Genomic DNA, 55,631 nt, shown 5'->3' with positions numbered 1-55,631 from the left:
CCCCCAATTGACTCAATAAACTCTCGCTTAAGTTACGGCTATTGATATTGGCCACTTGCCGGGAAACCAGCGCAATTCCTCCGGGGATCACCGACTGAATCTGGGCAAGCAAAGAACTCACCGCTACCTGGCCAGCCTCATACTCAAGAGGGTTTTCCTCGGGTTTTGCAGCTAATCCAGCAATCGTGCCACCCATACCGAGAACCAATATATGGGGTGAATTTTCAGAGTTGTGTTCAATTGAGCTCATACCCCATTATCGCCCTTAAATTGCTTGAATAATCAAAAAGTGCTGTATACAATCCCAGTATGGACATAAACACAGTCGATTTTCAAGAGGAGCTGACTGCCCTCCCTAAACTCACCGCACGCCAGAGTGAGATTTTGGAACTCATCACCAAAGCGATTGATGAGAGCGGCTCACCTCCGACTCGCGCAGAGATTGCGACTCAACTGGGATTTGCTTCGGCAAATGCTGCTGAAGAACATTTGCGTGCGCTCGCGAAAAAAGGGTATATCGAATTAACGCCAGGCACATCGCGCGGCATTCGCATTCCACAACGATTTAATCAAACACAACATTCAAATCAATATCGTCAGCTGTCATTGCCATCTGGCGCATTACAACAGCTGACTCTTCCATTGATTGGTCGTGTTGCTGCAGGCTCACCCATCATGGCGGTCGAGCACATTGAGAAGCAAGTGCCGATTGATCCAAGCTTGTTTAGCAAAGGCGCTGATTACTTACTGAAAGTAAAAGGTATGAGCATGCGCGACGCAGGCATTTTGGATGGTGATTATTTAGCCGTTAGAAAAACTACTGAAGTACGTAACGGCGATATCGTTGTTGCACGTCTTGATGATGAGGTCACTGTTAAGCGCTGGCATCAGAAGAAAACGGCTAATGGCTTGGTAGTTGAATTACAAGCCGAGAACCCAGACTTCAAAAATATTTTGGTTGATAGTCGTCAACCTAATTTTGCAATTGAAGGTCAGGCAGTTGGCCTAATTAGGGCCGAAGGACTATAAGCTCAGCCCCCCATAAGAAAAGGCCTCCACTGGAGGCCTTTTTATTTTCCAATCTACAACTGTTACTTCTTGCTAGGCGCCACTACGTTAGCGTTCTTTGGTGATGAAGTAATTGTGATCAATGTTTTAGGTCCAGTTAATGAACCTTCATTCAACTCTACTGTGGCAGTGCGATCACCTTTCGTAAATACTAAGATGCTCGTTTTTGTTTTCACTGCACTTACTGTTGTCCAGCCAGCACGTGGATATTCAGATTGGAAGAATGCATAAATATCCGTTGGCGTTTGCACACCAGAGAGAACAACACGTCCAACCCAGTTATCACCCCGACCAATAATAAGTGAATCTGCACCAATAATTTTTGAGGCTGCAGGCAAGGGCATATCGCCCAAAAGCTGAGCTTGAACTTCTTGAACTTCCTGTGGAGTACCTGTTGGTGAATCGCCAGAACTAGCGCACGCGCCCAACAATGCCGACAGGGACAATACAAGAGCGCTCAGTTTAAGAGTGTGAATTTTGATCATATTTCGCTTTACAGAATGGATGCGACTTTCTTATAGGTACTGAAAGTATTTTAGGTGCTCCACCTATTTCGTCAAGCGAAATTGCTGGAGGCGCGTGAGGGAATCGAACCCCCGTACGAAGCTTTGCAGGCTCCTGCCTAACCACTCGGCCAACGCGCCATATGCCTGAATCAAAAATGGGAAGCTTTTTAGGGCTTCCCATCGAACTTGGAGCGGGAAAGGAGGTTCGAACTCCCGACCTATACCTTGGCAAGGTATCGCTCTACCAGCTGAGCTATTCCCGCATAACAGGGCGATAGTTTAACAAACAATCGAACAGAAAGCATTATTCCCTGTAAAACTGAAAAATTAAGTACATTGAATACCCCGCCAAGCCATGCCAGACGGGCATATATGAGATTAGTCGATTTTGCCTGCTAATTGTGGCAGCGCTTTTTTGAGGTAATAAAACATCGACCAAAGGGTTAAGAATGCGGCAACCCAAATCAACCAAGTGCCAATCTTGGCGCAATTCAACCACCCAAATAAAGTGTCATTGAGCAATAAAAAAGGAATTGCGACTAACTGCGCAGTTGTTTTTAACTTGCCCACCATGTGTACGGCGACACTTTTACCAGCACCCAATAAAGCCATCCACTCTCTCAAAGCAGAGATCGTGATTTCGCGACCGATGATTACTAGAGCAACCCAGACTTGGACGCGATCCATATTGAGCAACACCAACAATGCCGCTGCAACAATGAGTTTATCGGCAACAGGATCTAAGAATTGGCCAAAAGCGGATTCTTGTTTTAGGCGACGAGCCAAGAAACCATCAAGCCAATCAGTTATTGCAGCAGAAACAAAGATGACTGCAGCAATTAAATTTTTATCAAAAGAGGTGAGCCAATCACTAGGGAGATAAAAAACAGCCACTAGCAATGGAATTGCTGCTACACGCAACCAAGTTAAGGCGATAGGTAGATTAAATGGCATGAGATAAGCATAAACCAATTATCAGAAATCAAAGCTAGTGCAATTGACGATAAATTTGCTCTGCTAGGGTGAGCGATACCCCTTCAACGCTAGCAATCTCTTCGATACTGGCATTGGCTACCCCTTTTAGACCACCAAAGCGCGCAAGCAGCTTCTGACGGCGTTTGGCACCAATGCCCTCAATCTCCTCAAGACGAGAGACCGTTCTGGCTTTTGCGCGCTTGGCACGCATGCCGGTGATTGCAAAACGATGGGCCTCATCTCGAATCTGCGCTACCAATAACAGTGCTGCGCTATCAATACCTAACTCAAGGGCCTGCCGACCATCGGCAAAGATGAGCGTCTCCAAGCCAACTTTGCGACCCTCTCCTTTAGCAACGCCAACAATCAGACTGATATCCATGCCAAATTCTGAAAGGACTTGCCTAGCCATTTCAACTTGGCCCTTGCCACCATCGATCAAAATGACTTGTGGCATTTTTTCGGGTGGAAGCTCTTGGAAATTGGCATACCGTCTTTGCAAGACTTGACGCATCGCTGCATAGTCATCACCAGGTGTGATGTCATTAATATTGAAACGGCGATACTCGCCCGATTGCATTGCATTCTTAGCGTACACCACGCATGATGCTTGGGTAGCCTCACCTGAAGTGTGGCTGATATCAAAACACTCGATACGTAAATGCTCTAAGCCCTCAAGATCAAGACTCAAAATATCAACTAAAGCTCGTGCTCTAGCTAGCTGGCCGCCCGTCTCTACTAAACGTTTTGTTAAGGCGATCTTGGCGTTACCTTCTGCCATCGCCAACCAGTGACGACGCTGACCTTGGGGCTGATGTAAGAAAGTAATCTTTTTACCAGCCTGAGCATTTAATAAATCATGCAGATCATCTGGAGCCTCCTCATTAGGCTTACTGACATCATCACTTATTGAATGCAAGGAATGATTCATCACTAAAACAGGAGGAATGAGATTCGTTGTGGGCCCATCCTTGCCATCCACTTCATCTAAGTAGTGTTGTGCAATAAAGGCTTCCAAAATTTCTGCAGGGGGTGGGAGCTCGCCCGAAGCAGTTCGTAAACCCTTGGGGAAATAAGCTCTGTCACCTAAGTGGCGGCCACCGCGGACCATCGCAAGGTTCACACAAACCATGCCTTCCATCTGTGCAACGGCAATGATGTCAACATCACCCTCACCTTCAGCAACGGCATCCATCGATTGCTGTTGCAGGACGCTAGAGAGATCTGCGATACGGTCACGCAATACCGCTGCCATTTCAAATTCCATGGCATCACTATGTGCATGCATTTCTTTTTCGAGCTCTGAGAGCACCCTGCCATGGTCGCCTTCCAAAAAGCGAGTGGCTTGCGCCACGTCTTGGCCATATTGCTCCTCACTAAGCCTGCCCACACAAGGAGCGCTGCAGCGGTGAATCTGATGCAAGAGGCAAGGACGACTACGATTCTTAAATACTGAGTCTTCACATGTTCTGAGGCGAAATACCTTTTGTAGAATCTGCACGCTATTGCGTACTGCCCATGAGTTGGGGAATGGGCCAAAGTAATGATTGCGTTTATCTACTTTGCCGCGATAAGAGGCTAACCTAGGGAATTGATGTCCCGTTAACATCACATATGGGTATGACTTATCGTCCCTAAATAAGATATTGAACGGTGGAGCCAACTCTTTGATGAGATTGTTCTCTAGAATAAGGGCTTCGGTTTCGGTCCGTGTTACTGTTGTTTCATAGCGAGCGATTTTGCCCACCATTAACGCTATTCGTGGTGATAGCTGCTTGCTCTGAAAATAACTGGATACCCGTTTTTTAAGGTGGCGCGCTTTGCCTACATATAAGATGTTTCCCGCCTCATCAAAGAAGCGATATACCCCCGGTAATCCGGGTAGCCGTTTAACATCCTGCTGAAGGGTTTCAAAAAGCGAATTACTCATGCGTTGGGATATTTTCTGTCAAATCGTAGACAACTATGGTGATGCCGGTGTTTGCTGGCGTCTAGCCCGAAGCTTATCAAGCCTTCATGGCCAAGAGGTACGCATTTTTTGCGACGACCTACCAACCCTCAATTTACTCGCTTCTGGTGTTGATCCTGCAATTAAGCAAAAAATTGACCTTCAGCCTTGGGAGGCCAGCTTTAGTAATGCGAGACATCCCGTACAAACCCCTGATGTTGTCATCGAAGCCTTTGGCTGTGAATTACCAGAGCGCTATCTGGCCGGCCTTTTTATTGCCCCTATCAAGCCGCTCATCATCAATCTTGAGTACTTAAGTGCAGAGCCTTGGATAGTGGATTTCCATGCAAAGGCATCCCCTCAATCGCATGGCATTGCAAAATATTTTTTCTTCCCGGGATTTCAGGATCAGGCTGGCGGCATCCTGGTAGACCCCATTCCACCAGAGGGCGCAATAGTAAGTAATCAAATTCCACATGACTTAAAAGAGATCTGGTCACAGCTGCGAGTAGATACAAAACGTATCAGCATTTTTTGCTACCCAGGTGCGCCATTACGTAAATGGTTAACAGACCTAAGCTCTCTTGGTGAAAATATTGATGTCTTACTAACACATGGTCATGTAGAACTGCTCAACCTCTATGGCGAGCAACCTATTGAATTACCCCCCAATCTCCAATTAATCCCCATGCCTTTCGTATCGCAAGATGAGTACGACTGGGTGTTATCGCAATGCGATTTCAATATTGTTCGTGGCGAGGACTCTTTTGTGCGTGCGCAATTGGCAGGCAAACCATTTATTTGGCATATTTACCCTCAAGAGGATCGCGCTCATGAAGTGAAGTTGGCTGCCTTTTTAGACCTTTACCTCGAAGAAGCTAATCAAGAGTTGAGACTAGCCACCATTGCCGCAATGACATGGGCTATGCCCTCTGAATGGTTTAAAACATTAGATGCCTGGAATACCCATTCCAAAGCCTGGCGCACCCAATTACTCGAAAAACAAGGGGATGGCGGCCTAGCAGCCCGTCTACTGGGGTTTGTTGCCTAAGACCAAGCAATAAAGGCTTGCGGGCGGTTACAATCTTGTTTTTGATAAAAACCGCAGAAAAATCACTCTGCACCCAGGAATAGCAAGATGAAAACAGCACAAGAACTCCGCGTTGGTAACGTAGTCATGATTGGCACTGATGCCCAGGTCGTTTTAAAGGCCGAATATAGCCGCTCTGGCCGCAACTCTTCAGTTGTAAAAATGAAATTTAAGAACTTGTTAACTGGTGCGCCAAACGAAGGCGTTTACAAAGCCGATGACAAATTTGATGTCGTAATCCTCGAGAAGAAAGATTGCACCTACTCTTATTTCGCAGATCCAATGTATGTATTCATGGATGGTGATTACAACCAGTATGAAGTTGAAGCTGAGTTCATGGGTGATGCATTGAACTATCTCGAAGAAAGCATGCCTTGTGAAGTAGTGTTCTACGAAGGTAAAGCACTCTCCGTTGCAATGCCTAACTCACTCGTTCGCGAAATCATTTACACAGAGCCAGCAGTTAAGGGCGATACCAGCTCAGGCAAAGTATTAAAGACTGCAAAATTAGCCACTGGCTATGAATTGCAAGTTCCTTTGTTCTGTAACACTGGTGACAAGATCGAAATCGATACTCGTACTGGTGAATACCGTAGCCGCGCTAACTAATTAGCAAGCTACCGCTGTTAAAAAGCCCGGCATGCCGGGCTTTTTAATTGTCATCAAAATTGGAATCCAATAGTTCAAGAGATTAACTTGAACTGCTTCAGCAAACCTTTGGCATGTTGGTATTCCGCTTCTTTTTGCAACTCATCCCACGACAAAGCTGATGAAGCAGGCATCAAACGATTTAAGCGTGTGGCTGACTCTGCTTGTTTTTTCTTAGTGACCTTCAACTTACCTAGCAACTGATCCGCCAAGTCAGGGCGATTACAAATTAATACCGCATCGCAACCAGCATCTAGTGCCATTTCAGCGCCCTTCACTACCGAGCCAGCGACACTAGCACCCTCCATCGAGAGGTCATCACTAAAGATAACGCCTTCAAAACCCAACTCTTGACGCAAGATGGAGTGCAACCAAATCTGAGAGAAGCCCGCTGGATTTTGATCCACCTGTGGATAAATCACATGCGCTGGCATGACGGCTGCCAAGCTGAGATCTAACCACTCATAAGGTTTAGCATCATCATTCAAAATTTCAGATAAGGAGCGCTCATCCACCGGAATAGCCACATGTGAGTCTGCCTCAGCCCAACCATGGCCTGGGAAGTGCTTGCCACAGTTCGCCATCCCACCAAGCCGCAAGCCTTCATTCAAACTCTTGGCCAATGCAAACACAATTTGAGGATCGCGACTAAATGACCGATCGCCAATCACACCACTACGACCAAAATCTAAGTCCAGTACAGGCGTAAAACTGAAGTCAACACCACAAGCGCGTAACTCAGTAGCGAGCACATAACCGCAGGCAGTAGCGGCAGCCATCGCTAAGGCAGCAGATTCCGCCGCGTGCGTGGAATCATTCTTTGCACTCCAAAGCTCTCCAAGTTTGCGCATCGCTGGCAGGTGGGTAAAGCCGTCAGTTTTGGCGCGCTGCACTCGACCGCCCTCGTGATCAATCGAGATAAGCACATCGGAGCGAAGTTTTTTGATATCAGCTGTTAATTTAGTTAGCTGCTTGCGATTAGCAAAGTTCCGGCCAAACAAGATGACGCCACCAGTTAGAGGATGAAGGATACGACGGCGATCCTCTGCGTTTAAAACCTGACCCACGACATCTAATGTGATTGGGCCTGGATTCATGGTGGATTTACTCATCTCTTCCTCTATCTCGATTGCGTTTATTTTTGTAGATTGGTTTTTGCTTATTTCTGAGTAACGATGACATGGGCAATGGCCATATCTTGCTCATCACTCACCGTCACTTGTGCTTCCCAATTTTTCTCTTGCATAAACTGAGCCAAGGCTCCGAGGTAGCTAGTGACAGGCTTACCACTGGGTTCATTGAGAGTTTGCAAAGAGCGCCATGTCATCGGCATTCTCATTCCTAAACCGATGGCTTTTGAGAAAGCCTCTTTGGCAGCAAAACGCGTAGCTAAAAATGCAATGCCGCGTTTGTGATTTCTGGCCAAACGATGTTTGAAGACTATCATTTCATCTGGGCCCAAAATCTTTTCAGCCAAACGGCCATTAGTGCGATCGTATGCTGCTTGCAAGCGCTCAATCTGCAGAATGTCAGTACCAATGCCGATGATCATCAATATTTAAGTAATTAAAGAGGGTGAATATGATCTTTATGACGACCGCGAACCATTAAGGCCTTCATATCCTCAATTGCATTTTGCCAACCCTTAAATAAAGCTTCGGCAATAATTGCATGGCCAATGTTCAATTCAGATAATTCTTCGATAGCGGCGATAGGCATCACATTGCCCTCATGCAAACCATGGCCAGCATTGACTCGCAGACCAATACTTTTAGCAAATTGCGCTGCTTTACGAATACGCTCTAATTCCTTGCTTTGCTCTGCACCAGATAAATCGGCATAACGACCAGTGTGCAACTCAACAACAGTGGCGCCCACATCCTTAGCTGCCTGAATCTGCTTTTCTTCTGGATCGATAAATAGTGAAACCCGAATACCTGCGTCTTGCAGTTGCTTAGTCGCTGCCTTAACTGCGTTAAATTTTCCTAAAACATCCAGACCGCCTTCGGTAGTTACCTCTTCACGCTTCTCCGGAACAAGGCAAACATCATGTGGCCTAATCTTGCAGGCAATGTTCAGCATTTCTGGAGTCACAGCGCACTCGAGATTCATACGAGTCTTGATGAGTGGGCGTAGCGCTAATAAATCTGCATCTTTAATATGGCGCCTATCTTCGCGTAAGTGCAAAGTAATTAGATCTGCACCCGCTTCTTCGGCCAGCTTTGCCGCTTTTAATGGATCTGGATACACGGTGCCTCGCGCATTACGCAAAGTGGCAACGTGATCGATATTGATGCCGAGTTCTAAGGCATTCGGGGCAACTAGGGCTGTCATGACAGTAGATTACTAGATTTTCTTCAAATCAATCAAAATTTGACGAGTCGTTAGGACTTGGTCCTGTAGGTGCAGTCCCAGTAGGAAGCGCATCAGCTGCTTACTCTCTGAAAGGGTCTGTGCATCCGAAAAATCTCCTGCAGCAATGGCAAGCAAAGACTGCCCCTTCAAGACCGGCCAATGCCCGGGGTCATCACCCTGAGCCGGACGCACCCCTCGCTCCGGTTGATACACGTATTGTGTTTGAGAATCAGGGGCTTGATTAGTCTCAACGCAACGGTCAAGAGCTGCTGCATAACCCGTTTCTTGTAATAGCGACAACTCAAAAGGACGCAGAATTTCTTCTAAACCTTTAGATTCAAACTCCAGATTCGATAAAGCATTAATCGTTTCCGCATAGCGATCGTAGAGTTTTTCGTATTCGTCTTCGCGCGCCAAAAACTTGACGAGTAATTCATTGAGATAGAAACCACAGAGGAGCGCATCGCCAACTAAGGAGGGTATGCCACCAACCCACTCTGACTTTGTAAGCGTACGTAACTCAGACTTACCACTCCAGGATACTAAGAGTGGCTGAAAGCGCTGTAAGACTGGACGTAGTACTGAATGAGGGCGTTTCGCACCCTTCGCAATTAAGGCCATGCGGCCATATTGCCGCGTAAAGACATCCAGAATTAAGCTGGTCTCTTTATAGGGAATGCTATGCAATACAAAAGCGGGTTCGTCAGCAACACGAATCGAAGCCATAGGAATTTATTCCAGACCCTGAGCCCGCAACTCAGCGCGATCATCGGCCCATCCACGCTTCACTTTGACCCAAGTCTCTAGAAAGACTTTGCCATCGAAGAGTTTTTCCATATCAATGCGTGCATCAGTTGAGATCTTTTTAAGACGCTCACCCTTTTGACCAATAATCATGGCCTTATGGCTATCACGGTCAACCAAAATAGTTGCAGCAATGCGACGCATCTTGCCATCCATCTTGAATTGATCAATTACTACCGTAGAGGTGTAAGGCAACTCCTCGCCAGTAAACCTAAATACCTTCTCACGCAAGATCTCAGCAGCTAAGAAGCGCTCACTGCGATCAGTAATCGTATCGCCATCGTATACAGCCTCAGCTTCTGGCAAATAGCCCTCAAGCACATCTAGGAGGCGCTCAATATCACCAGGACTCTTTGCGCTCATCGGAACGATTTCTGCAAACTCACACTTTTGATCTTCATGACCGCCTAACTCACACCAAGGCTTGGACATCTCCTTCATAAAGTTGAGCAACGCCTGGTCACGTTCAGATGGTGTCTGAAAGCGGCTATTAAATAAATCCAGCTTATTTAAAACTAGCACCACTGGTAGATCATCCGGCAGCAGCTTTAATACTTTTTTATCATCTTCGCCAAAGTAACCAGCCTCAACTACAAAGCAAGCCACATTCACATCTTGCAGGGCAGTAGTAACCGTCCGGTTCAATGCTTTATTAAGCGTGTTCATCAAACGCGTCTGAAAACCTGGCGTATCAATAAAGATGAACTGGGCTTCTTCGCGATTCTGAATCCCTAAAATTCGGTGACGGGTAGTTTGTGCTTTGCGTGAAGTAATACTGATCTTTTGACCAACCAATGCATTAAGCAGTGTTGATTTTCCCATATTGGGACGCCCAACAATGGCGATAGTGCCGCATCTAAACACGATTAGCCCTTCAGCTTAAGATTTAACTGCTCTTCGGTCGCTTCTTTCTTTGCTGCTTTTTTCTTAGCCGACCGTGTTTTCTTGGGTTTGCGAGATTCTTGTGGCAATGCTTTTAAGACTGCTGCCAATGCTGTCTTCGCGGCCGACTGCTCGGCAGCACGGCGTGAGGCGCCCTCACCTTTAACCGCCACCTTCAAACTAGGAATGACACACTCTACTTCGAATTGCTGGTTGTGTGCAGCACCGGTTGTGCCAGTCACGTTATAGGTAGGCAATGGCAATTGATAACTTTGCAAACATTCTTGTAAGAGCGTCTTGTCATCTTTACCCAAGGTTTTAGGATCAACTTGCGCCAAGATGACTGAATAGAGTTTGCGCAGACAGGCCTTAGCTGCATCAAAACCGCCATCTAAAAAGATAGCACCTGTGACGGCCTCTAAGGTGTCAGCCAAAATAGAGGGGCGACGGAAGCCCCCACTCTTGAGTTCACCCTCGCCTAAACGCAGATGATCAGATAAAGATAAGGTTTGAGCAATTTCATAGAGAGCCTGCTGCTTGACTAAGTTCGCACGCACACGAGAGAGATCGCCCTCGTCCAAATCGGAGTAGCGCTCATAAAGTAGATCTGCAACTACACAGTTGAGAATTGAGTCGCCTAAAAACTCTAAGCGCTCGTTATTCTTCTTGCTATGACTGCGGTGAGTCAGGGCTTGGTTTAAGAGCTCAGGCTTCTTAAAGGTATAACCGAGGCGCTCTTGTAGCGATCCGGTTTCGATAACGGCACGGGCGTTCATGATCTTTTACTGAAAGCCGCCAATACGGCCTAGATTACCCAGGTTGAGCCAGACAAAGAATGCTCTACCCACAATATTCTTGTCGGGCACAAACCCCCAATAGCGAGAATCAGCACTGTTATCACGGTTATCCCCCATGGCAAAGTAATGCCCTGCAGGAACCTTGCAAGTTAAACCAGATGGTTGGTATTGGCAAAACTCAGCACCTGGAAAACGCTCAGTCGGAAATACTGTTGCAGGACGATCAGGATCATTCAGAATCTCATGACGATTACCGCCCAAATCTGCTGGGAAAGTTTCTGTATAGCGTTTGGCGTAACGCATATTCTCAGGATCGAGATAGGGCTCGCCACCGCTATATTGCAAAGGCTGACCGTTGATGGTCAAACGTTTGTCTTCATAAGCAATGACATCACCAGGCAAAGCCACTACGCGCTTGATGTAATCCACAGACTCGTCTCGTGGGTAACGGAACACAATCACATCGCCCCGTTTCGGAGATCCTAAATCCACTACCTTTTGATTGAGGACTGGCAAACGAATGCCATAGGTGAATTTATTTACCAAAATAAAGTCGCCAATCTGCAATGTGGGAATCATGGAGCCCGATGGAATCTTGAAGGGCTCAACAATGAAAGAGCGCAATACGAAGACTGCGCAAATCACCGGGAAAAATCCTGCGGTGTATTCCAACCATAAAGGCATGCGATCGATACCAGCCAGTTTGCGTTGAGGCGCAAAGTACAACTTATCGGCAAGCCAGGCAACACCAGAAACAATCACCAGGATAAAGAGAATGAGAGCGAAGTTCATTAATCTTCCACCTGCAAAATAGCCAAGAAGGCTTCTTGTGGAATCTCCACGTTACCAACTTGCTTCATACGCTTCTTACCTTCTTTTTGCTTCTCTAATAACTTGCGTTTACGAGAGATATCACCACCGTAACACTTTGCCAAGACATTCTTACGCAATGCTTTCACGTTTTCACGGGCAACAATATTGCTACCAATTGCCGCCTGAATGGCTACGTCAAACATCTGACGCGGAATAATGCCGCGCATTTTGGCAACTACTTCGCGACCGCGATGTTGACTATTGCTTCTGTGCACAATTACAGAAAGCGCATCAACCCGCTCGCTATTAATCAGGATATCCACCTTCACTACGTCTGCTGGACGATATTCTTTGAACTCATAATCCATTGAGGCGTAACCGCGCGAGATGGATTTCATTTTGTCAAAAAAGTCCAAAACAATCTCGGCCATCGGCAATTCATAGGTGAGCTTGACCTGACGACCTAGGTAGTTCATATCCATCTGAATGCCACGCTTACCAACACACAAAGTAATAATCGCGCCCACGTACTCCTGGGGCATATACAAATTCACTGTCACGATAGGCTCAAGAATCGTATTGATCTTGCTAGCCTCTGGCATCTTGGAGGGATTGTCCACTAAGATCACAGACCCATCAGATTGCTCAACCTGGTACACCACCGTTGGAGCGGTAGTGATGAGATTCATATCGTACTGGCGCTCTAAGCGCTCTTGCACAATCTCCATGTGGAGCAAACCTAAGAAGCCACATCGGAAACCAAAACCAAGGGCCTGAGATACTTCTGGCTCGTATAAGAGTGAAGCATCATTGAGCTGAAGTTTTTCCAGTGATTCACGCAGCTGATCGTATTCACTTGATTCAACCGGATACAAACCAGCAAACACTTGTGGCTTCACCTCTTTAAAACCAGGTAGCGGCTCACTAGCAGGAACTCGCCCTTGCTGTCCTGGAGAATGGGTAACGGTATCGCCCACCTTCGCAGCTTTTAATTCTTTAATACCGGCAATCACAAAACCAACCTGACCAGCAGATAACTCAGGGCGGTCTACTGACTTTGGACTAAACACGCCTACGTGTTCAACTAAATGGCTTGAACCATTGGCCATTAAGGTAATTTTTTCTTTAGGCTTTAAGGTCCCGTTGACAACCCGCACCAGCATGACAACGCCTACGTAGTTGTCAAACCAAGAGTCAATGATGAGACATTGCAATGGGTCCGCTGCATTGCCTTTTGGAGGAGGAACTCTGGCAATCATCTCTTCGATGACATCAACAACTCCGAGGCCTGTTTTTGCTGAGCATGTGACAGCTTCAGATGCATCAATCCCGATGACATCTTCAATTTCTTTTTTTGCACGCTCAGGATCAGCTTGAGGCAAGTCGATCTTATTGAGTACCGGTACAACCTCAACGCCCAACTCTAGGGCCATGTAGCAGTTAGCAACTGTTTGTGCTTCAACGCCTTGACTTGCATCCACTACCAACAAAGCGCCTTCGCAAGCAGATAAAGAGCGACTGACTTCATAAGAGAAGTCGACGTGCCCTGGGGTATCAATCAGATTGAGGTTATAAATCTTGCCATCTTTCGCTTTGTAATTTAACGCTGCTGTTTGGGCTTTAATGGTGATGCCACGTTCACGTTCAATATCCATTGAATCGAGAACTTGAGCTTCCATTTCGCGATCAGAGAGACCGCCGCAATGTTGAATAATGCGATCAGCAAGCGTGGATTTGCCGTGATCAATGTGGGCGATGATAGAAAAATTGCGGATTAAATCCATAGCGTCTTAATAAGTCATTCAAGAAAACGCCTTGTCAGAACGCACCACAATGATGCGCTGCAAAAAGTCGTCTTAAGAGGATTGTAATGGGTGGCGCCCAAAAGGCACCAAACCCCATTTTTTGGCCTAAAAAGGGCTTATTTTGGCCTTACAGGGATGACCAAAGTACTGTCTGAACGGCGTATAAAGACCGGAACAGCCTTATTGGCATCAAGGCCTTTAACTAGGGCCTCAAACTGCTTTACCCCTGAAATATCAGCATCTGCTACCCGAATAATGACATCGCCTGGACGAACACCAGCCCGAGCTAAAGGACCGTCGCTCAGGCCTGTGACCTCAACCCCGCCCTTAATATTCAAATCCTTCTTTTTGGCATCCGATAGTTCGCTGACATTAACCCCAAATATATTGGCAGTGCCGCCATTTGCACTCGGTGCATCAGGCTTCTTATTCGCGGTTTGATTTGCGTCGGTATCGGCTACGGTCACCGTTACCTCACGGCTTGCACCTTTGCGCCAAACTTGCACTGGGACTGCAGTACCTGGTTTTGTATCGCCCACTATTCGAGGTAAGTCTGTTGACTTTGCAATGTCGCGCCCGTTAAAACTCAGAATCACATCGCCAGCTTCAATGCCCCCAGCTGCTGCAGGACCACCAGCATCAACATTACGCACATATGCGCCACGAGGTTTACCCAAGCCTAAGCTCTCAGCAACCTCTTTAGTCATTTCACCTAAAGCAACACCAATACGGCCACGTGTCATTTTTCCATTCGTACGCAACTGATCAGCAACACGCATCGCTTCATCAATTGGTATTGCAAATGAGATTCCCATGTAGCCACCAGAGCGACTAAAGATTTGGGAGTTGATGCCAATTACCTGCCCAGCAGTATTGAGCAAGGGTCCGCCAGAGTTGCCTGGATTGACCGCAACGTCAGTCTGGATAAAGGGTAAGTAGTCCCCAGTGTCGCGACTCTTAGCCGAGACGATGCCCGCCGTCACCGTGTTCTCAAGACCAAATGGAGAGCCAATTGCCAGAACCCACTCGCCTACTCGCACCCTAGATGAATCACCTAAGGACAGTCTTGGTAAATCACGCGCATCGATTTTGACAACTGCTACATCCGTACGTTTATCCATGCCTAATAACTTAGCTTTGAATTCGCGCTTATCCGTTAAGGTGACATAAATAGTTGTCGCGCCCTCAACCACGTGCGCATTCGTGAGAATCAAACCGTTCGATTCAATAATGAATCCTGAGCCGACACCACGATCAGCTTCTTGTGGTTTTCCTGGTGCAGGCTGCGCTTGCTTTGGACTATTAGGAATACCGGGAATAGGAACACCAAAGAAGCGACGGAAAAATTCTGCTTGATCTTCAGGAAGACCTGGAATTCCGCCTTGCTGTTGAACCATGACTTTTTCGGTGGTGCGGATATTAACTACCGCAGGACTTGCGCGCTCAACTAAATCCGCAAAATCTGGGATGCTTACCCGAGGACTTTCCGCCAATGCAACAGGAATAAATAAAGGCTGGCCCAGACTCAAAATAGCCAAGAGCGCAATAAAGTGCTTTTTCATAATGCTATCGACCTACTTGGTAAAAACCAAAAAATGGAGATAAAGAGAATATTAGGTCAGCTTACCAAAAATCAAGGTGCCGTTAGTACCACCAAAGCCAAAGTTGTTTTTGACCGCATGCTCAATCTTCACATCCCGGGCAGTATTGGCGCAGTAGTCCAAATCACACTCGGGGTCTTGATTGAAGATATTGATGGTTGGTGGTGATTTCTGGTTATGGAGAGCCAGAATCGTGAAAACAGACTCCAAGCCTCCAGCACCACCCAAAAGGTGACCTGTCATAGACTTAGTGGAGTTGATAAGAGCCCTCTTGGCATGATCACCAAGGGCTGCTTTGATCGCTTCGGTTTCATTCTTGTCACCCAAAGGTGTAGAAGTACCGTGAGCATTCAAATACTGAATTTGATCTGGATTTAATTTAGCATCGCGCATTGCATTGACCATGCAGCGACGTGGACCATCCATATTTGGTGCAGTCATGTGATACGCATCACCACTCATGCCAAAGCCAAGGAGCTCGCAATAAATTTTTGCACCGCGCGCCTTAGCGTGCTCGTACTCTTCTAGCACTACTACGCCAGCACCCTCACCAAGAACAAAACCATCACGGTCTTTATCCCAAGGACGTGAAGCAGTGGCAGGATCATCATTGCGAGTAGATAGCGCTCTTGCAGAAGCAAAGCCACCAACACCTAATGCAGAAATAGTAGATTCAGCGCCGCCAGCAACCATCACATCTGCATCGCCATACTGAATTAAACGCGCAGCCAAACCAATGCTGTGCAATCCAGTAGTGCATGCGGTCACTGCAGCAACGTTTGGACCTTTAAGGCCAAACAGAATACTGAGATGACCAGAGATCATATTGATGATGGAGCCCGGAACAAAGAATGGTGAAATACGACGAGGGCCACGAGCCAGAAGCTCGGCGCCAGTCTCTTCAATCATTGGCAAACCGCCAATGCCGGAGCCAACCATCACACCAACACGCTCGGCGTTTTGCTCGGTAATTTCTAGACCGCTGTCACGAATCGCTTGTGTGCCCGCAGCGATACCGAAATGGATAAAGGTATCCATGTGGCGCGCTTCTTTGGCAGAAACATATTCTTCGACATTGAAATCTTTGACCTCACCAGCGAAATGAACGCTCAGTGGTGCGTGGTCAAACTTAGTGATCGTAGCAATGCCTGATTTGCCCGCAAGCAAATTGGACCAAGCTACGTCAACTGAATTACCAACAGGTGAGATAAGACCAAGGCCGGTGACTACTACCCGGCGTCGGCCGTTTGATACTGACACAGTAATACCTAGGCTAGGGAATTAACCCTGAGCTTTTGATTGTGCGAAGTCGATCGCGAGCTGAACTGTGGTGATCTTTTCAGCTTCCTCATCAGGAATCTCGATGCCGAATTCATCTTCCAAAGCCATAACCAGCTCAACAGTGTCAAGAGAGTCAGCGCCTAAGTCGTTCACAAAAGAAGATTCATTCTTGATATCTCCTTCGGCGACGCCTAATTGCTCAGCGACGATTTTCTTAACGCGTTGTTCGATGTTGTCCATTAATTTCCCCAGGGGTTGTAAAAAACGATGGAAGGATTTTATCAGTTTGGCGGACCGAATTAGCAAATTCGCCTAAAAATGACTAAATCCTTGCTTTGCCGTTAGGCTAAATAGAGTCCGCCATTGACGTGAAGGGTATTACCGGTAATGTAAGCAGCGGCTGGGGAGGCCAAAAAGGCCACCGCCTGGGCTACATCCTCAGGGCTACCCAAGCGAGCTAGAGGAATGTTCACTTTTAGTGCATTTTGCTGCTCTTCACTCAAAGCGCGCGTCATATCCGTATCAATAAAACCAGGCGCCACACAGTTAACAGTGATATTGCGGCTACCAATTTCACGAGCCAAAGCGCGAGTCATACCTGAAACACCCGCTTTTGCAGCAGCGTAATTCAACTGCCCAGCGTTACCCATATGTCCTACGATTGAAGTGATATTGATAATGCGCCCACCTTTTACCTTCATCATAGGACGCAAAACAGCTTGGGACAAACGGAACACGGAGCTCAAATTGGTATCAATCACATCAGTCCACTCTTCAGACTTCATGCGCATTGCTAAGTTGTCACGTGTGATGCCAGCGTTGTTCACCAAGATATTGATGCCGCCATACTCTTTGACAATGTGATCGATGATTTCTTCGCAAGCATTCGGTGCAGTGACATTCAAAACCAAACCAGCACCGCCGGAAGCTTTCAATCTCTCATCAATTGCTTTGGCACCGCTCTCTGAGGTTGCAGTACCAATCACCTTGGCCCCACACTTGACTAACTCATCTGCAATCGCCTGGCCAATACCGCGAGAGGCACCTGTAACCAAGGCAATTTGTCCACTTAAGTCGAGATTCATATTTATCTTCCGCTATATCGATTGTTTTATTTCAGGCTGGCGAGGACTTCATTCAAGCTAGCCTCATCAAATACTGGCACTCCAGTAACTTGATCATTAATACGCTTCGTTAGTCCAGCCAACACTTTGCCGGGACCACACTCCACCACTTGAGTCACACCTTGCGCAGCCATTGCTTGAATCGTTTCTTGCCAGCGCACAGGTTTGGCTGCCTGACGCACTAATGCATCCTTAATGGCAATCGGGTCACTCAAGATTTCCACATCAACGTTGTTAATTACGGAAATTATTGGCGCCTTAAATTCGATATTCGCCAAGTAGCTCTTCAGCTTTTCAGAGGCCGGCTGTAACAAAGAAGAATGAAATGGTGCGGAAACCGGTAGTGGCAATGCTCGTTTTGCGCCAGCTGCTTTTAAGAGTTCACAGGCTTTAGCGACCGCTTCACTTGCACCGGCAATCACCACTTGACCAGGCGCATTGAAATTGACTGCCTCAACTATTCCGCCCGATGCAAGGCTTGCTTCAGCACAGACCTGGATTACGGCTACATCGTCTAGGCCAAGAATAGCCGCCATGCCACCAGTACCTACTGGTACTGCTGTTTGCATTGCCTCTGCACGAAAGCGCACTAAAGGAACGGCATCTTTAAATGAGATCACGCCCGCTGCAACCAAAGCAGAATACTCGCCAAGACTATGACCAGCCATGACTTTTGGAGCGCTACCGCCAGCTGCTAACCAAGCCCGATAAAAAGCGACTGCAGCAGTCAACATTACTGGCTGTGTATTGGTTGTCAAAGACAATGCCTCTGCAGGCCCCTCAGCAATCAGTTTTGCGACATCCTCACCCAAAGCATCAGAAGCTTCTTGCAAGGTTGCGCGAACCTCGGGGCGCTCAGAAATCGAATTGAGCATACCAACCGATTGGGAGCCTTGGCCTGGGAATACGAATGCAAATGTCATGAGATTAATTTACTAAAAAATAAAAATAGGATGAATGCACATTGATACTGAATTAATACTTGAGAGCAACCGCTCCCCACGCAAAGCCGCCACCAACACCCTCTAACAAGAGATGCTGGCCTCGTTGAATTTGACCGGAACGAACACCCGCATCTAAAGCCAGTGGAATGGATGCTGCGGAAGTATTGCCATGCTCATGCACAGTAACGATGACCTTATCCATCGACATACCCATCTTTTTAGCGGTGCCTTCCATGATGCGGATATTTGCTTGATGTGGCACTAACCAATCAATTTGCTCTGGCTTGAGATTGGCTTTTTCCAAAACCTCATGCGCCACTTGCTCTAAGACCTTCACGGCCAACTTAAATACTGCCGGACCATCCATGGTCATAAACGGGGAGCCGTGTACTGAACCGTTGCCAGCACGCCCAGGAACGCACAAAATATCGCGTTGACTACCATCAGCATGTAATGCGGTAGACAAAATACCAGGCTCATTTGAAGCCTCTAGTACTACTGCTCCAGCACCATCACCGAACAGCACACAAGTGCCACGATCTTGAAAATCTAAGATACGAGAGAATGTTTCTGCGCCAATCACCAATACTTTTTTATACGACCCACAACGAATAAATGCATCCGCTGTAGCAAGCGCATAAGTAAAACCTGCACAAACTGCTTGCACATCAAATGCAGCACAGTTAGTGTGGGCGCCCAATTTATCTTGCACCACACAGGCGGTACTTGGAAAACCGCCCAAGTGATCAGGTGTAGAGGTTGACAGAATAATCAGGTCCAAATCTTCTGAAGTGATGCCAGCACTGCTTAAGGCTGATTGCGCTGCTTTTACAGCAAGATCACTGGTGAGTTCATTTTCTGCAGCAAAGTGACGCGCAGAAATACCGCTGCGAGTAGTAATCCACTCATCACTAGTCTCTAAACCCGATTTAGCGAGACGCTCAACTAAATCATGGTTGGTTAAACGTTGTGCAGGTAGATAGCTACCCGTTCCAGCCACTCTTGCAAAAATACTCATTCTTTTGTCTCCGCCACAAAGGCTGCGGCAATTCGTTCGACCATGCGGTTTTTCGCTGCTTCATACGCACGATCTAAGGCAAAGCCAAATCCAAAACGATCAGCAGAGCCATGGCTCTTAATTACGCAACCGCGTAAACCTAACAATACAGCACCGTTATAGCGACGATGATCAACGCGTTTGCGAACACGCAACAAAGGCACCATCGCACAAATAGCCATCAATTTGGTCAAGATGGAGCGATTAAATTCTTCACGAATGAGGCCGCTCATCATTTTTGCCAAACCTTCGCTAGCTTTCAAAACAACATTACCCACAAAACCATCACACACCACAATATCAGTGGTGCCTTTAAAGATGTCGTTACCTTCGACGTTGCCGTAAAAGTTTAAATTAGTCTGACGCAATAACTCACTTGTTTGCTTCACTACCTCGTTACCCTTAATCACCTCTTCGCCAATATTGAGAAGGCCGATCGAAGGATTTTGTTTGCCATCTACTACCTGCACCATCACGTTTGCCATTTGCGCAAACTGAACCAAATGCATTGGCTCACAGTCGGCATTAGCACCAAGATCTAACATGGTTGTGCCACGTCCTAATTCATTGGGGATGGCAGTAGCAATCGCAGGGCGATCAACGCCTTCGAGAGTTTTTAAGATGTAGCGAGAGATCGCCATGAGCGCGCCAGTATTACCGGAAGAGATCACCGCATCAGCAGCGCCTTCTTTCACTTGCTCAATGGCAACCCGCATGGAAGAATCTTTTTTGCGACGCAAAGCAACCTCAATGGGGTCATCCATCAATACCACTTCGCTCGCTGCAATAATTTGAATGCGCTCCATCGGAGCTTTGGGAGATTTGCTCAAGACTTGCTTGATCAACTCAGGATCGCCTACTAGAGCAATCTTGACATCAGGATGTTTTTCCAGAAAATCGCAGGCGGCAGGAACCGTCACGACGACTCCATGATCTCCGCCCATGGCATCAATAGCAAGAGTTACGCTCATAAACTAATTGATTGCTGCAATTGATTTATCCAAGAAAAAAGCGGCCTTAACTTGAGCCGCTTCTATCTGTTTAGACTAAAAAATTAGTCGTTTTTAGTTTTAACAACTTTACGACCACGGTAGTAGCCGTTTGGTGAAATGTGGTGGCGCAAATGAGCCTCACCAGTTGTGGCTTCAACAGCCGTAGCAGGTGCGGTCAAAAAGTCGTGCGCACGGTGCATGCCACGTTTGGAAGGTGATTTTTTGTTTTGTTGAACGGCCATATTGAACTCCTAAGCAAGGCAATATTCTAGCATGGAAAAGCGTCTAAATGCTTGATTTATCGATCAAGGGTGCTCTGAGCAACAATCACTACAAAGGCTGACTTTTCAGTTTTTCTTCATATTTTTCAATATGTTAAAGGGATTTTCCCGCTCTACAGGCGCCTCTTCATCGTCCTCAACCCCAAAAACAGAGGCGCGGGGTTCACAAAAGCCCTCAGGATGCTTTGGAATCAAGGGGATAGAGAGCAAAACCTCGTCCTCAATGGTTTCTAGAAGGTTAAATTGCTGGCTTACGACCAAAGGCTCCTGCTCTTCATCCTCAAGAGGAAAGTCCTCAGCCTCTTCCTCGGTGGTAACGAGGATAAAGCGGCGCTTTTCATCCAAATCGATCGCGCAATCCTGTAAACAGCGCTGACAAATGAGGTGAAGACGCCCTTCTAGGCCCAAATTGAGGATTTGGCGAGGCTCCGCACCCGGGGAATCTTCAAAATGAGTTTCTAGCTCCCAATGAAATCCATCCCCTGAAACAACCGTTGATGCTTCTTCAGCCAATCTAGGAAGGTCGGAGATGCTTAAAAAACCAGCACCCTTATAGGATTGTGGGGCACAGAAATCGACTCGCTTTAAAGCGCTCGGATCCGCCGATAACTGAACTTGAGGTAAAACTTGATTACGATTCATGGCATCAGTCTAAATCAAGGCATCCAAGAAAGTCAGCATCAATGAGTAACTCAACCAATTCGCCTCAAAACCCAATTTTGATATTGGGGTCTACTTCGGTATATCGAAGAGAGCTGCTAGAGCGTCTGCGCATTCCGTTTGAAGTGATCTCCCCAAAAGTAGATGAGACACCTCTCACCGGCGAGAGCACTCTCGATTTAGCGCTCCGACTTGCACACGCAAAAGCGACTGCTGTTGCTAAACAGCACCCGAATGCTTGGGTGATTGGCTCCGATCAAGTGGCAGATCTTTGCGGCGCTGCAATTGGTAAGCCCGGTAATTTTGAAAGAGCGATGGCACAACTTCAACTCATGGGCGGCCAAACAGTCACCTTCCATACGGCGCTATGTTTAATGAAAGGTGATGTACAAACTACCTTGAGCGTACCGACCGAAGTCACATTTCGGAAACTCTCAGATGAAGTATTGGAAAGCTATTTGCTTGCTGAAGAGCCATACGACTGTGCAGGTAGCGCTAAGTCAGAAGGTCTCGGCATCAGCCTACTTGAATCCATCAAGAGTGATGATCCAACCGCCCTTATCGGCTTGCCACTCATTGCTCTAACGGGCTTGCTGCGTGATGCTGGTTTTGTAATTCCATCAAAGAAATAATTTATGGCAAAGCTCGGCACACTCTATTTAGTTCCCAATACCTTAGGTGATGATGCCCGGACTGAGCAGCTACCTTGGGTCTTGCCAAGTGAAACAATTGCTTGCACAGCTAAGCTCAAACACTGGATTGTGGAAGATGCAAAAACGGCACGAGCTTTATTAAAAGCGGTTGATAGCATCTCACCATTGGCTTGCACGATTCAAGAAATGCAAATGAGCGAGTGGCGTGGCGCTGCGCGTAATGCGAAGTATGGCGACTCGGTAAAGCCAGCCGATTTATTAAAACCATTGCTTGCTGGAAATGACATGGGCCTCATGTCTGAAGCAGGTGTTCCAGGTGTTGCCGATCCAGGCGCTGAATTGGTTCTTGCTGCGCACAAACTGGGCGCTCAGGTAAAGCCCTTGGTTGGTCCAAGCTCCATTTTATTAGGCTTGATGGCCAGCGGCCTCAATGGTCAACGCTTTGCTTTTCAGGGCTATTTACCGCATGATACGCATGAGCGCAGTGCCAAGCTCAAGCAATTAGAGCTTGAGTCTCGAAAATTACAGCAAACCCAAATTTGGATTGAGACACCTTATCGCAACACCGCAATGCTAATGGCTTGCATGAATTCATTAGCACCTCAAACACTCTTATGTCTTGGCGTTGACCTCAGTCTTCAATCTGAAATGATCACCACCCTATCGATTGCAGACTGGCGCAAGCGCTACCCAAATGAAGCGGCCTGCGCCCCATTACAAAATAGGCCAACGGTATTTCTACTATTGGCCTAGATGAGGGACTCTTTTGAGTTTCTCGCTGATTTAATCTTCTTATTTAAGGTCTGGTGTCTTCACCAACGCTTTGCCAGCTGCCGCGCCCGCTTCTGCACCAAAGCGTTTAGCAACGCGCTCCGCAAAGTTTTCTTTCATGGTGTAGTCAAGTACTTCTGGCGCCTTAAAGATATCGCGCGCTACCGAATCGACGGTGCCGTAACCATCTACTAAGCCCAGTTTGACAGCTTGCTCACCATTCCAAATGCGGCCAGAGAAAAGATCTGGCACATCCTTTAAACGCGTACCACGACCTTCTTTAACCACCTGAATAAATTGCTGATGAATTTCATCAATCATGGTCTTGACCATTTCTACTTGCTTTGGCTCTTCCTTGCTAAAGGGATCTAGCATCCCCTTATTAGAGCCTGCTGTAATCATGCGACGAGTCACGCCCAACTTATCCATCAAGCCAGTAAATCCAAAGCCTTCCATGATCACGCCGATAGATCCCACCAAGCTGGCTTTATCTACCAAAATTTGATCGGCTGCTACTGCAACGTAGTAGCCACCTGAAGCACAAATATCTTCCACGACTACATAAAATGGTTTCTTGGGATAGAGTTTGCGCAAACGATGAATTTCATCATTAATCATTCCTGCCTGCACTGGTGAACCGCCTGGACTATTGATGCGCAAGACTACGCCAGCACTATGTTCATTCTCAAACGCCGAGACCAATGATGAGTTAATGTCCATAGCATTAGCCATAGAGCTTGAAGAGATCTCGCCCTCCAAAGTTACCATGGCAGTATGTTTTTCAGTATTCATACCGCGCCCAGGAAGATGAAAATCAAATACGGATAGAACGACTCCGACGATGACCAGCAAAGTCAAAACACGCAACACCGCTTTCCAGCGACGCGCTTTACGAGTCTCTTTTAAATTCTCTAGAAGTAAATGCTCTAGTGCTTGACGTTCCCAATTGGGGGTTGGATTATTTTCCATCTCGATTCCTAAGTATTGCTCATTAAATTGCTATTGAAATTTCAAATCAGGCTGATAAATTTTCTTTAAGCCATTGCGCAAGCTGCGGTACGTCATCCACATGCGCTAATGACGGTGAAGTCTTTAAGGTGTCTGGTGGGTGTGCGCCATAAGTGACGGCAACCGCATCTACACCTGCGTTAGCGGCCATATCCAGATCATGAGTAGTATCGCCAATCATCAGCATGCGACGCGTTGGGACTTGCGTAATATCAGATAACTCCAGCAGCATCCCTGGGTGAGGCTTGGAAAAAGATTCGTCGGCCGTTTTCGTCTCATGAAAGAGATGGCCAATTTGATGATGCTTTAAGGAGCGATCCAGCCCCACTCTTGATTTTCCTGTTGCGACCCCCAACAGATATTGATCGGCTCTTAATTTTTCTAAGAGCTCCCGAATGCCAACAAATAAATCGAGTTCGTGATCTTTTGCTAAATAGTGATATCGAAAGCGGTCCGTCAATTTAGGAAAGTGGGCGGGCTCAATCCAAGGCACCGCTCTTCGTAAGGAATCCTGGATCCCCAAGCCAATAACGGAACTAGCCAAAGTGTCATCAGGCTCTTTGAATCCTAAGTCTCGGCAAGCCTGTTGAATGCAATACACGATCGTTGGCGTGGAATCCATGATGGTTCCATCCCAATCCCACACAATCAGGTCATAACGGCGATCTGCTTTATCTATTTGAGTCATGGATATTACGATTCAGTTTTTTCAAAGCCCTTCATCATCGCTGCAAACTCAACTGGCAGCGGTGACTCAATGCGCATCTTCTCGCCAGTGCGGGGATGGGTAAAGCCTGCTAAGTGGGCATGCAGATAAAGTCTTTTAGACTTAATGAGCTTATCTTGATCTTCAAAGCCATATTTATCATCACCCAAAATGGCATGCCCTAATTTTTGCAGATGTACCCGAATCTGATGAGTACGCCCCGTTTTAAGTTGAGCCTCAGCCAAAGTAATTGCAACATCATCGCGCTTCATCGTTTGTGTGACGCGCAAAGCAGTGTGGCTGGGCAAGCCTTCTGGGTCAACGCGTACACGGCGCTCCCCGTTAGCCAATAAGTATTTATGTAATGGGTATTTGAGCTGCATCACTTGCGCACCTTGTTGAATTTCACCATGGGCAAGCAAGTAGTAACGCTTATCGGTTTGACCTTCGCGGATTTGGCGATGCAACTCCACCAAGGCGCTGCGCTTTTTAGCAAGGAGCAATACTCCAGAAGTATCGCGATCCAAACGATGCACTAATTCTAAGAATTTGAGCTCTGGACGCGTAATGCGCAATGTTTCGATAACCCCCAAGGCAATTCCAGATCCGCCATGGACTGCTAAGCCAGGAGGTTTATCTACTATTAATAAGGCCTCATCTTCAAAAAGAATCGGCATTTTGTCCGAATAGCCCCTGGCACGGGATTTGGTCTGGGCAGTATTGACTGCTGCCATTTGAGCTGGCTCAGCAATTCGGACCGGGGGAACTCGGACAACATCACCCTCAATAAGACGGGTGGTTGGTTCGGCCCGCTTTTTATTCACCCGCACCTCACCAGAGCGAATAATTCGGTAAACGTGGCTTTTGGGGACGCCTTTAGCCCAACGCAGCAAGTAGTTATCCAGACGCTGGCCAGCCTCTTCCGGACCAATCGTCTGCAAATGGACTGCTGGCGGTGTGGGCGTTTTTACCGTTAAGGGCTTGGATACTGGGTCTGATTTCATGATTTATCTCTCTTATCGCCTCGTTCTGGGACGACAAGGGACTCAACAATACCCCATTGTCATTCAACTTGTGCCGTATAATCAACGCTCTAGCCAATTTATTGGCCCGAGACCAACCTGAAGTCAGGTTTGAATCGTGGAGCTTGGAGTCGCCCTTTAAAAGACTCCCGGGGTTGCCCCTCCCCCGTTGTAATGAGGCGCAGGGTTGGTGTGCCGTATGCCGCGACCCGCGATTAGAAGACAGTTTTCAGGCGCGCGCCTGCATTGATGACCTAAAGGAGGTCTCTGCGGCGATCGTCAAGTGTGGCACCGATTTAACCAACAGTTAACTGGGTGAACTAGGCAAAAAGTGCTTAGATTTGCATGATCCACACTCAAATTCCGTTACAGGCACCGTCCTGTGCGGCATCGAACTGATCCCTAACGCAGCGCGCAACGACAACCTCCCCCACAGGAGAGTGTTATGAAACGCATGTTGTTTAATGCAACTCAACAAGAAGAGTTGCGAGTTGCCATCGTTGATGGTCAAAAACTCATTGATATCGATATCGAAGCTGCCGGCCGTGAACAACGCAAAGGCAATATCTACAAAGGTGTTATTACCCGTATTGAGCCTTCACTAGAGGCTTGCTTTGTTAACTACGGTGAAGAGCGTCATGGCTTCTTGCCATTCAAAGAAGTTGCCAGAACTTATTTCAAAGAAGGTATCGATGTTCGCAACGCTTCCATTAAGGATGCCCTGCGCGAAGGTCAAGAAATCATTGTTCAGGTAGAAAAAGAAGAGCGTGGCCAAAAAGGCGCCGCCCTTACCTCTTTCGTCTCCCTGGCTGGCCGTTATTTGGTATTAATGCCAAATAACCCACGCGGAGGAGGCGTTTCCCGCCGCATTGAGGGCGAAGACCGTCAAGAGCTGCGTGAAGCTATGTCCCAATTAGAAGTGCCTGACGGTATGAGCATCATTGCTCGCACCGCTGGTATTGGTCGTGACGCTACTGAATTGCAATGGGATTTAAGTTATCTCATGCAATTGTGGAAAGCGATTGACGAAGCTGCTAAAGGTAATTCAGCTCCACTCTTAATTTATCTCGAATCTAGTTTAGTGATCCGCGCAATCCGCGATTACTTCCAACCAGATATCGGCGAGATTCTCATCGATACCGATGACATCTATGAACAAGCTGCTGCATTTATGTCAGTAGTGATGCCAGATAATTTGCCACGAGTAAAGCGCTATCAAGATGATGTGCCTTTGTTCTCTCGTTTCCAAATTGAGCACCAAATTGAAACCGCGTACTCACGTACTGTGCCATTGCCATCTGGCGGCGCCATCGTGATTGACCACACTGAAGCTTTAGTTTCTGTGGACGTCAACTCTGCTCGCGCTACCCGTGGTTCTGACATTGAAGAGACTGCTACCCGCACTAACTTAGAAGCTGCCGATGAAATCGCCCGTCAAGCACGTTTACGTGACTTGGGTGGCTTAATCGTGATCGACTTCATTGATATGGAATCGAGCAAAGCTCAGAAAGATGTTGAGAATCGTTTGCGCGATGCTTTGCGTCATGACCGTGCTCGCGTTCAAATGGGCAAGATCTCCAAGTTTGGCCTGATGGAAATGTCACGCCAACGTTTACGCCCTGCTTTATCTGAAGGTAGCCATGTGACTTGCCCACGCTGTAACGGCACAGGTCACATTCGCGATACCGAGTCTTCTGCATTGCAAGTTCTGCGCATTATTCAAGAAGAGGCAATGAAAGAGAACACAGCCGCGATTCATACACAGGTTCCAGTCGAAGTGGCTGCATTCCTCTTGAATGAAAAGCGTGCTGAAGTAATCAAGATTGAGACTCGCTTCAAAGTGAATGTCTTGATGGTTCCAAATAAGCATTTAGAAACTCCACATTACAAGCTGGAGCGTTTGCGTCATGACGATCCTCGTTTGGATGATCAAAAAGCAAGCTACGTTATGGCTGAAGAGGCTGCGCGTGAATTGGAAACCGACACCACTGTAAGCAAAAAAGATGCTGATGTGAGGGTTCGCCCAGAAGCTGCAGTGAAAGGCATTACGCCTACTCAGCCTGCGCCAGTCAGCCAGCCACGCCCTGCACGCACTGAAAAAGTAGCGACTGAAAGCTCCGGTGGTTTCTTTGGATTTATTAAGAAACTCTTCTCATCTTCTCCAGCAGTAGAAGAGAAGCCAGCGCCCAACAACAACCGTGGTCGTAACCAAGGCCGCAATGGCAATGGTGGTGATCGCAATCGTGGCCGTAATCGCCGCGGTGAACGTAACGGTGAACGTACAGAGCGTCCGGTAGCTAATGCAGTTGAAGGTACAACTACTGAAGGCAACAACAATCGCAACGGTAACCGTAACAACCGTAACGGCAATCGCAATCAAGGCAACCAAAATGGTCCAAAGCCTGAACGTCAAGCCAATCCTGCTCCTGTAACGCCGGCAACTGAGGCGTCTGCTGGTAGCGAAGCAGCACCAAGCGCGGAAGGCGAAGAGCGTCGTGGTCGTGGTCGCAATCGTCGTGGTCGTGGTCGCAATAGAAACGAACGTGGTGAGCGTACTGAGAACGGTGATGCAACTTCTGTAGCTACTGCCGCCTCTTCAGCTAGCCCCTTTGCTGGACCTCCTGTAGGTATGGGTGGTGCATCTGCATCGATGCCGATTCAAAACATTGTGAATAGTTTTGGCAATGCAAAACCTGTTGCTGAGAAACAGGAAAGGCAAGAAAGAGCGCCACGCGCTCCACGCCAGTCAAATCGTCCCGCACAAACTGCTACTCCTGCAGCACAAACGTCAGCGCCTGTCGCTGTAGTTGCTGCTGCTAAGGTTGAAGTCATTGCTAAACCTGCACCAGAACTTCCTAAAGTTGCCTTCCAAGCACTTGAAGAAACTCCATTGCATAGCGTTGTGCAATCTGCTGGAATGATTTGGGTTGCAACCGATGCTTCCAAACATGCAGAAGCACAAACCCAAATTCAGGCTGAGCCTGTTGCGCATAACTTGGGTAGAACTCCCAAACCAGCCGCAACCCTACCTGAAGGCCCAATGGTGTTAGTAGAAACCGGCGGCCAAGAAAAAACGGTTTAAGCCTTACAGCTTTTTCTCCAGACCGCCTTTTATCCCAAAAGGATATTGGGCGGTTTGGCAGAAACCCCGTTTCACAGCCATAATTGCAAATATGGTTGAAAAAGCAATCCCCAAAGTGATTCCCATTCGTATCGATGAAGGCAAAGGCCTTACGCCGTCTATTCACAAGCAACTGCTTGCGCCCCATGATCGCACTCAAGATCAGCGAGGTCGCTCTTTACGAGATCTACGCATCTCTGTAACGGACCGTTGCAATTTCCGCTGCACCTATTGCATGCCCAAGGAAGTATTCAATCAAGACTATCCTTATCTTGCTCATAAAGAATTATTGAGCTTTGAGGAAATTACTCGCCTCACCACTATCTTCTCCACGCTAGGTGTTGAGAAAATTCGTCTCACCGGTGGCGAACCGTTGTTGCGAAAAAACTTAGAAGTTCTCATCGAGATGCTGGCAGCAGTGCGCACTCCGACAGGGCAGCCCTTAGACCTAACTCTAACTACCAACGGCAGCATTCTGCGCAAGAAAGCCAGCGCACTCAAAGCGGCTGGCTTACATAGACTCACTGTCAGTCTTGATGGATTGAATGATGAAATCTTCAAGAAAATGAACGATGTTGATTTTCCAGTAAGCGATGTCCTTGATGGCATCGTTGCTGCTCAAGAGGCAGGCTTTGAGAACATCAAAGTGAATATGGTTGTTAAAAAAGGAACGAACGATCACGAGATTGTTTCCATGGCCAAGCACTTTAAAGGTAGTGGCATCATTCTGCGTTTTATTGAGTTTATGGATGTTGGTAGCTCTAACGGCTGGAACATGTCTGAGGTTCTTCCCTCCAAAGAAGTGATTGCCCAAATCAATGCCGTGTTTCCACTGGAGTCAATGGAGCCAAACTACGCAGGAGAGGTTGCTCAGCGCTGGCGCTATGCGGATGGATCCGGTGAAATTGGTGTGATCTCTAGCGTTACACAAACTTTCTGCCATGAATGTACTCGTGCTCGCATCTCAACCGATGGTCAGATGTATCTCTGCCTTTTTGCAAATGAAGGTTTTGATTTCAAAACCCTGCTTCGCTCGGGCAATAGTGATTTGGAAATTGCTAATGGGATTATGAATACCTGGTCCGGACGTGATGATCATTACTCTGAAATTCGGGGCTCTCATACCGCCAATCTTTCGACAGGCAACCGGAAGGTTGAAATGTCTTATATCGGTGGCTAATGATTTCAGCTGAGCAAATTACCGGACTAATACTGGCAGGTGGTCGTGCACAACGCATGGGCGGCATCGATAAAGGTCTTATCCCCTTTCATCAAAAACCCTTGATTGAATCAACCATCTCCAGACTTCAACCTCAAGTAGGCTCGATTGTGATCAATGCCAATCGGAACATTACGAAATATGCAGCCTATGGCTATCCCGTCATGATGGATGAAACTCCAGACTTCTCAGGACCATTGGCAGGCTTTGCGGTGGGCTTAAAGGCTTGCAAGACCCCTTATCTCTTAACCACCCCATGTGATTCACCATTACTACCAACCGATCTTGGCCTAAAGCTTGCTGGCGAACTGGAGCGCGGTGACTTTCAGTTGGTTTACGCCTCCAGCAAAGAAGCGGATGGCAAAATTTGGTCTCAACCTGTTTTCTCTCTCATGCGAACTGACGTCCAAGATTCATTAAATGCCTTTCTGTTGAAGGGTGACTTCAAGATTGATCGCTGGTTTAAAGAATTAAAAAGTAGCACCGTTGTATTCGATGAAGACAATGCATTTGCGAACGTCAATACACCGGAAGAATTGCGATCTTTAGAGGCGCTCTCAGCATGAAGTACTCACCCAATAGCCCCATCTTATTAACCTCCTCATTGCATGTGGATGAGGCGCGTCAAGCAATTGCAAATTTAGTTAGCGAACTTCTGCAAGAATCTTCAGCTATTAATGATCCAGAAGATCTTGAAATCGTTCCTCTAGACCAAGCGATTAATCGCGTTCTAGCTGAAGATCTGCTCTCCCCAATCGATGTACCCGCTGCTGATAACTCTGCAATGGATGGTTATGCGTTTCATGGGAGTTGCCTAGATTTAAGTACTCCAGTGATTCATTTGGATGTAGTCGGCACCGCTCTTGCTGGCAAGCCCTATGAAGGTAAGATCGATCCTGGACAGTGCCTGAAGGTCATGACTGGCGCAGTAATGCCCACCGCTTGTGACACTGTTATTCCGCAAGAGCTCACCACCATTGAGGATGACTCAATCCGCTTTCCATCTGATCAACTCAAGGCCGGTGAGAACCGCCGTTTGAAGGGTGAAGATTTACAAAAAGGCAAACCGGCCATTACTGCCGGTCGATTATTGCGCCCCTCCGATTTAGGTTTAGCAGCTTCACTTGGTATTGCTACTCTCAAGGTGCGACGTAAACTCAAAGTGGCTATTTTGTCTTCTGGTGACGAGCTTCGCTCTCTGGGGGAATCTCTAGATGCGGGTAGCATTTATGACAGCAATCGCTATAGCCTAACTGGTCTACTGAACCGACTGGATCTAGAAATTATTGATTGCGGCATTGTGCGTGATGACCCGGAATCTTTGAAGAAAGCATTTATTGAGGCAGCCAGCAAAGCAGACGTCTTGATTTCTTCTGGCGGCGTTTCAGTTGGCGAAGCAGATTACACCAAGCAAATCATGCAAGAGTTAGGTGATGTAGGCTTCTGGAAAATTGCAATGCGTCCCGGGCGCCCTATGGCTTTTGGCATCCTAAAACCAGTTCCCGGAAAATCTCCAGCCCGCAAAACCCTTTTCTTTGGTCTACCAGGCAACCCTGTTGCTGTTATGGTGACCTTCTATCAATTTGTTCGTGGCGCCCTTTTGCAGCTCAATGGAGCAAACCAAACTGAGCCCCCACTAGTTCAGGCTGTTTCTGAAACCGCCATTCGGAAAAAACCCGGTCGCACAGAATTCCAGCGCGCTATTTTGGGTCGCGACTCACAGGGCAGGCCAAGCGTGAGACTGACCGGCAGCCAAGGAGCTGGAATTTTGCGCTCGATGAGTGAAGCAAATTGTTTTGTTATCTTGGGTCACGAGCAAGGAAATATAGCTGCTGGCGAGTTAGTAGATATAGCGCTTTTTGATGGACTGCTTTAAGATTGCGTCATCATGAAACTTACCAAAAAAGAACTCGTCTTTCTAGACCCAACCCATACAGCTAAAACCTTAGTCTTGGTCTACTTGTGTTTTTCTGTACCCATCGTTTTGTTGGCTTTATTTGTAGCCTTTATTCGAGATGGTGCTATTCCAGGATTTACCGTCCTATCCGCTCTGATTCTGAACGCACTGCTAGGCTTTGGCTTACTTTGGATCGCCTGCAAAGTGTATAACTGGGTGGCAGAAAAATTTGGTGGAATTGAATTAGCACTGCGTGAGCTTCCAGAAGAAATTGACGCCGAATAAGTTAATACTTCATGCTGTAGTTGAAATAAAAAGCCGAGAAATTCTCGGCTTTTTTAATTCCTGCAGATATGCCTTACATCAAGATCTAAGGCTTAAATACTTCTACATTAATCAGACTTGGTGGTTTCTTACCATCGAGTGCTGCTCTTAAATTAGCAATTGCCAAGTCCACCATAGCCCTGCGAGTCTTTTCAGTTGCGCTAGCAATATGTGGGGCTAGCACCACATTACTCAATTTAAGCAACTCCGGATTAACCTTGGGCTCGCCTTCAAAGACATCCAATCCGGCAGCAAAAATTCTCTTCTCTTTAAGTGCTTGAGCTAAGGCAAGATCATCCACAATCCCACCGCGCGCAATATTGACAAGGGTTGCAGAGGGTTTCATCAAAGCAATTTCTTTTGCACCAATGGTATGGTGGCTCTCAGCACTATAGGGTAAGACGAGTACAACATGATCAGCAGTACGTAACAACTCTTCTTTTGAGACATAGCTTGCACCACACGATTGTTCATCAGCCTCTGATAGGCGACTGCGATTGTGATAAATGACGTTCATACCAAAACCAAGCGCACGCTTCGCAATGCCTTGACCAATTCGACCCATACCAATAATGCCGATAGTACTGTGATGTAAATCCATCCCAAGAGGATTGTTCACAATCGACCACTTATCCCAAAGACCATTTCTTACCCAATGCTCTGACTCAGTAATACGCCTTGCAGTAGCCATGAGCAATGCAAATCCAAAATCAGCAGTGGTGTCAGTAAGAACATCTGGTGTATTGCTAGCCATCACACCAGCAGCTGTAATCGCTGGCACATCAAAGTTGTTATAGCCCACCGAAATATTGGCGACAATTTTTAGATCTTTCGCATTGGCCAAGGCAGCGCTATCAATTCGTTCGCTACCAGTTACTAGGGCTCCAGCAACTCCAGAGAGAGCCTTTTGCAATTGCTCAGGAGTAAAGATTTCATCCTCCTGGTTTGAGTGAACCTCAAAGGATTGCTCCAATTTGGCCAAGGCCTCAGGAAAAATGGCTCTAGCGACGAAGATTTTGGGCTTTTGGCCCTGAGTTTGGGTATTTGTCTGGATATTCATAGGGGGAACTTTACCTCAAGTAAATCGAGCTATTTCAGCTAAAATTGAACTTTTATAACTTAGCAACCCCAAATTTGGGGTTCTTTAGATTAAACATCATGACTTACGTTGTTACCGAATCCTGCATCCGCTGCAAATACACTGACTGCGTTGATGTTTGCCCAGTTGATTGTTTTCGCGAAGGTCCTAATTTCTTGGTCATCGATCCAGATGAGTGCATCGACTGCGCAGTATGCGTACCAGAATGCCCAGTCAATGCGATTTATGCAGAAGATGACGTACCTGGAGATCAACAAGCTTTCATCAAACTCAATGCTGAGTTATCTCCCTCATGGACATCGATCACCAAATCTAAGGCAGCACTTCCAGATGCTGACGAATGGAAAGATGTCAAAAACAAACTTGATCAGCTTGTAAAGTAATTTGTTCGGTCACCATCTAGACCAACACTACTAAAGAGCATTTGTGTTGCACTCACCCACACTAGCCGACGCAGTCATCATTGGCGCCGGCCCAGTGGGTCTATTCCAAGTATTTGAGCTGGGTCTTTTAGATATCAAAGCACATGTCATTGATTCGCTGCCTGAAGCAGGTGGTCAATGTATTGAGTTATACCCCGACAAGCCGATCTACGACATTCCAGCGATTCCAGTCTGTACTGGGCGTGAGCTAACCAATAATCTCCTCAAGCAAATTGCACCATTTAGCCCGCAATTTCATTTAGGGCAAGAGGTCACAGGGCTTGAGCAGCAAGCCGATGGGCGCTTTCTAATCAGCACCTCACAAGATCTACATTTTCTAGCTCAAACAGTATTTATTGCAGCTGGCGTTGGCGCCTTTCAGCCCCGCTTACTCAATTTAGAGAGCATTGAAGCCTTTGTAGATAAACAAGTGTTCTATCACATCAAACATCCAGAGCAATTTTCTGGAAAGCGTATTGTCATTTGTGGTGGCGGAGATTCTGCGCTCGATTGGACTCTATATTTTGCAGACAAAGCAGCTAGCGTTACCTTGATTCATCGCCGCGATGACTTTAAAGCAGCGCCGCAATCAATCACCAAGATGCGAGAACTTTGCGCGGCTGGAAAAATTCAGCTAGTGATCGGACAAATTACTGGCTACGAAAGTAAAGATGATCGTTTATCTGAAATCCTTATAAGCGATATTGATGGCAATACCAATCTATTACCGCTAGATGATCTTTTGATCTTCTTTGGACTTTCACCTAAATTAGGTCCGATTACCAATTGGGGTTTAGATATTGATCGCAAGCAAATTGTGGTCGATACCGAAAAATTTCAGACTAGCATTCCAGGGATTTATGCCGTAGGTGATATTAATGCCTACCCAGGCAAAAAGAAGCTCATTTTGTCTGGCTTTCATGAGGCGGCTTTGGCTGCCTTTGCTGCTGCTGCATACCTCAATCCAGAGAAGCAAATTCAATTGCAGTACACCACCACCTCCCCCAAGCTTCATCAAGCGCTTGGGGTAAAGCCAGCCTCACCGGAGTAAGTTATCCTTACAGAAGTTCATTTACTTTTAGCCAATTTTCTATGCGCCAATATCACGATCTCATGAAAGAAGTCCTTGCAAAAGGCGTTCAAAAGTCCGATAGGACAGGAACTGGCACGATCTCCGTGTTTGGGCACCAGATGCGCTTTAACTTGGCGGATGGCTTTCCGATGGTCACCACTAAAAAGCTGCACCTCAAGTCCATCATCTATGAATTGCTATGGTTCCTCAAAGGCAGTACCGATAACAATTGGCTCAAAGATCGTGGCGTTTCCATTTGGAATGAATGGGCTGCTCCCGATGGTGATTTAGGTCCAATTTATGGATACCAATGGCGCTCATGGCCGGCACCTAACGGTCAGCACATTGATCAGATAAGTGAAGTTGTAGAAACCATTAAAAAGAATCCGGACTCACGTCGCATTATCGTTTCCGCATGGAACGTAGCCGATATTCCGCGCATGGCTTTAGCGCCTTGTCATGCCTTCTTCCAGTTTTATGTTGCCGATGGCAAATTGTCTTGCCAGCTCTATCAACGTAGCGCTGATATTTTCTTAGGGGTGCCATTTAATATTGCCAGCTATGCCTTATTGACTCATATGATGGCGCAACAATGTAATTTAGAAGTGGGTGACTTTATTTGGACTGGTGGTGACTGTCATTTGTATAGCAATCACCTAGAGCAAGTTGATCTCCAGCTCTCTAGAGAGTTCTTCCCACTGCCCAAGCTCAATATTTTGCGCAAACCCGAATCTATTTTTGATTATGAATTTGAAGACTTTGAAATCGTGGGCTACGAATCCCATCCCCACATTAAAGCTCCGGTAGCTATTTAAGAAATTCTCTAGACATGACACAACCTGCTATCTCGATGATCGTTGCGCGCTCGCGCAATTACGTTATTGGTCGAGACAATCAAATGCCTTGGAAGATCTCGGCAGACTTACAGTTCTTTAAGCGCGTCACCATGGGCTACCCGGTCATTATGGGTCGCAAGACATGGGAATCGATTGGTCGCCCACTTCCTGGTCGTCGCAATATCGTTGTTAGCCGAAACGCTAGCTATGAGCTTGCAGGCGCAGAACTTGCTAGCTCTCTTGATGAGGCACTCAATCGCTTAAGTGAAGCCCCTCGAGTGTTTGTGATTGGTGGCGAGCAACTATTTAAGCAAGCCTTTGATAGAGCTGACAAACTCTTTATCACTGAAATCGAGATGGATGTTGATGGTGGCGACACCTTCTTTGAGGTGCCCAAGGAATCAGATTGGAAAGAAGTGGAGCGGACTCCTGGGTCTGAAAATGGCATCGACTTTCACTTTGTCACACTTGAGCGTAAATAAAAAGGACTCCTAGGAGTCCTTTTTATTTGGGGAAGCAACAAAACGCCGAGTCTTAATGCCTCGATTACTGAACGATAATCTTTGAGTTCTTTGCAATTTGGGACACAAATTCAAACTGCTTCTTCTGGATTAGTCCAGCACGCACAGCTTGCTTAGCTTGCTCAAAGGTAGGCGGCTTGCTAGATTTTTTATCTTCTACTTTGAGCAAATACCAGCCCTGCTGAAGATCGATTGGGGATGAAGTTTGGCCTTTGGCAAGATTCACTAAAGCAGCTGAAATCTGGGGTGGCACTTGACCTGCCTGAACCCATCCTGCAGCACCGCCTTGAGCCTTATTGGGGGCCAATGAAACGCTTTTAGCAACTTTATCAAAGGGCTCGCCTTTTTTAATTCTATTTAATGCCGCTTGCGCATCTGCCTCAGTAGCAACAGCGATATCGCTAATCTTGTATTCCACAATCATGCCTTGCGGTCCAAGGGAAGAAACTTGTTTGTTGTACTCCGCCTGCACATCGGCATCGGTAATAGGATTTTTCGTCATGAAATTAGAAAGCTCTAGGTCAGCTAAATAGTTTTGACGAATCATCATCAATTGCGTATTTGCCTTGTCAGAATTTGCTAAACCATCTTTTTCCGCTTGTTGCGATAAGAGCAATACTTCGATGAATTTTTCTAGTACGGCTTTACGTAACTCGGGAGAATCTTTTTGCCCTTGTGAAAGTGCCGCACGAATACCTTGCTCAACCATGTCGTTGGTGATGATGGTGCCATTAACGGAGGCAGCAGCATTTACGGGTAAACCGCTTTGCTGAGCATTGGCAGATCCGCAAGCAGCAGCAGTCAAAAAACTAGCAGCAATAAATTGCATAGCCAGGGGCTTAAATTGAAGGCTAAAAAATTTCATTCAGGTTGATCTTTCTATATGAGAACCTCAATACTACCAGTAGCCATCACAGTAAAATGGCCTTATGTGTGTTCAATACCTTACAACCACTAATACCGATTGGGTCAAGACCCACTTTGATCTTGATCTGCCTGTAACTAGCGCACAGGACGTATTTCCTACCTACCCAGGCCCAATTGTTTTAAAAAGTCACAATACACAACGCACTGCGCTTGGCCCTGCCCGCTTTGGATTAATTCCCTCATGGGCTAAGGATGAGGCCTTTGGTAGAAAGACTTACAACGCTAGGCTAGAGACCGTCAGTGAAAAGCCGTCCTACAAACATGCATGGACCAAGCGCCACTATGCACTGGCTTTGGCAGATGCGTTTTATGAGCCCTGTTACGAATCTGGCAAAGCTGTTCGCACCAAGATTACCCAAGTCAATTGTGAGCCGATGGCCATTGCATCTATTTGGGATACCTGGACCGAACCTGAAACTGGGGAATTAATTGTGTCATTTTCAATGCTCACTATTGAGGCAGGTAAGCACCCTCTCATGAATCGTTGCCATAAATCTGAAGATGAAAAACGTACTGTCGTACCTCTACGACCGGAGCTATTTCAGGAATGGTTAAATGCCACACCCGAATCGGCAATGGCTATTTTAAGCCTTTCTTCAATTCCCGAACTCACCTTCTCTGAATAGATTCTGAGCCTAAAAGGAAATGGCTGGGGTCATTGGTTCATAAGGATCAGCAGACTCTGTCTCAATCGCCTCTGCCTCCTGTTCACCAACAGGTACATTAAAAAATTGGGAATCGACTGGTGGTCTTTTTTGTAAATTCATTTGCTGCTGATTTGGATCCACTGGACCAAAAGGGCCTTCAGCCGGAGAAATCTTCTGATCATTAAATGCCTTTAATTGCTCAGAAGTATATGGCGAAAAGGTCTGAACCCCTTGATTGGACTGGGTTTGAGCCATTACTGAAGAACATAGGATCAAGAGCAAAATAGTCAACTTCATACGAATAAGGTTCATTTAGCTCTTTAGTTGTTGACGAAAATACTGACTGACCAATGGTAGTCTGAAAACTAAAAGCACTAGCACCACTCCAGCATAGATCGATACCGTTTGTAAGTCATTCTTACCAGCCTTGTGCCACCAATAATGAGCAATAGCAGTGATCGTAATGATGTAAATGAGTTTATGCAACAAGGTCCAGCGTTTTCCTAGCTGCCTCACAGACCATCGATTTGATGTGAGTGCCAATGGAATCAATAACACCAAACTTACAAAGCCCATCGTAATGAATGGCCTTTTGATCACATCGTGCAACATCGCTTGCAGATCAAGACTCTGGTCTAAGAAAAGCCAAATACTGAAATGGATGCTGGCATAGAAAAAACAGAATAGCCCAAGCATGCGACGCAGCTTAATCCAGATAACTGAGCCGGTAACAAGACGCAATGGCGTCATGGTCAGCGTGCAGCATAGAAATACTAAAGCCCATGTACCAGTTGAGCGGGTAATGAATTCTATAGGATTAGCGCCCAATCCATCCTCATACCCAAGCCATACCAAGCGCCCCAAAGGAATTAGAGAGAGTAGAAATACGGCGCTTTTCAGAAACATCATCCTATGATGTTAAACGACCCTATCTGGCAATGCTAAATAGGGTCGCTTTATTTAAGCTACAGAGAGAATTTGCCTTATGCCAAGCTCAAGCCCTCCTTATAGAGAGGGAAGTTGCGCACAGGTCTACCAATAGCGGCGGAAATCGCATTGGCAACAGCAGGACCAACGACGCAGATAGTTGGTTCGCCTACCCCGCCCCAGAAATCATAGGTTGGCACCAAGACTGTTTCGATTCGCGGGGTAGATGCTAACTTGATCATTGGATAAGAATCCAAATTCTGCTGTTTGATGCGACCATTTTCAACTGTAATTTCTGGGTTGAAGATCGCACCTAAAGCCATTGCTACAGAGCCTTCGATTTGCTCGCGAGTTAAATAGGGATTTACAACATGACCAGAGTTCAATGCAAATACTAAACGTTTGACATGAACCACATTGCCATCGACAGAGACTTCAGCAACACATGCAGAGTAACTTGCGTAACCCATGAACTGAGCCACACCACGATAGGTTCCGGCAGGCAAAGGCTTATCCCAATTGGCTTTTTGAGCGGCTGCATTCAAAACACCTAAATGTTTGGGATGACTTTGCATTACGGCCTGTCTAAATTTGACAGGATCCTTACCAGCGGCTTTTGCACATTCGTCCATAAAGCATTCCATAAAGATGCCATTCTGGTTCGTGTTTACGCCACGCCATGGTCCGACAGGCACATGGGTATTCTTCATGACATATTCGGTTAAGAGCGCTGGAAATGTATAACCGAGCTGTGCATCAGGGCCTTTTTCATAAAACCCTTGCAACTGACGCTCATCTTTACCGTCTTTAATTGCCGAGGGTGCGAGAGTGGCGTTAATGGATTGGCCAGCCACTTTAATGTGCATACCAGTCACATTGCCGCCTGCATCCAAGCCAGCGCTCATTTTTGCCATCGCAATTGGGTGATAGTAGTCGTGTGTCATGTCCTCTTCACGACTCCAAAGCACCTTCACCGGCACTCCAGGGAACTTCATGGCAACCTTGGCTGCATAGGTCGTAAAGTCTTGTGTAGAGCCGCGACGACCCAAACCACAACCAGAATCTAATTTATAGACTTCACAATTGGCCAATGGAATCCCGGTAGCTTCAGATAAAGCTGCATGCGATCCCTCCCCATTTTGAGTGGGCACCCAAGCTTCTGCACGATCACCACTAATTTTCACGGTAGCGTTCATCGGCTCCATGGTGACGTGAGCGCGATATGGAGTGTAATAAATCGCCTCTACTTTTTTAGCAGAGCTATTAATTACTTCAGGAGCATCGCCCACCTTTCGCTGCCAGAAGTCACCTTGCTCATCCAAGCCAGTACGTAACATCTGATCAATATCACCCTGAGAAACGTTGGCAGCTTTGCCCTCATTCCAGACAATAGGCAATGCATTCAAGGCAGTGTTTGCACGCCACCAAGTATCTGCCACTACAGCAACCGTCGCATCATCAATTTGGACTACGCCTTTAACACCACGTAAGTTCTTTACCTTTGCCTCGTCATAACTGACAATCTTCCCGCCAAATACCGGGCAAGACTTCACTGATGCACATAACATTCCAGGCATTTGGAGATCTGCACCATAGACTTTTGTGCCATTTACCTTATTGGCGGTATCTATGCGTGCATAAGGCTGACCAGCCACCGTCCACTTACGCGGGTCTTTTAAGGTAATTGACTGTGGATCTGGAGGAGTCAAAGTAGATGCTAGCTCTGCGACTTTTCCATAAGTCGTTTTGCGGCCAGTTGGCACATGAGTAATGACACCCTTGTCGACTTTTAATTCTGTAACGGGAACATTCCACTGATTCGCGGCAGCCTGAACCAACATGATGCGGGCAGCAGCTGCGCCACGTCGCACATAGTCCTCAGAGATACGAATACCTCGGCTACCGCCAGTACCGTGCTCACCCCATACACGCTTCCGCGCCAAACTCTGGCCTGGAGTTGCAGACTGGGTTTTTACTTTTTTCCAATTGCATTCCAACTCTTCAGTAACTAGTTGAGCCAAACCGGTGCGAGTGCCCTGCCCCATCTCGGAACGGGCGATTCTGATGTAGACAGTGTCATCAGGCTTGATGCTGACCCAAGCATTAACTTCTGGCTCGCCGGTTTTCATTGGTGAGTTCTGATCATATGAACCACCAGATTGCGCCAAAGCAAACTCAGGTAGAGCGCCAATGCCTAACATTAAGCCACCACCAGCAATACTGCCCTTGATAATAAAGTCGCGACGCGAAGTATTTTGGATTGTCATCTGATTCCCCTTAACCACGAGTCGCAGGAGAAGCTTGGTATTGCGCCAACACTTCTGCTAATGTTTTCTGACCGGATGCAACATGAATGCCATCACGAATTTTTTGATACGTGCCACAGCGACAAATATTCGACATGGCGTTATCAATATCTGCATCAGTAGGTTTTGGTGTTCTTTTTAGTAAGGCAGCGGCAGCCATGACCTGCCCAGATTGGCAATAGCCGCACTGAGGGACGTCTAGTGCAATCCAGGCTTTTTGCACTGGATGGGAGTTGTCTTTAGACAAAGATTCAATCGTCGTAATCTTAGTGGCACCAACAGCGGATACCGGAACCGAGCATGAGCGAACAGGTTCGCCATTCATATAGACGGTACAGGCGCCGCATTGGGCTACTCCACAGCCATACTTGGTACCTGTCAGTCCTATTACCTCACGAATAGCCCATAGCAGGGGCATATTGGGCTCTACGTCGACATTGTGGATCTGCCCATTGATGTTTAGCTGCATGCTGTCTCCTCCGCTTTATTTTCAAATGACTATAAATCATTCTGGAATTTTTGCAGGCGCACATCAATTCCTGCAGCTAGGGCTAGAGGCGCCCTCCAATGGCATTAATTCCTATCGAAGTTGGGCCTAATTTGCTATTCTGAGGGTTCAAATTAAGGATATTTATGACAAACGAAAATCAACCCTCAAACGACGAAGATTTTGACTATGGTTGCGAATGTGCCATGACTCTATTAAACGAGCCCACCGAAGACTGTCTGAATGACTTAATTGATGAGCTTGACGAGGACGGCATGATTTCTACCGAAGTGGTCTATGGCTTATTGGCAACAATTTTGATGAGCCTCAATGAAGAAGATCACGAAGGCGAAGAGCACTAATTTTTAGGGCTACACCTGCAAGGCGTAAGCATCCATTGCTTTAGCCATCTGAATGTCTAGAGTAGTCAATGCTTTAGCTGAATGGGTGCTTAACTGCACCACCACTCTATTCCAAGAATTTTTCCAATCTGGGTGGTGATCAATTTCATCGGCATATTGTGCGCACAGCGTCATGAATGCAAATGCCTGTTTGAAATCTTGAAAAATAAATTCACGGGTAATGTGAATACCTGATGACTCCACTCTCCACAGGGGAATGGCTTCTTGGTAATCGAAATCCCGAGATAGAACTATTGCACTCATTTTGACTCTACGCTTTGGGATAACTGTTTTAAATCCTCTGGATATAACCAGCGCCATTGACCCTCAACCAAATCGATAGGCATCACATATGAACCAATTTCAACCCGATGTAGCTTAGCAACATGATTACCTACCGCAGCCATCATGCGTTTTACTTGGTGATACCGACCCTCAACTATAGTCATAGCTAAGGTGGTTTCAGAAAGCTGTTTGCACGCGGTGGCATAACATGGCCGGGGGTCATCATCTAAAACAACCCCATTGAGTAAATGATCTATTTGAGACGAAGTAATTGGGTCAGGTGTTGTGATTTCATACACCTTACCAATGTTCTTTTTAGGCGTTGTCATCTTATGAATAAATTGACCATCATCTGAAATTAATAACAGGCCAGTGGTATCAAAGTCCAAGCGCCCAACGCATTGCAAGCCGCGCTCTACGAAAGGGGTGGGCAATAAGCTATAGACACTCGGATGATGTGTTGTTTTATGCGAGCACTCATAGTTTGCCGGCTTATTAAAAGCGATATAGGCTTTTTCGTGGAACTCCCAATCCTTGCCTTCAACATTGAGCACAAGCCCTTCTGTTGGAATGCGCTCCTCAGGATCTTCAGCAAGAACACCGTTCACTTTGACCAAGTCGGCATACACCAAATCACTACAATAGCGACGTGTGCCAAAGCCCTGGCTAAAGAGAATTTTTTCGAGGGAAATCGGTTTTGCCATATGCTGCAGAGAATACTACAGAGCACCTTTACCTGTTGCTTGATCAATTGATTATCATTGACAGATCCAGCAAAGATTTGAATTGATTCCGAATGCTTTCAACACCAAAACCACGTACCCCAATCCATACCCGAGAAATTACCTTCTGTGGCTTTGCCAGAGAAGATGGTCTATGGGATATCGAGGGCCATCTCAAGGACTTCAAACCTACGCCTTTTGTAACTGGCAATACCACTTGGAAGCCGGGCGAGGCCTTTCATGATATGTGGGTTCGCCTAACAATCAATAATGAGCTCGTCATTCAGGATATTGAGGTGTCGATGGATGCACATCCGCACCCAGAATGCCCACAAGTAATTCCACCAATGGATGCACTTGTTGGTGCACGCATTGGAAAAGGTTGGCGCAAAACAATTCAAACGCATTTGGGCGGCATTGCGGGCTGTACCCATTTACGCGAATTACTGAATAGTCTTGCTACTGCTGCCTTCCAATCCATTCCGGGCGCATTATTTGATCCCGATACAAACAAGCCGCCACTTTACCTAGGCACATGTAAGTCTTGGGATTTCAATGGCCCTGTAGTGCTACGCATTTATCCCAAGTTTTATCGCTGGCAAGACCAGAGTTCTTAAAACTCTCCGCGGTACACATTAAACGCATTAGAAGCTTGCTGAACTGGCATGACTTCGAGCACGTTAATATTCATGTGACTTGGTAGAGTCGCAGACCAGTAAATAGCTTCGGCTACATCGTCAGCACTCAAAGCCTTTACTCCGGTGTAAACCTGACCTGCCTTATCGTCATCTCCCTTAAAACGAACATTAGAGAACTCTGTACCAGCACACATACCTGGCTCAATACAAGTCACGCGCACAGGGGTTCCGATTAAATCAGCACGCAAGTTCAAACTAAATTGCTTCACAAACGCTTTCGTCCCGCCATATACGTTGCCACCTGGATAAGGGTAATTAGCCGCTACTGATCCCAAGTTGATCACATGCCCCCGTTTACGCTCCACCATGCCAGGCAAGAATGCGCGACTCATATGAACGAGACCTTTGATATTGGTATCAATCATTTGATCCCAATCACTCAAGATGGCTTTTTGAGCTGGTTCAAGGCCCAAGGCTAAGCCTGCGTTATTAACCAGTACCGTCACATTAGTAAATTCAGCAGGTAAAGCAGTCGCCAAGGCATCCACTTTTGCGCTATCGCAAACGTCTACTACTAAGGTTAATAATTTTTTCTGTTGATCAGCGGGTAGAGATGCTTTGAGAGCATCTAAACGCTCCGCCCTTCTTCCGACAGCAATGACCTTGTGCCCATGAGCTAAAAAACGGCGGGCAGTTGCCTCACCAAATCCGGCAGTAGCGCCAGTAACTAAAACGGTATGTTCCATATTTCTTTTCCACCTTTTAAATAGATTGCCTCTTTTAATTTAATATTAATGCTTATATGATTCTTGTGCGGCTTCTCTTTCTATTATCGCTTTTGATTTCATCTGAGGTCATTTGGGCGGATGAGAGTAAGTTCTCAGGTAATTTTCTACGGCTCCGAGAGGAAGACTACCAAAACTCGTCCGAACGCATTTTAGAATTTTGGGGATATCACAGCTACGAGGGTAGCGGCAGCTACGATGACACCTTAAAGCTCAGATACTATCAACCACTAACAGTGAGTGATTGGAAGGGCACTCTCCGTCTGGATACATCGTATGTGTCATCTTATGGGCCATCTCAAGCGGCCCAATCAACAGGCCAATATAGTGCAGGTAACACCCTACTAACCATTTGGGGGAATCATCCCGATATCCTTCCGAGCTGGGGCGGCTCCTTAGGAGGCAGAATCATCTTCCCTTTTGGGAATAATGGGCAATGGGCCATAGGACCTCAGGTAGGGTCGGCTTATAAACCCACAGAAGGCAGCAAGTCTCCTCTTTCCGACTTCTCCCCATTAGCGAGATATATGTATGGGTTTGGTACAAATAATTCCACTACCACCAACCCAACCCAATCAAATCTATTGCGTAGCCTTTATTTATATCCAACGCTTGGGTTTAATATCGCTCCACAAACTCAAATCCGATTTTGGGATGAGAATGGGGTAACTTATAACAGTGCTGGTGGGGGTTGGTTTATACCTCTAGATGCAATGGTGACACATCGTCTAGACAAAAATTTCTTAGTTGCGATAGGTGCAGCAAAACAAGTTGTACAAACATACCAACAATACGATTGGATGGTTTACGGAAAAATTTCTCTCAACTTTTAAGAAAATTTCTTAGCCGATATCAACTAAGCACCCATCTTGAATATCAGCCGCCCCAGATTTCACTAAAGCCTGCGGTAACCATTCTGAAAATTCCTCCATACCCATATTCAGCTGATTAGCAGCACTCCTCAATGCAGGTGTATTGATTATCCAATCATTTACTTCTAACAGGCTCTTGGCACGCCATTCCAATAACTTGTACTTCAATAAGACTTTAGCCCCATGACGCGCATTGCGATCGGGATCAGATGCCAAATAATCTAGTCTCGAACGTGCCGTGGCAATTGCTTTGGTGACACCTGCAAAAGGCATGCCATGCCCCGGTATTACCAGAGATACCGGCAAGCTTTCAATCAAATCTAGGGTTTGTGCAACCTCCTCAAATCCAGGCTCGCCCCAAAGCTCAGGAAAGATGACGCCAAAGCCCTCCTCCCATAGAGCATCTGCCGAAATGAGGATGCCGTGTTTTTCCTGATACAGCATGATTGAATGAGGATCATGGCCGGGTGCAGACAGGATCTTCCAAAGATATCTGCCTAAGAGGATTTCTTGCCCCGGAATCAGTAATCCGGAATGCTTAAAGCGAGGGCATTCTTGACCCAAATTGTCATAGCTTAGTAAATCAGTATTCCAATCGTTAACAGCCAACTCTTCTGCAGCGGGAATATAAACCTCACAATCATAAGCATTCATGAGGGCAGCATTACCACCACAGTGATCTGAATGCAGATGAGTATTGACTACCTTAGTTAAGGTAGATAAGTGATGTTTAGCCAATGCATTGTGTACCAAATTCAGCGTCATATTTTGGTGAGCACAATATCCTGTATCCACCAGAGAGACATCTTCTTCACCAAAGTGAAAAATATTATTAGCCGATAGCCAGCCCCTCTCAAATACCTCAATGCCAGGCGGCAAAACATACTGATTCATTTAATTCTTCTGTGGCTGAGTCGTTTGTTGCGTTAACTCAAGCTTACGCACGTCAAATTTCTGGGTCTCTAGACGTTGTAGCAATTCGTCATAAGTCTTTTTATCGAGCTGTGGTGTTCTAGAGAGAACCCAAAGGTATTCTCTTTTGGGATCGCTCACAGCGGCGACTTGATATTGAGGATCTAAATCGATCACCCAGTAATCGCCCCACACCATTGGAATAAAAGAGAGCCATGCCGGAGCGAAGCGTACTTCCAACTTAGGTGAATCTTTAGCGCCGGTTTGTCTAGCCTCACCCTCTGCTTGGGTCATTGCACCATCAGCTGTTTTGCAGCTATTAAGTACCTTGAGATTTCCATCTGGCTTAGCTGAGTAAACTGCCTGAGTGTTACTAGCGCATTTTCTTTGAAACCAATTCGGAAATTTAGCAATCTCATACCAAGTTCCCAGGTAACGAGGAACATCAAGAGATGCAATTGTTTTCACTGGTACATCCACTTGTCCATAGCTTGGGAAGCTGATAAACAAAAAGCAAGCGCTAAAAACTGCAGAATAGATTTTGTTCATTGATTAATAGTATTTTTTCAAATCCATGCCGGCATACATGCTAGCGACCTGATCAGCATACCCATTAAACATTTGGGTTTTGATCTTCGGAGCAAACATACCTTTAGGATCACCAATTCGGCGTTCTGTTGCCTGACTCCAGCGCGGATGATCCACTTGAGGGTTCACATTAGAGTAAAAGCCATATTCGCGGGCATCAAATTGATTCCAACTGGTTTTAGGCATCTCCTCAGTGAACCGAATTTTGACAATCGACTTGGCGCTTTTGAAACCATATTTCCAGGGCACCACAATCCGAACAGGTGCGCCATTTTGTTTTGGTAATACTTCGCCATACAATCCAAACGCAAGCAAGGTAAGCGGGTTCATTGCCTCATCCATGCGCAAGCCCTCGCGGTAGGGCCAGTCAATAATGTTGCTACTCACACCAGGCATTTGTTTGCGATCTGCTAAAGAAATAAATTCCACGTACTTAGCCGAACCCAGTGGCTCTACTTTATTGATTAACTTAGATAGCGAGTAGCCATCCCAAGGAATCACCATAGACCAACCCTCTACGCAACGCATACGGTAAATACGCTCTTCCATGGGTGCTAGCTTCAATAAGGCATCGATATCTAGCGTTATTGGCTTTTTAATCAAGCCCTCAATAGAGATAGCCCAAGGTCGGGTTTGCAAAGTATCAGCGTGGGCAGCCGGGTCCGACTTATCCGTCCCAAACTCATAGAAATTGTTATAGCTCGTGACGTATTTATAAGGCGTCATCTCATCTTTAGTGCTGTAGGCTGGGTTTAGAGTGGAGCTCAATTTATCCGGGGTAGCAGCAAATGCCTGCCTTGAAAACCAAGGCGAGAGTGCCGCACCAAAGCTTCCTGCGGCGGCTGCCTTAATCAGGGCTCGGCGATTCTCAAAAACGGCCTGTGGTGTGATGTCACTTGTCAAAATGGTTTTATCGATATAAGGCATGGCGAACCCCGTTGATGTATTGCGACCATTTTGCTACCGATAGGGATTTATTGCTAGGCAGGCGAATTAAATCAGTGCTTCACGCATTTTGTTCAGTAGGGCAAGGCTATGCTTATCCATTCCACCTACCATTCCAGCCAACACTGGATAGTCTCCAACAAGAGTCTCTCCGCCATAAAACCGCAATAACCAGTCGGGAAAGCTACGCTCAGAAATTTCTCTGATTTCTAAAAGCTCGATTCGGTGGTGGCGCTTATCTTCTTGAATGCGCTTCCATACTTTCATAATGTTAGCGCGCTCACCTTCAATAATTTGACCGAACTGTTGGTTGTCATAAAACAAAATTCCCGTCACACCAAGCTCAAGATTAAAAGCTCTTGCAGATTCCAACAAACGCATGAGACCCAGAAAAGACATATCGGATACCGCTTCACTCAGGTATGTCAGCTCTACGAGGTCTGTTGGTTTTGGCATGGATCTATCGAATGGGGTATCTAACAACAAAAAGGCAAACCCGAGAGTTTGCCTTTTTATATTAAGCCTAATTCACGTATTAGGCTCCTATCGCTTCTACCTATTAAGCTCTCATTGCATTTAAAGCTGCATTGAAAGTGGGGCTTGGACGCATCACTGCTTTGCATTTCTCAGGATCGGCAACAAAGTAACCGCCAATATCGGCCGGCTTGCCTTGGACCGCTTTGAGTTCAGCCGTAATCTTTTGCTCATTTTCAGCAAGCGATTTAGCCAAAGGCGCAAAGTAGGCCTGCAACTCTTTATCCTCAGTTTGTGCAGCCAAGGCTTCAGCCCAGTACATAGCCAAGTAAAACTGGCTACCACGGTTATCCAGCTCACCTGTACGCGGAGAAGGTGACTTATTGTTATCCAATAACTTGCCAGTAGCTTCATCCAAGGTGCGAGCCAAGATCTTCACTTTTTGGTTGCCAGTCTTGTCGCCGATATCTTCTAGAGAAACAGCTAAGGCCAGGAACTCGCCCAAAGAATCCCAACGTAAATGGTTTTCTTCTACGAGCTGTTGAACGTGCTTAGGAGCAGAGCCACCTGCACCCGTTTCGAACAAGCCGCCACCGGCCATCAAAGGCACGATGGAGAGCATCTTCGCGCTGGTACCCAATTCCATAATCGGGAATAAGTCAGTGAGGTAATCACGCAAGATATTGCCAGTGACAGAAATAGTGTCCTTGCCACGAATGACACGCTCTAAGGTGTAACGCATTGCACGGGTTTGAGACATGATCTGAATATCAACGCCTTCAAGGTCATAGTCCTTAAGATAGGTTTTAACTTTCTTAATCAACTCTGCCTCATGTGGGCGGTACTCATCTAACCAAAATACGGCCGGAGTATTGGAGAGGCGTGCACGATTGACTGCCAACTTGACCCAATCACGAATTGGGGCATCTTTACATTGGCACATACGCCAGATGTCTCCTTCTTCTACATGTTGCTCAAGCAACACCGTACCATCCTCAGCAACGATGCGCGCTACACCCGCCTCTGGAATCTCAAAAGTCTTGTCATGTGAGCCGTACTCTTCAGCTTGTTGAGCCATCAAGCCCACGTTAGGCACAGTGCCCATAGTGGTTGGATCAAAGTTACCGTGAGTCTTACAGAAATTAATCATTTCTTGATAGATGCGGGCAAAAGTACTCTCTGGGATCACCGCTTTGGTGTCATGCAAACGACCATCCGCACCCCACATCTTGCCGCCAACACGAATCATGGCAGGCATCGATGCATCAACGATGACGTCGCTAGGAGAGTGCAAGTTGGTAATGCCTTTAGCCGAATCAACCATCGCCAATGCTGGGCGGTGCTCGTGACAAGCATGCAAGTCCTGAATAATTTCTTCACGCTTGGATTCTGGCAAGGTTTTGATCTTCTCGTAGAGACTGCTCATGCCGTTATTGGCATTCACACCTAACTCTTCAAACAACTTAGCGTGTTTCTCAAAAGCCTCTTTATAGAAAATCTTCACAGCATGACCAAATACGATCGGATGAGAAACCTTCATCATGGTTGCCTTCACGTGCAAGGACAACATCATGCCGGTTTTATAAGCATCGTCGATTTCTTTTTCATAGAACTCGCACAAGGCTTTCTTGCTCATATACATACTGTCGATAATTTCACCAGCCAGCAAAGCAGTCTTTGGCTTGAGGACAATCGTTTTACCGCTCTTAGTCACCAAATCCATGGCGACATTACAGGCCTTTGTCATCGTCATTGACTTCTCACTCGAGTAGAAGTCGCCACCATGCATATGAGAAACGTGCGTACGAGAAGCTTGGCTCCACTCGCCCATAGAGTGTGGGTTCTTACGCGCATAACGCTTTACAGCGGGCGGTGCACGGCGGTCAGAGTTACCCTCACGCAACACTGGGTTTACTGAGCTACCTAAGCACTTGGAATAACGGGCGCGGATCGATTTTTCTTCATCTGTTTTAGGATCATCTGGAAAATTCGGGATCTTGTATCCCTTAGCTTGCAATTCTTTAATGGCTGCGAGCAACTGTGGAACAGATGCGCTAATGTTTGGCAACTTAATAATATTAGTGTCTGGCAACAAAGTCATTTTGCCCAGCTCAGCCAAATTATCTGGAACTTTTTGCTCAGCAGTTAAACAATCAGAAAACTCGGCCAAGATACGTGCAGCAACAGAAATGTCGCTCTTCACAATCTCTACTCCAGCAGGCGCTGTAAAAGTGCGGATGATTGGCAAAAATGCGCAAGTCGCCAAAAGCGGCGCTTCATCTGTCAGCGTGTAAATAATCTTTGATTTCTCTGAAGCCATTAACGTTTCCTCGATATTGATAAATTTACAGAGTCAGGTTTTTACCCTGCCACTCTCATATTCCGCATTTTGCAAATCGCTTTTAGCAGGTCTGTTTTATAGGCCTTTTTTGCCAATGAGGCGAGTCTTCAATTTTAAATCATCGAGATTGCCAAAATGAGGGGATTTGCACCCCAAACCCGCAGATGTTGCCCAATTTAAGGGAATCCCCCGAGACAGCGGGGATGACAAATTCACCTTAAACTGCATGTCATGTCCAGCAAGCACCCTTTACTCAATAAAAACCTAGTGCTACTGATTATTTGCCAAGGTCTATTTCTAACCAATAACGTTACCTTTATCGCCATTAATGGCCTAGTGGGGCTCAGCTTAGCGCCACTGAGCTGGATGGCCACCCTACCCGTCATGGGCTATGTTGTTGGGGCTGCTTTTTCCACCTCTATTGTTGCCAAATCCCAAAACCGATTTGGGCGCAAGACCTCTTTCCAGTTGGGACTCTTAGTGGCGATGCTATCCGCCCTGGTGTGTGCTTATGCGGCGTTTAGCAGAAACTTTTGGCTCTTGGTAACTGGCACTTTTATCGCTGGCTATTACAGCGCCAACGGACAGCTTTATCGGTTTGCAGCTGCGGAGCTAACCGAAGTCAGCCAGCGTGACAAGGCAGTCTCATGGGTGCTTGCTGGAGGCATTCTGGGAGCAGTTATTGGACCTAATTTAGCCTCCTGGACTCGCAACCTCTTCGATACCGCCTTCTTGGGCGCCTACCTCACACTCTCGATTGCCGCTTTGATTGGAATTTTGGTTATGCAGTGCATCCATTTTCCAGAAGAATTTAAAACTCAACATTCCCTTGCGGATGGGCGCCCCCTCAAGAGCATTCTTCAACAGCCTGTCTTTATGGTTGCGGTTATTGGTGCTGCATTGGGCTACGGGGTGATGAATCTTCTCATGGCAGCAACCCCCTTAGCCATGCAGATCTGTGGCTTACCTTTCTCAGATACCGCCCTCGTTCTGGAGTGGCACGTCATTGGCATGTTTGCTCCAGGATTTTTTACAGGCGCCCTTATTCAACGTTTTGGCGCTCTCAAAATAATGGGTGTTGGCGTAAGCCTTAACTTTCTCTGCATATTCATTGCACTCACCGGCACCGATCTTCACCAGTTCTTCATTGCGCTATTCTTGCTGGGAGTTGGATGGAACTTTTTGTTCACTGGCTCAACCTCTTTAGCAATGACGGCTTACAAACCAAATGAGCGAGATAAAGCGCAGGCTTCTATCAACTTCTTTGTATTTGGGACCATGGCATTTACCTCATTTGGATCTGGCGCCCTGATAACTTCACAAGGCTGGAATATCCTTAATCTGGGATCACTTATTCCAGTCATCATTACCGCTGCAGCACTAATTTGGCTAGCAGGCGCAAACAAGAAAACCCAAACAGCTTAAGAAACTTTTGCGAGTGGTAAATTAAATAATAAGTTTTGCGGCTTTAACTTTAACTGCTGCTGCTCATTTGCAGCAATTGCCATGTAGACTGGCTTGCCTTGCTGAGCTTTGGTAACCGCAGCTTCATCGATAAAGTCCAATCGAAATAAACAAATCACTTTCTCAAGCTCATCAGACTCAACAGATTCTTTGTTGTAGAGCTTGTTTAATATTGCCGTCGCTGATGCGTCTAAGCCTACATGCCATGACCATTTAGGATCACTGATTTGCTGCATTGGCGTAATGCGCACTGCAATCCCGAGGAAATGTGCAATCCATTTCTCTAACACGCGGCAAAAATGACTAATGGGCTCATGCCCAAAATTAAGTTGGACGGCAAAATCAAATTCTTCATTACGCGCCCAATATTCAGCAGCATTTTCTTCATATAAAACATCGAGATCAGCCGAGCGAGTCAACATCGATTTGCCTTTGAGCAAGTCCATAATATTTCCAGACTCACCTGCCTGCGCATTACGCGAGACCACCTCTTCATCCGCACCCATAACAATACTGTCCTCAAGGACAGTAATTTTCTGAGTCCGAAAGAAAATTTCTCCCATGCGCACTTCAAGTGGATGTGCATTCTCACCCAAAATGTGTCGTACAAAGATCTGCGCTAATTGCATCACAAATAAAGGTGGCACATCAACGCCATCGCCTTTAAAAAGACTCATGTAGAAAGCTTCTAAGGAGCTCGCTGCTAATAGACGTGAGCGATAGCGCAACCAGACTCGATAGTTTTCCTGAATATCCAGATCAGCCATAGCCGCAATATCCTGATCGGCAATTTGAGCGCGGGGGTTTTCGGTAAGGCGCTGGTGGAGTAAATGTTCAGCCTCGCATGATTCAGTGACTAAGCTAAGCTCAGGCCTTAATAAATAGGTGCGCAAAAAGTCGTCTGTCACCAATAGCTGTCCATCTGGGCTTGGTAATAGGGTTTGATAGGCAGAATTGAGCCAGTAATTGGTCATGTTGTTAAGCTTGAAGTAAGAATCTAAAGCTCAGAATATACTAGCCGATCAATTTGTACCCAATAGGAAAACATCATGACTGAACTCAAAAAAATCGACACCGTTGTTGGTGAAGGCAAGGAAGCTACTGCCGGCAATCACGTTGACGTCCATTACACCGGCTGGCTTTTTGACGAAAAAGCGCCCGACCATAAAGGTCAAAAATTTGATAGCTCACTCGATCGCGGCCAGCTTTTTAGCTTTCCTTTGGGCGCTGGTCACGTGATTAAGGGTTGGGATGAAGGCGTTGCTGGAATGAAGATCGGCGGTAAACGTACTCTCATCATTCCCTCTGAAATGGGCTATGGCGCACGTGGCGCTGGTGGAGTAATACCCCCAAATGCCACACTCGTATTTGATGTTGAGTTACATGGGGTGAACTAAGTAAGGTCGCCTTCTGCTAAATAAAAAGCCACCCAAGGGTGGCTTTTTTAATCTGTCATTATTAATTCAATTAGGAGCGCAAATCTTTGCCATTTAAGGTTAAGCGGTTTATAGAGCGCGTCTGGCAAAGGCCAATTAAGCGACTACGTTCTGCCATGACCTTATCAGCGTAACCACCATCATCTTCTGCATTAGCAGCGCCCACGTAGAACTTGAGGCCATTACGTAAAGAGCCTGCAGTAGCAATGAGGTACTTCAAGATATAGGCGCCTACTCGAATATTTACTTCAGGCTTAACTGCTTGTTGTGTACCGCCATAAAGCGCATATTTTTCACGGTGCACTGAAGTCATTACCTGCATGAGGCCTTCAGCACCAGCTTGACTCTTGGTATTGGGATTGAAGTTGGACTCTACAGAGATCACCGCCAATAACAACACCGGATCGATATTCACTTCTTTGGCTATCAAAATGGTATTGGACACATACTCTTCAATCTTGGCGCGATCGAGGCTGTATTTCTTTTCAAAGAAATCAGCAACAGCACGTTGATTCTGAATAGAGCCCATCAAATTGCTATCCAAGGCTTGTGGATCGATCTTGGAGGTTGGAATGCGATCGGCCAAATGAGAGATAGACTTCACCGGCACTTGAGCGACGGAGGGCATTAACAGTGCAACGGTTTGTTGCTTTGCAGATGCCAAGCCGGAATTATTGGGTTTTGACTTGTTGTAGATAACAGCCGCAATCTCAGTCTCAGGCGCAGATGAAGAAGCTACTTCATTGCCGCTCTTGTATTGATCGAGCATTCCAAAACCGTTGCTCCAAACAATGTTACGAGCTTCATCAGGGACCAGTACACGAGCTAAGTCAAATGGACCTGCATTAGTGCCGTTACCCGAAAGCCAAAGACCTACCACCATGAATACAGTCACAACGAGTAAGCCATTGATGACTCGATACACTGGAGCCATAGCGTGGGCTAGCAGTTCTTTTGCAGCCAGCATTGCTGATTGCTCCCCCTGCATCTCACTCAAATTGTTAGATAAACATTTACTCATTCAATTTTTACGACACCTTCAAAACCGCAGAACTTGTTGTCCCGCTGATTTATGCTGCATCGCAATATATAAAAAACATGGGTCATCCTAAAAAGGTTCTTATATCAAGTCAAGAATAAAGAATAGAATTTCAATAACTTTTAAGTCTTGAAATACGGGAGATCCCGAATACATCCCCAAAATGAGCTAATTTATCCATAAATTTCAATGACTTAGGTATGTTAGGGCGCACTAATTTCATTTTATAAAAAATTGTCTAAATTCTGACTTTTTTACTATTTGGAATGAAAAATCATTCCTAAAAACCATACATCTAGTATTTTCAAGTCCGCTAATTTCTACCCATAGTGCCAACTGGTAAATGTTGCAAGGCATTATTTTTAAAGGCCATTGCTGATGTAGAGGAATGCGCCAGCGCAGCTACCGAGCAAATTAGTACTCACTGAAGGGCTAATAAGTAAGCGAGCTAAGAAAAAAGATTCAGGCTACTTAAAGCCAGCCCCTACACTTATAAACAATGAAATTGAAACGCAAACTCCTGACTCTTGCAGCCCTTCTTGCTTGCTTGCTTGCTCCTATCAGGGCTTTTGCTCTCTTCGAAGAATGCAAGGAACTCTTTCCAAACCAACAGGTGCCTATAACTACCCAGGCTGGACGGGATCTTTGCTTTGATAGCTTTGCGGTTTATTACTCATCGCAAGATAAGAAACCAATCTACACGGTTGAGAAGCTGAGTCGCGAGCAGTTGCTGGCTCCGCACCCCCGCAGAAGTAACCAGTTCTATGAGGAGGCAAGACTGCCATTTTCAGAACGCGCCCTACTTTCTGACTATCGAGGTAGCGGCTATGACCGCGGCCATAATGCCCCAGCGGGTGATATGAGCAATGAGCGAGCCATGGCACAGTCATTCTCGCTAGCTAATATGATGCCCCAGGCTAGGCAGAATAATCAGGGCATCTGGGCCAAGAATGTAGAGGAACCGACCCGGCTTTATGCCAAAAGAGCGGCTGGCGATATATATGCTTTTACTGGCTCCACTGGAAATCAAGGAAGCATTGGTAGAGGTCAAGTGACGATCCCAAGCCATCTATATAAATTGGTTTACGACCCGAATAAAAATTTGGCGTGGGCTTATTGGATTGAAAACACCA

The 55,631-nt window shown here is 46.5% G+C and carries 61 protein-coding genes and 2 tRNA genes (2 of these 63 only partly in view); 21 read left to right on the top strand and 42 right to left on the bottom strand.

Annotation, left to right across the window (positions count from 1 at the left end; translation table 11 throughout):
• On the bottom strand, nucleotides 1-250 hold the beginning of the coding sequence (locus tag FD961_RS02155) for an asparaginase domain-containing protein (protein WP_215393921.1). 827 nt of this gene lie to the left of the window's left edge; 250 of the gene's 1,077 nt are visible here — the first part of the coding sequence; its start codon is at nucleotides 248-250; its stop codon lies off the left edge, out of view.
• A gap of 59 nt (nucleotides 251-309) precedes the next feature.
• Between FD961_RS02155 and lexA the strand changes: the two genes are divergently transcribed.
• A complete protein-coding gene (gene lexA / locus FD961_RS02150; protein ID WP_215393920.1) occupies nucleotides 310-1,029 on the top strand; it encodes a transcriptional repressor LexA in 720 nt (239 codons plus the stop codon).
• Between the two features lie 62 nt (nucleotides 1,030-1,091).
• Here the strand turns inward: lexA and FD961_RS02145 are convergent, their stop codons facing one another.
• From FD961_RS02145 to uvrC, 5 genes are all read right to left on the bottom strand, one after another.
• Nucleotides 1,092-1,553 carry a hypothetical protein gene (locus FD961_RS02145; RefSeq protein WP_215393919.1) on the bottom strand — a complete coding sequence of 154 codons (462 nt, stop codon included), beginning with the start codon at nucleotides 1,551-1,553 and terminating at the stop codon, nucleotides 1,092-1,094.
• Between the two features lie 85 nt (nucleotides 1,554-1,638).
• Nucleotides 1,639-1,712 (bottom strand) — tRNA-Cys (locus FD961_RS02140).
• Between the two features lie 49 nt (nucleotides 1,713-1,761).
• Nucleotides 1,762-1,837, bottom strand: a tRNA-Gly gene (locus FD961_RS02135).
• 115 nt (nucleotides 1,838-1,952) lie between these two features.
• Nucleotides 1,953-2,528 (bottom strand): CDP-diacylglycerol--glycerol-3-phosphate 3-phosphatidyltransferase, encoded by a 576-nt coding sequence (pgsA, locus tag FD961_RS02130; RefSeq protein ID WP_071464750.1) that lies wholly within the window; start codon nucleotides 2,526-2,528, stop codon nucleotides 1,953-1,955.
• Nucleotides 2,529-2,562: 34 nt separating this feature from the next.
• Nucleotides 2,563-4,479, bottom strand: coding sequence for an excinuclease ABC subunit UvrC (gene uvrC / locus FD961_RS02125; protein WP_215393918.1), 1,917 nt, complete (start codon nucleotides 4,477-4,479; stop codon nucleotides 2,563-2,565).
• On the opposite strand from uvrC, the gene earP reads away from it, so the two are divergent.
• Both earP and efp read left to right on the top strand, forming a co-directional pair.
• Nucleotides 4,478-5,548, top strand: coding sequence for an elongation factor P maturation arginine rhamnosyltransferase EarP (earP, locus tag FD961_RS02120; RefSeq protein WP_215393917.1), 1,071 nt, complete (start codon nucleotides 4,478-4,480; stop codon nucleotides 5,546-5,548). The two genes, uvrC and earP, sit on opposite strands and share 2 nt — an antisense overlap.
• Nucleotides 5,549-5,635: 87 nt before the next feature.
• Nucleotides 5,636-6,196, top strand: a complete 561-nt coding sequence (efp, locus tag FD961_RS02115; protein ID WP_071464747.1) for an elongation factor P — start codon at nucleotides 5,636-5,638, stop codon at nucleotides 6,194-6,196.
• A 74-nt stretch (nucleotides 6,197-6,270) separates the two neighbouring features.
• Here efp and nagZ read toward each other — a convergent pair whose 3' ends face one another.
• The 17 genes from nagZ to FD961_RS02030 form a co-directional block, all read right to left on the bottom strand.
• On the bottom strand, nucleotides 6,271-7,347 hold the full coding sequence (gene nagZ / locus FD961_RS02110; protein ID WP_215393916.1) for a beta-N-acetylhexosaminidase: 1,077 nt from the start codon (nucleotides 7,345-7,347) through the stop codon (nucleotides 6,271-6,273).
• Nucleotides 7,348-7,394: 47 nt separating this feature from the next.
• Nucleotides 7,395-7,787, bottom strand: a complete 393-nt coding sequence (gene acpS / locus FD961_RS02105) for a holo-ACP synthase (protein WP_215394318.1) — start codon at nucleotides 7,785-7,787, stop codon at nucleotides 7,395-7,397.
• A gap of 14 nt (nucleotides 7,788-7,801) precedes the next feature.
• Nucleotides 7,802-8,569 carry a pyridoxine 5'-phosphate synthase gene (pdxJ, locus tag FD961_RS02100; RefSeq protein ID WP_215393915.1) on the bottom strand — a complete coding sequence of 256 codons (768 nt, stop codon included), beginning with the start codon at nucleotides 8,567-8,569 and terminating at the stop codon, nucleotides 7,802-7,804.
• A gap of 12 nt (nucleotides 8,570-8,581) precedes the next feature.
• Complete coding sequence (gene recO / locus FD961_RS02095) at nucleotides 8,582-9,316, bottom strand: DNA repair protein RecO (RefSeq protein ID WP_215393914.1); 735 nt, start codon at nucleotides 9,314-9,316, stop codon at nucleotides 8,582-8,584.
• Nucleotides 9,317-9,322: 6 nt separating this feature from the next.
• On the bottom strand, nucleotides 9,323-10,216 hold the full coding sequence (gene era, locus FD961_RS02090; protein ID WP_236638828.1) for a GTPase Era: 894 nt from the start codon (nucleotides 10,214-10,216) through the stop codon (nucleotides 9,323-9,325).
• 44 nt (nucleotides 10,217-10,260) lie between these two features.
• Nucleotides 10,261-11,052 (bottom strand): ribonuclease III, encoded by a 792-nt coding sequence (rnc, locus tag FD961_RS02085; RefSeq protein WP_071464741.1) that lies wholly within the window; start codon nucleotides 11,050-11,052, stop codon nucleotides 10,261-10,263.
• 6 nt (nucleotides 11,053-11,058) lie between these two features.
• The gene (gene lepB, locus FD961_RS02080; RefSeq protein WP_215393913.1) at nucleotides 11,059-11,865 is read right to left on the bottom strand and encodes a signal peptidase I; all 807 of its coding nucleotides are present in this window, start codon (nucleotides 11,863-11,865) and stop codon (nucleotides 11,059-11,061) included.
• Complete coding sequence (lepA, locus tag FD961_RS02075) at nucleotides 11,865-13,670, bottom strand: translation elongation factor 4 (protein ID WP_071464739.1); 1,806 nt, start codon at nucleotides 13,668-13,670, stop codon at nucleotides 11,865-11,867. Before lepA ends, lepB begins: the two co-directional genes overlap by 1 nt.
• A 137-nt stretch (nucleotides 13,671-13,807) precedes the next feature.
• A complete protein-coding gene (locus FD961_RS02070) occupies nucleotides 13,808-15,253 on the bottom strand; it encodes a Do family serine endopeptidase (RefSeq protein ID WP_215393912.1) in 1,446 nt (481 codons plus the stop codon).
• Between the two features lie 51 nt (nucleotides 15,254-15,304).
• Nucleotides 15,305-16,552: a beta-ketoacyl-ACP synthase II gene (gene fabF / locus FD961_RS02065; protein WP_215393911.1), complete on the bottom strand. Its 1,248-nt coding sequence runs from the start codon at nucleotides 16,550-16,552 to the stop codon at nucleotides 15,305-15,307.
• 21 nt (nucleotides 16,553-16,573) lie between these two features.
• Nucleotides 16,574-16,813 (bottom strand): acyl carrier protein, encoded by a 240-nt coding sequence (gene acpP, locus FD961_RS02060; RefSeq protein WP_071464736.1) that lies wholly within the window; start codon nucleotides 16,811-16,813, stop codon nucleotides 16,574-16,576.
• A gap of 101 nt (nucleotides 16,814-16,914) precedes the next feature.
• Nucleotides 16,915-17,658: a 3-oxoacyl-ACP reductase FabG gene (gene fabG / locus FD961_RS02055; RefSeq protein WP_071464735.1), complete on the bottom strand. Its 744-nt coding sequence runs from the start codon at nucleotides 17,656-17,658 to the stop codon at nucleotides 16,915-16,917.
• Nucleotides 17,659-17,684: 26 nt separating this feature from the next.
• Nucleotides 17,685-18,620 (bottom strand): ACP S-malonyltransferase, encoded by a 936-nt coding sequence (fabD, locus tag FD961_RS02050; RefSeq protein WP_215393910.1) that lies wholly within the window; start codon nucleotides 18,618-18,620, stop codon nucleotides 17,685-17,687.
• 52 nt (nucleotides 18,621-18,672) lie between these two features.
• Nucleotides 18,673-19,659 (bottom strand): beta-ketoacyl-ACP synthase III, encoded by a 987-nt coding sequence (locus FD961_RS02045; RefSeq protein ID WP_215393909.1) that lies wholly within the window; start codon nucleotides 19,657-19,659, stop codon nucleotides 18,673-18,675.
• Nucleotides 19,656-20,669 carry a phosphate acyltransferase PlsX gene (gene plsX / locus FD961_RS02040; RefSeq protein ID WP_071464732.1) on the bottom strand — a complete coding sequence of 338 codons (1,014 nt, stop codon included), beginning with the start codon at nucleotides 20,667-20,669 and terminating at the stop codon, nucleotides 19,656-19,658. Before plsX ends, FD961_RS02045 begins: the two co-directional genes overlap by 4 nt.
• Nucleotides 20,670-20,752: 83 nt before the next feature.
• A complete protein-coding gene (gene rpmF / locus FD961_RS02035) occupies nucleotides 20,753-20,932 on the bottom strand; it encodes a 50S ribosomal protein L32 (RefSeq protein ID WP_011902241.1) in 180 nt (59 codons plus the stop codon).
• A gap of 105 nt (nucleotides 20,933-21,037) precedes the next feature.
• A complete protein-coding gene (locus FD961_RS02030) occupies nucleotides 21,038-21,613 on the bottom strand; it encodes a YceD family protein (RefSeq protein WP_215393908.1) in 576 nt (191 codons plus the stop codon).
• Between the two features lie 41 nt (nucleotides 21,614-21,654).
• On the opposite strand from FD961_RS02030, the gene FD961_RS02025 reads away from it, so the two are divergent.
• Entirely contained in the window at nucleotides 21,655-22,263 is a 609-nt protein-coding gene (locus tag FD961_RS02025) for a Maf family nucleotide pyrophosphatase (protein WP_215393906.1), read from the top strand.
• Nucleotides 22,264-22,266: 3 nt separating this feature from the next.
• Nucleotides 22,267-23,037: an SAM-dependent methyltransferase gene (locus tag FD961_RS02020; RefSeq protein WP_215393904.1), complete on the top strand. Its 771-nt coding sequence runs from the start codon at nucleotides 22,267-22,269 to the stop codon at nucleotides 23,035-23,037.
• A 39-nt stretch (nucleotides 23,038-23,076) separates the two neighbouring features.
• On the opposite strand, the gene sppA is transcribed toward FD961_RS02020, so the two are convergent.
• From sppA to FD961_RS02005, 3 genes are read right to left on the bottom strand one after another with little or no spacing between them, the layout of a single operon-like run.
• Entirely contained in the window at nucleotides 23,077-24,024 is a 948-nt protein-coding gene (sppA, locus tag FD961_RS02015) for a signal peptide peptidase SppA (RefSeq protein WP_215393903.1), read from the bottom strand.
• A gap of 46 nt (nucleotides 24,025-24,070) precedes the next feature.
• A complete protein-coding gene (locus tag FD961_RS02010) occupies nucleotides 24,071-24,751 on the bottom strand; it encodes an HAD-IA family hydrolase (protein WP_215393902.1) in 681 nt (226 codons plus the stop codon).
• A gap of 5 nt (nucleotides 24,752-24,756) precedes the next feature.
• The gene (locus FD961_RS02005; protein ID WP_215393901.1) at nucleotides 24,757-25,773 is read right to left on the bottom strand and encodes an RluA family pseudouridine synthase; all 1,017 of its coding nucleotides are present in this window, start codon (nucleotides 25,771-25,773) and stop codon (nucleotides 24,757-24,759) included.
• A 463-nt stretch (nucleotides 25,774-26,236) separates the two neighbouring features.
• Between FD961_RS02005 and FD961_RS02000 the strand changes: the two genes are divergently transcribed.
• The 5 genes from FD961_RS02000 (at nucleotide 26,237) to FD961_RS01980 (ending at nucleotide 32,313) form a co-directional block, all read left to right on the top strand.
• Nucleotides 26,237-28,873, top strand: coding sequence for an Rne/Rng family ribonuclease (locus tag FD961_RS02000; RefSeq protein WP_215393900.1), 2,637 nt, complete (start codon nucleotides 26,237-26,239; stop codon nucleotides 28,871-28,873).
• A gap of 91 nt (nucleotides 28,874-28,964) precedes the next feature.
• Nucleotides 28,965-30,092, top strand: coding sequence for a GTP 3',8-cyclase MoaA (gene moaA, locus FD961_RS01995; RefSeq protein ID WP_215393898.1), 1,128 nt, complete (start codon nucleotides 28,965-28,967; stop codon nucleotides 30,090-30,092).
• Nucleotides 30,092-30,697 (top strand): molybdenum cofactor guanylyltransferase MobA, encoded by a 606-nt coding sequence (mobA, locus tag FD961_RS01990; protein ID WP_215393897.1) that lies wholly within the window; start codon nucleotides 30,092-30,094, stop codon nucleotides 30,695-30,697. Before moaA ends, mobA begins: the two co-directional genes overlap by 1 nt.
• Nucleotides 30,694-32,007, top strand: a complete 1,314-nt coding sequence (gene glp / locus FD961_RS01985; protein WP_215393896.1) for a gephyrin-like molybdotransferase Glp — start codon at nucleotides 30,694-30,696, stop codon at nucleotides 32,005-32,007. Before mobA ends, glp begins: the two co-directional genes overlap by 4 nt.
• Nucleotides 32,008-32,019: 12 nt before the next feature.
• Nucleotides 32,020-32,313: a hypothetical protein gene (locus FD961_RS01980; RefSeq protein WP_215393895.1), complete on the top strand. Its 294-nt coding sequence runs from the start codon at nucleotides 32,020-32,022 to the stop codon at nucleotides 32,311-32,313.
• Nucleotides 32,314-32,398: 85 nt separating this feature from the next.
• Here the strand turns inward: FD961_RS01980 and FD961_RS01975 are convergent, their stop codons facing one another.
• On the bottom strand, nucleotides 32,399-33,412 hold the full coding sequence (locus FD961_RS01975; RefSeq protein ID WP_215393893.1) for a D-glycerate dehydrogenase: 1,014 nt from the start codon (nucleotides 33,410-33,412) through the stop codon (nucleotides 32,399-32,401).
• Between the two features lie 98 nt (nucleotides 33,413-33,510).
• Here FD961_RS01975 and fdxA point away from each other — a divergent pair, with 98 nt between their 5' ends.
• Genes fdxA through FD961_RS01955 form a run of 4 tightly spaced genes read left to right on the top strand, consistent with a single transcriptional unit; the run spans nucleotide 33,511 to nucleotide 36,263 of the window.
• Nucleotides 33,511-33,834, top strand: coding sequence for a ferredoxin FdxA (fdxA, locus tag FD961_RS01970; RefSeq protein WP_071464719.1), 324 nt, complete (start codon nucleotides 33,511-33,513; stop codon nucleotides 33,832-33,834).
• 43 nt (nucleotides 33,835-33,877) lie between these two features.
• On the top strand, nucleotides 33,878-34,924 hold the full coding sequence (locus FD961_RS01965; protein WP_215393892.1) for an NAD(P)/FAD-dependent oxidoreductase: 1,047 nt from the start codon (nucleotides 33,878-33,880) through the stop codon (nucleotides 34,922-34,924).
• Between the two features lie 41 nt (nucleotides 34,925-34,965).
• Entirely contained in the window at nucleotides 34,966-35,760 is a 795-nt protein-coding gene (locus FD961_RS01960) for a thymidylate synthase (RefSeq protein ID WP_215393891.1), read from the top strand.
• A 14-nt stretch (nucleotides 35,761-35,774) separates the two neighbouring features.
• Nucleotides 35,775-36,263: a dihydrofolate reductase gene (locus tag FD961_RS01955; RefSeq protein WP_215393889.1), complete on the top strand. Its 489-nt coding sequence runs from the start codon at nucleotides 35,775-35,777 to the stop codon at nucleotides 36,261-36,263.
• A gap of 64 nt (nucleotides 36,264-36,327) precedes the next feature.
• Here FD961_RS01955 and FD961_RS01950 read toward each other — a convergent pair whose 3' ends face one another.
• On the bottom strand, nucleotides 36,328-37,167 hold the full coding sequence (locus FD961_RS01950) for a peptidylprolyl isomerase (protein WP_251371309.1): 840 nt from the start codon (nucleotides 37,165-37,167) through the stop codon (nucleotides 36,328-36,330).
• Between the two features lie 64 nt (nucleotides 37,168-37,231).
• Here FD961_RS01950 and FD961_RS01945 point away from each other — a divergent pair, with 64 nt between their 5' ends.
• The gene (locus FD961_RS01945; protein WP_215393888.1) at nucleotides 37,232-37,855 is read left to right on the top strand and encodes an SOS response-associated peptidase; all 624 of its coding nucleotides are present in this window, start codon (nucleotides 37,232-37,234) and stop codon (nucleotides 37,853-37,855) included.
• 9 nt (nucleotides 37,856-37,864) lie between these two features.
• On the opposite strand, the gene FD961_RS01940 is transcribed toward FD961_RS01945, so the two are convergent.
• The 4 genes from FD961_RS01940 to FD961_RS01925 all read right to left on the bottom strand — a co-directional run bounded on the left by FD961_RS01940 (nucleotide 37,865) and on the right by FD961_RS01925 (nucleotide 41,578).
• Complete coding sequence (locus FD961_RS01940; RefSeq protein ID WP_251371308.1) at nucleotides 37,865-38,188, bottom strand: hypothetical protein; 324 nt, start codon at nucleotides 38,186-38,188, stop codon at nucleotides 37,865-37,867.
• The gene (msrQ, locus tag FD961_RS01935; RefSeq protein ID WP_215393887.1) at nucleotides 38,189-38,785 is read right to left on the bottom strand and encodes a protein-methionine-sulfoxide reductase heme-binding subunit MsrQ; all 597 of its coding nucleotides are present in this window, start codon (nucleotides 38,783-38,785) and stop codon (nucleotides 38,189-38,191) included.
• 74 nt (nucleotides 38,786-38,859) lie between these two features.
• Entirely contained in the window at nucleotides 38,860-41,070 is a 2,211-nt protein-coding gene (locus FD961_RS01930) for a xanthine dehydrogenase family protein molybdopterin-binding subunit (RefSeq protein WP_215393886.1), read from the bottom strand.
• Between the two features lie 10 nt (nucleotides 41,071-41,080).
• The gene (locus tag FD961_RS01925; protein WP_215393885.1) at nucleotides 41,081-41,578 is read right to left on the bottom strand and encodes a (2Fe-2S)-binding protein; all 498 of its coding nucleotides are present in this window, start codon (nucleotides 41,576-41,578) and stop codon (nucleotides 41,081-41,083) included.
• 164 nt (nucleotides 41,579-41,742) lie between these two features.
• On the opposite strand from FD961_RS01925, the gene FD961_RS01920 reads away from it, so the two are divergent.
• Nucleotides 41,743-41,958 (top strand): hypothetical protein, encoded by a 216-nt coding sequence (locus FD961_RS01920; RefSeq protein ID WP_071464710.1) that lies wholly within the window; start codon nucleotides 41,743-41,745, stop codon nucleotides 41,956-41,958.
• A gap of 9 nt (nucleotides 41,959-41,967) precedes the next feature.
• Here FD961_RS01920 and FD961_RS01915 read toward each other — a convergent pair whose 3' ends face one another.
• Both FD961_RS01915 and FD961_RS01910 read right to left on the bottom strand, forming a co-directional pair.
• Entirely contained in the window at nucleotides 41,968-42,261 is a 294-nt protein-coding gene (locus FD961_RS01915; protein WP_215393883.1) for a 4a-hydroxytetrahydrobiopterin dehydratase, read from the bottom strand.
• Nucleotides 42,258-42,986 carry a pseudouridine synthase gene (locus FD961_RS01910; RefSeq protein WP_215393882.1) on the bottom strand — a complete coding sequence of 243 codons (729 nt, stop codon included), beginning with the start codon at nucleotides 42,984-42,986 and terminating at the stop codon, nucleotides 42,258-42,260. The genes FD961_RS01915 and FD961_RS01910 overlap by 4 nt, the downstream gene beginning before the upstream one ends.
• 92 nt (nucleotides 42,987-43,078) lie before the next feature.
• On the opposite strand from FD961_RS01910, the gene FD961_RS01905 reads away from it, so the two are divergent.
• Nucleotides 43,079-43,621 (top strand): DUF2889 domain-containing protein, encoded by a 543-nt coding sequence (locus FD961_RS01905; RefSeq protein ID WP_215393881.1) that lies wholly within the window; start codon nucleotides 43,079-43,081, stop codon nucleotides 43,619-43,621.
• Here the strand turns inward: FD961_RS01905 and FD961_RS01900 are convergent.
• Nucleotides 43,618-44,388 (bottom strand): SDR family NAD(P)-dependent oxidoreductase, encoded by a 771-nt coding sequence (locus FD961_RS01900; RefSeq protein ID WP_215393879.1) that lies wholly within the window; start codon nucleotides 44,386-44,388, stop codon nucleotides 43,618-43,620. The genes FD961_RS01905 and FD961_RS01900 overlap by 4 nt on opposite strands.
• A gap of 275 nt (nucleotides 44,389-44,663) precedes the next feature.
• Here FD961_RS01900 and FD961_RS01895 point away from each other — a divergent pair, with 275 nt between their 5' ends.
• Nucleotides 44,664-45,260 (top strand): hypothetical protein, encoded by a 597-nt coding sequence (locus FD961_RS01895; RefSeq protein WP_215393878.1) that lies wholly within the window; start codon nucleotides 44,664-44,666, stop codon nucleotides 45,258-45,260.
• Nucleotides 45,261-45,269: 9 nt separating this feature from the next.
• Here FD961_RS01895 and FD961_RS01890 read toward each other — a convergent pair whose 3' ends face one another.
• The 5 genes from FD961_RS01890 to FD961_RS01870 form a co-directional block, all read right to left on the bottom strand.
• A complete protein-coding gene (locus FD961_RS01890) occupies nucleotides 45,270-46,193 on the bottom strand; it encodes an MBL fold metallo-hydrolase (RefSeq protein ID WP_215393877.1) in 924 nt (307 codons plus the stop codon).
• Nucleotides 46,194-46,760 (bottom strand): lipocalin family protein, encoded by a 567-nt coding sequence (locus tag FD961_RS01885; RefSeq protein WP_215393876.1) that lies wholly within the window; start codon nucleotides 46,758-46,760, stop codon nucleotides 46,194-46,196.
• A 3-nt stretch (nucleotides 46,761-46,763) separates the two neighbouring features.
• A complete protein-coding gene (msrP, locus tag FD961_RS01880) occupies nucleotides 46,764-47,726 on the bottom strand; it encodes a protein-methionine-sulfoxide reductase catalytic subunit MsrP (RefSeq protein ID WP_215393875.1) in 963 nt (320 codons plus the stop codon).
• A 66-nt stretch (nucleotides 47,727-47,792) separates the two neighbouring features.
• Entirely contained in the window at nucleotides 47,793-48,200 is a 408-nt protein-coding gene (locus tag FD961_RS01875; protein WP_215393874.1) for a BLUF domain-containing protein, read from the bottom strand.
• A 103-nt stretch (nucleotides 48,201-48,303) separates the two neighbouring features.
• Entirely contained in the window at nucleotides 48,304-50,538 is a 2,235-nt protein-coding gene (locus FD961_RS01870) for an NADP-dependent isocitrate dehydrogenase (RefSeq protein WP_215393873.1), read from the bottom strand.
• 252 nt (nucleotides 50,539-50,790) lie between these two features.
• Between FD961_RS01870 and FD961_RS01865 the strand changes: the two genes are divergently transcribed.
• Nucleotides 50,791-51,984: an MFS transporter gene (locus tag FD961_RS01865; RefSeq protein ID WP_215393872.1), complete on the top strand. Its 1,194-nt coding sequence runs from the start codon at nucleotides 50,791-50,793 to the stop codon at nucleotides 51,982-51,984.
• Here the strand turns inward: FD961_RS01865 and FD961_RS01860 are convergent.
• A complete protein-coding gene (locus tag FD961_RS01860; RefSeq protein ID WP_215393871.1) occupies nucleotides 51,981-52,997 on the bottom strand; it encodes a DUF6352 family protein in 1,017 nt (338 codons plus the stop codon). The genes FD961_RS01865 and FD961_RS01860 overlap by 4 nt on opposite strands.
• Nucleotides 52,998-53,072: 75 nt before the next feature.
• Here FD961_RS01860 and FD961_RS01855 point away from each other — a divergent pair, with 75 nt between their 5' ends.
• Nucleotides 53,073-53,420, top strand: coding sequence for an FKBP-type peptidyl-prolyl cis-trans isomerase (locus tag FD961_RS01855; RefSeq protein WP_071464697.1), 348 nt, complete (start codon nucleotides 53,073-53,075; stop codon nucleotides 53,418-53,420).
• Between the two features lie 70 nt (nucleotides 53,421-53,490).
• Here FD961_RS01855 and FD961_RS01850 read toward each other — a convergent pair whose 3' ends face one another.
• Nucleotides 53,491-54,480, bottom strand: coding sequence for a transglycosylase SLT domain-containing protein (locus FD961_RS01850; RefSeq protein ID WP_071464696.1), 990 nt, complete (start codon nucleotides 54,478-54,480; stop codon nucleotides 53,491-53,493).
• A gap of 517 nt (nucleotides 54,481-54,997) precedes the next feature.
• Between FD961_RS01850 and FD961_RS01845 the strand changes: the two genes are divergently transcribed.
• On the top strand, nucleotides 54,998-55,631 hold the 5' portion of the coding sequence (locus FD961_RS01845; RefSeq protein ID WP_215393870.1) for a DNA/RNA non-specific endonuclease. 395 nt of this gene lie beyond the right edge of the window; only the first 634 of its 1,029 coding nucleotides appear in the window; the start codon lies at nucleotides 54,998-55,000; its stop codon lies off the right edge, out of view.

This window comes from Polynucleobacter sp. TSB-Sco08W16 (assembly GCF_018687455.1).
Taxonomy (GTDB): Bacteria; Pseudomonadota; Gammaproteobacteria; order Burkholderiales; family Burkholderiaceae; genus Polynucleobacter.
Note: the sequence above shows the minus strand (reverse complement) of the source record. Positions and strands in the feature narration are given on the sequence as shown.

Coding starts and splice junctions, on each gene's coding strand:
- lexA (WP_215393920.1), top strand. CDS start 310: ATGGACATAAACACAGTCGATTTTCAAGAGGAGCTGACTGCCCTCCCT.
- FD961_RS02145 (WP_215393919.1), bottom strand. CDS start 1,553: ATGATCAAAATTCACACTCTTAAACTGAGCGCTCTTGTATTGTCCCTG.
- pgsA (WP_071464750.1), bottom strand. CDS start 2,528: ATGCCATTTAATCTACCTATCGCCTTAACTTGGTTGCGTGTAGCAGCA.
- earP (WP_215393917.1), top strand. CDS start 4,478: ATGCGTTGGGATATTTTCTGTCAAATCGTAGACAACTATGGTGATGCC.
- uvrC (WP_215393918.1), bottom strand. CDS start 4,479: ATGAGTAATTCGCTTTTTGAAACCCTTCAGCAGGATGTTAAACGGCTA.
- efp (WP_071464747.1), top strand. CDS start 5,636: ATGAAAACAGCACAAGAACTCCGCGTTGGTAACGTAGTCATGATTGGC.
- nagZ (WP_215393916.1), bottom strand. CDS start 7,347: ATGAGTAAATCCACCATGAATCCAGGCCCAATCACATTAGATGTCGTG.
- acpS (WP_215394318.1), bottom strand. CDS start 7,787: ATGATCATCGGCATTGGTACTGACATTCTGCAGATTGAGCGCTTGCAA.
- pdxJ (WP_215393915.1), bottom strand. CDS start 8,569: ATGACAGCCCTAGTTGCCCCGAATGCCTTAGAACTCGGCATCAATATC.
- recO (WP_215393914.1), bottom strand. CDS start 9,316: ATGGCTTCGATTCGTGTTGCTGACGAACCCGCTTTTGTATTGCATAGC.
- era (WP_236638828.1), bottom strand. CDS start 10,216: ATGGGAAAATCAACACTGCTTAATGCATTGGTTGGTCAAAAGATCAGT.
- rnc (WP_071464741.1), bottom strand. CDS start 11,052: ATGAACGCCCGTGCCGTTATCGAAACCGGATCGCTACAAGAGCGCCTC.
- lepB (WP_215393913.1), bottom strand. CDS start 11,865: ATGAACTTCGCTCTCATTCTCTTTATCCTGGTGATTGTTTCTGGTGTT.
- lepA (WP_071464739.1), bottom strand. CDS start 13,670: ATGGATTTAATCCGCAATTTTTCTATCATCGCCCACATTGATCACGGC.
- FD961_RS02070 (WP_215393912.1), bottom strand. CDS start 15,253: ATGAAAAAGCACTTTATTGCGCTCTTGGCTATTTTGAGTCTGGGCCAG.
- acpP (WP_071464736.1), bottom strand. CDS start 16,813: ATGGACAACATCGAACAACGCGTTAAGAAAATCGTCGCTGAGCAATTA.
- fabG (WP_071464735.1), bottom strand. CDS start 17,658: ATGAATCTCGACTTAAGTGGACAAATTGCCTTGGTTACAGGTGCCTCT.
- fabD (WP_215393910.1), bottom strand. CDS start 18,620: ATGACATTTGCATTCGTATTCCCAGGCCAAGGCTCCCAATCGGTTGGT.
- FD961_RS02045 (WP_215393909.1), bottom strand. CDS start 19,659: ATGAGTATTTTTGCAAGAGTGGCTGGAACGGGTAGCTATCTACCTGCA.
- plsX (WP_071464732.1), bottom strand. CDS start 20,669: ATGAGCGTAACTCTTGCTATTGATGCCATGGGCGGAGATCATGGAGTC.
- rpmF (WP_011902241.1), bottom strand. CDS start 20,932: ATGGCCGTTCAACAAAACAAAAAATCACCTTCCAAACGTGGCATGCAC.
- FD961_RS02030 (WP_215393908.1), bottom strand. CDS start 21,613: ATGAATCGTAATCAAGTTTTACCTCAAGTTCAGTTATCGGCGGATCCG.
- FD961_RS02025 (WP_215393906.1), top strand. CDS start 21,655: ATGAGTAACTCAACCAATTCGCCTCAAAACCCAATTTTGATATTGGGG.
- FD961_RS02020 (WP_215393904.1), top strand. CDS start 22,267: ATGGCAAAGCTCGGCACACTCTATTTAGTTCCCAATACCTTAGGTGAT.
- sppA (WP_215393903.1), bottom strand. CDS start 24,024: ATGGAAAATAATCCAACCCCCAATTGGGAACGTCAAGCACTAGAGCAT.
- FD961_RS02010 (WP_215393902.1), bottom strand. CDS start 24,751: ATGACTCAAATAGATAAAGCAGATCGCCGTTATGACCTGATTGTGTGG.
- FD961_RS02005 (WP_215393901.1), bottom strand. CDS start 25,773: ATGAAATCAGACCCAGTATCCAAGCCCTTAACGGTAAAAACGCCCACA.
- FD961_RS02000 (WP_215393900.1), top strand. CDS start 26,237: ATGAAACGCATGTTGTTTAATGCAACTCAACAAGAAGAGTTGCGAGTT.
- moaA (WP_215393898.1), top strand. CDS start 28,965: ATGGTTGAAAAAGCAATCCCCAAAGTGATTCCCATTCGTATCGATGAA.
- mobA (WP_215393897.1), top strand. CDS start 30,092: ATGATTTCAGCTGAGCAAATTACCGGACTAATACTGGCAGGTGGTCGT.
- glp (WP_215393896.1), top strand. CDS start 30,694: ATGAAGTACTCACCCAATAGCCCCATCTTATTAACCTCCTCATTGCAT.
- FD961_RS01980 (WP_215393895.1), top strand. CDS start 32,020: ATGAAACTTACCAAAAAAGAACTCGTCTTTCTAGACCCAACCCATACA.
- FD961_RS01975 (WP_215393893.1), bottom strand. CDS start 33,412: ATGAATATCCAGACAAATACCCAAACTCAGGGCCAAAAGCCCAAAATC.
- fdxA (WP_071464719.1), top strand. CDS start 33,511: ATGACTTACGTTGTTACCGAATCCTGCATCCGCTGCAAATACACTGAC.
- FD961_RS01960 (WP_215393891.1), top strand. CDS start 34,966: ATGCGCCAATATCACGATCTCATGAAAGAAGTCCTTGCAAAAGGCGTT.
- FD961_RS01955 (WP_215393889.1), top strand. CDS start 35,775: ATGACACAACCTGCTATCTCGATGATCGTTGCGCGCTCGCGCAATTAC.
- FD961_RS01950 (WP_251371309.1), bottom strand. CDS start 37,167: ATGAAATTTTTTAGCCTTCAATTTAAGCCCCTGGCTATGCAATTTATT.
- FD961_RS01945 (WP_215393888.1), top strand. CDS start 37,232: ATGTGTGTTCAATACCTTACAACCACTAATACCGATTGGGTCAAGACC.
- FD961_RS01940 (WP_251371308.1), bottom strand. CDS start 38,188: ATGAACCTTATTCGTATGAAGTTGACTATTTTGCTCTTGATCCTATGT.
- msrQ (WP_215393887.1), bottom strand. CDS start 38,785: ATGATGTTTCTGAAAAGCGCCGTATTTCTACTCTCTCTAATTCCTTTG.
- FD961_RS01930 (WP_215393886.1), bottom strand. CDS start 41,070: ATGACAATCCAAAATACTTCGCGTCGCGACTTTATTATCAAGGGCAGT.
- FD961_RS01925 (WP_215393885.1), bottom strand. CDS start 41,578: ATGCAGCTAAACATCAATGGGCAGATCCACAATGTCGACGTAGAGCCC.
- FD961_RS01920 (WP_071464710.1), top strand. CDS start 41,743: ATGACAAACGAAAATCAACCCTCAAACGACGAAGATTTTGACTATGGT.
- FD961_RS01915 (WP_215393883.1), bottom strand. CDS start 42,261: ATGAGTGCAATAGTTCTATCTCGGGATTTCGATTACCAAGAAGCCATT.
- FD961_RS01910 (WP_215393882.1), bottom strand. CDS start 42,986: ATGGCAAAACCGATTTCCCTCGAAAAAATTCTCTTTAGCCAGGGCTTT.
- FD961_RS01905 (WP_215393881.1), top strand. CDS start 43,079: ATGCTTTCAACACCAAAACCACGTACCCCAATCCATACCCGAGAAATT.
- FD961_RS01900 (WP_215393879.1), bottom strand. CDS start 44,388: ATGGAACATACCGTTTTAGTTACTGGCGCTACTGCCGGATTTGGTGAG.
- FD961_RS01890 (WP_215393877.1), bottom strand. CDS start 46,193: ATGAATCAGTATGTTTTGCCGCCTGGCATTGAGGTATTTGAGAGGGGC.
- FD961_RS01885 (WP_215393876.1), bottom strand. CDS start 46,760: ATGAACAAAATCTATTCTGCAGTTTTTAGCGCTTGCTTTTTGTTTATC.
- msrP (WP_215393875.1), bottom strand. CDS start 47,726: ATGCCTTATATCGATAAAACCATTTTGACAAGTGACATCACACCACAG.
- FD961_RS01875 (WP_215393874.1), bottom strand. CDS start 48,200: ATGCCAAAACCAACAGACCTCGTAGAGCTGACATACCTGAGTGAAGCG.
- FD961_RS01870 (WP_215393873.1), bottom strand. CDS start 50,538: ATGGCTTCAGAGAAATCAAAGATTATTTACACGCTGACAGATGAAGCG.
- FD961_RS01865 (WP_215393872.1), top strand. CDS start 50,791: ATGTCCAGCAAGCACCCTTTACTCAATAAAAACCTAGTGCTACTGATT.
- FD961_RS01860 (WP_215393871.1), bottom strand. CDS start 52,997: ATGACCAATTACTGGCTCAATTCTGCCTATCAAACCCTATTACCAAGC.
- FD961_RS01855 (WP_071464697.1), top strand. CDS start 53,073: ATGACTGAACTCAAAAAAATCGACACCGTTGTTGGTGAAGGCAAGGAA.
- FD961_RS01850 (WP_071464696.1), bottom strand. CDS start 54,480: ATGAGTAAATGTTTATCTAACAATTTGAGTGAGATGCAGGGGGAGCAA.